Here is a 55,209-nt window from a genome sequence, read left to right as displayed (position 1 = left end):
AAGCTGTAAAGAAGTGTCTGGAAGATAAGCAGTTTGCCCTCTCCGCTTGCAGAGAGGGCAAGCCATTACAGCGTTTCGCCGTTGCTGGCAATGACGGTTTTATACCACTCAAAGCTCTTCTTACGGGAGCGGGACATGTCACCGGTGCCGTCGTCGTGCTTGTTGACGTAGATAAAGCCGTAGCGCTTGCTGTACTGGCCGGTGGTGAAGGAGACGCAGTCGATGCAGCCCCACGGAGTGTAGCCCATCAGATCCACGCCGTCCCAGGTCACCGCCTTCATCATCTCTTCCACATGGGCGCGCAGGTAGTCGATGCGGTAGTCATCGTTGATGCTGCCGTCCTCTTCCACCTTGTCGTAGGCGCCGAAACCATTTTCCACGATAAACAGTGGCTTCTGGTAGCGCTCGTACAGTTCACACAGCGAATAACGCAGGCCCACAGGGTCAATCTGCCAGCCCCAGTCGGACGCCTTGACGTGTGGGTTCGGCACGCTGCCCTCGAAGCCGGAAATGGCGTCACCGGTGCCGCCTTCCGCTTTGACCGCGTTGGTCATGTAGTAGCTGAAACCTAAGTAATTGCAGGTGCCTTCACGCAGGATCTGCTCGTCGCCTGCTTCCATTTTGATGGAGAAGCCACGGCGTTCCCACTCGTTCAGCACGTAAGACGGGTAGTAGCCGCGCAGCTGTACGTCGGTAAAGACGTAGCGCTCGCGCATGGATTCCTGAGCGAACATCACATCTTCTGGCTTGCAGGAGTACGGATAGAGCGCCACCATCGCCAGCATGCAGCCGACTTTCATCTCCGGGTTAATGCGGCGGGCGGCTTTCACCGCCAGCGCGCTGGCCACGAACTGGTGGTGCAGCACCTGGTACATGGTCTCTTCCGGGTTGTCGTGCTCGGTATAGACCACGCCAGAGCAGCAGTAGCCGAACAGCGGCGCACGCCAGTTGCGCTGGTTGTTGATTTCGTTGAAGGTCATCCAGTATTTGACCTTATTTTTGTAGCGCTCAAATACCACTTCCGAGAAGCGTACAAAGAAATCGACTACTTTACGGTTGGTCCATCCGCCGTATTCCTGAACGAGGTGCAGCGGCATTTCAAAGTGGGAGAGGGTGATCACCGGCTCGATGTTGTACTTCAGCAGTTCATCGAACATGTCGTCGTAAAACTTCAGCCCCTCTTCGTTTGGCTGAGTTTCGTCGCCTTTCGGGAAGATGCGCGTCCAGGCGATAGAGGTACGGAAACATTTGAAGCCCATCTCGGCAAACAGCTTGATGTCTTCTTTGTAATGGCCGTAAAAGTCGACGGCTTCGTGGTTCGGGTAATATTTGCCTTCAATCACTTCCTGCGTGATTTCACGCGGAACGCCGTGTGCGCCGCCGGTGAGCACGTCGCAAATGCTTGGCCCTTTGCCGCCTTTGTTCCAGCCGCCTTCAACCTGGTGCGCCGCCACCGCGCCGCCCCATAAAAAATCTTTCGGTAAAGTGAGTTTTTTCATCTTTGCTATTCTCAATTCAGGACTTATTGATTTCGAGTCTAGCAAAGCGGAAATAAATGTCACGATATAACATTTTGCGGAAATTGTAATTTGTCACATCAAAAAAACAGGATGTTTTATTCTGTTAATTTCTTCGCCAGTTTCCGGCCTAATGATTCCAGAATATAGATGACCGGGATTTGGGTGGTTATATCGTAAACGCCGCCTATGCGCGTTTGGGGGACATGCCAGGAGAGATTAAAGTCCGCCAGTTTCGCGAGACGAGAATGTTCGTGGCTGGTGACAGAGAGCACCTTGCAGCGATGCAGGCTGAACTGGCTGGCGAAGCGCAGGATTTCCTCGGTTTCTCCGGAGACGGAAAGTACAATGGCCAGTGCATTTTTAGCCATATCGTTAGTGACCGGGAAATAAGGATCGTCGATATGGTTGCTGAATTTCCCGATATTTGAAAAGAAACGTGCGCCATATTTTGCCAGCGATCCGGACGTGCCTGCGCCAACAAAAATAATTCGTTCAGATGATAAAATAATATCGACGGCTTTATCTAATAACGCATCGAACTCTTCGTTATTTACGCTTTTAAAGAAGCTGATAATTTCACTGGCACCAAAATTCGCCTGCTGCGGCTCGTTCTGCTCCAGATAGAGTTTAAAGCGCACCCGAAATTCCGAGTAGCCTTCGCAGTTGAGCTTTCGGCAGAAGCGCAGGATAGTAGTGGTAGAGACTCCCGCCGCATCCGCCAGCTCGCGGATGGTCATGTACATCACTTTGTCACGGTTCTTAATGACATAGTTGTAGACCATCATTTCCAGATTGTTGAGGCTGGCAATGGCGGAATGGCTGAACATACTCACAATGGCTAAACTCGCTGTCGGACACTATCCCTGAAGCATACCATGATGACGAAGGGTGAGAGACGGATTTATCTCCTTGATTACTCAGGTGTTAATGAAATTATTTACATCTGTGCGGTGGGTTTGGTTTGTATTTGTTTGATTTATAAAGATAAATTCTTATTGGGGATTTATTTTAGCTAACAGGTGTTCACTGGAATCATTCTCAGTTAGCATAGACTGGCGATGAATAATCATCTTTTGTTTTCCCGGAGTTAAGTATGGTGAGCAGACCATTAATCGCACAGGGATATTCGCTGGCTGAGGAAGTAGCCAACAGTATAAGCCATGGCATCGGCCTGGTGTTTGGGATTGTCGGCTTAGTATTGCTGTTGGTGCAGGCGGTAGATACCAACGCCAGCGCGATGGCCATTACCAGCTACAGCCTGTATGGCGGGAGTATGATCCTGCTTTTCCTTGCCTCAACGCTGTATCACGCTATTCCGCATCAACGGGCGAAGATATGGCTCAAGAAATTTGACCACTGCGCAATCTATCTTCTCATTGCAGGCACTTACACGCCATTTTTGCTGGTGGGGCTCAACTCACCGCTGTCGCGTGGCCTGATGATTGTGATCTGGAGCCTGGCGCTGCTGGGGATCCTGTTCAAGCTGACCATCGCGCACCGGTTCAAAGTATTGTCGCTGGTCACCTATCTGACAATGGGCTGGCTGTCGCTGATTGTGGTGTATCAGTTAGCCATTAAGCTGGCGGTGGGGGGCGTGACGCTTCTGGCGGTGGGCGGAGTGATCTACTCGCTGGGCGTGATTTTCTACGTCTGCAAGCGTATCCCGTACAACCATGCCATCTGGCACGGCTTTGTGCTGGGCGGCAGCGTGTGCCACTTTCTGGCAATTTATCTGTATGTTGGTCAGGTGTAGTTTTTTTGTAAGGTTCGGTCTGATGCCCTCACCCCGACCCTCTCCCACAGGGAGAGGGAGAATATCAACACCGGGCGATACAGCATCAATCTTCCAGTGAATACGGCAGCGGCTCAATGCTGAGCGTGTTTGCATCGTCCCGCACGCGGAACACGCTGTCGGGCTCCATATCATTATTCATGACAACCTGCACCAGCACGCGGCCATCATCGAGCTGGACGGCGGCTAACACGGTGCCGGTACGGCGCCAGTTTTCGCCCATCTTCATCTCGAGATCTTCACCCGCTTCCGGCACACGGCTGGCGTGACCAGCCAGCGTCCACAGGGCGCGTTTGTTCGCGCCGCGGAATTTCGCACGCGCCACCATTTCCTGTCCGGTGTAGCAGCCCTTCTTAAAGCTGATACCACCCAGCGCCTGGATGTTTGTCGCCTGCGGGATAAACTGCGCGCTGTTTGCCGCGTCAATAACTGGCAGGCCCGCTTCGATGTTCAGCGCCAGCCACTGCTGGCTGTTGTTGAGCTGTGCTTCACCGCGCAGGGCGTCAGTGACGCGTTCCGCCGTTGCTTCGTCGGTTACCAGCAGGAAGCGCTCCGCAGGGTGTTCGAACCACAGAATGGAGGTTTCTCCCTCGCTGATCAGCTGTTTTCCGGCATCCGGTAGCTCGGCAAACAGGTTTTTCAGCGCTGCACGCGCCTGGAAACCCGCTACCCCCAGCAGAATGTGTTCATCGTCCGGGGCGATGGTGACTTTAGAAAAGACCGCGTATTTTTTCAGCTCTTTAAGCTGGGCGTCACGCAGGCTGCGACGCTCAATGAAGGCGAATCCGTCCTGACGGCGGAACAGACGCAGGTTGCTCCACATTTTGCCTTTTGGATCGCAATGCGCGGCCAGCAGATGCTGGTGCTCAGTCAACTGCGCCACGTCCGCCGTGACCTGGCCTTGCAGGTATTTTTCGCTGTCCGCACCGGTCAGTGTCGCCAGTGCCCAGTCATCAAGAGTAATCAGCGTCAGCGGCAGACGCGCAGAGGCGGCGGGCTGGCGAGGAGAAAATGGTGTAAATGCCATAGTGATGTCCTGAATTGCTTAACGCTTTGATAATACCTAATGGTAAAAGAGACTGTATTCAATGCAAGCGCTTTCAGCAGGCCATTCGTGCCATTACGCGGTTATGCGTGGCGCTACGCAAAATAGTGTAATCCGCTGTCTTTATAAGGATTATTCAGGAAGCCTGCTCGAGGTTCGCAATATTCCAGTAAAGAAACGGTCAAAAACACGTTACACTAGCAGGTGTTCCCGAAGAGCAATAATGAATACCGAACGGGATACCGACTGTGCCAAACGTAATGCAGGAAACAGAAAATGGATATTAACAACAAGGCCCGTATTCACTGGGCGTGCCGTCGCGGCATGCGTGAACTTGATATCTCCATCATGCCTTTCTTCGAGTATGAGTACGACAGCTTAAGCGATGACGATAAGCGCCTGTTTGTCCGTCTGCTTGAGTCCGACGATCCGGATTTATTCAACTGGCTGATGAATCACGGCAAGCCCGCCGACACCGAGTTGCAACGGATGGTGCAATTAATTCAAACACGGAATCAGGAACGTGGTCCTGTGGCAATCTGATCTTCGCGTCTCGTGGCGCTCACAGTGGATGTCCTTACTGCTCCACGGTCTGGTCGCGGCAATGGTGTTATTGGTGCCGTGGCCGCTAAGCTATACCCCTCTGTGGCTGCTTTTGCTGTCGTTTGTAGTGTTTGACAGCGTGCGCAGCCAGCGTCGAATCAACTCCCGTCAGGGTGAAATTAAGCTGCTGATGGATTCTCGCCTGCGCTGGCAGGGAAAAGAGTGGGAAATGATAGGGACGCCGTGGATGCTCAACACCGGGATGATGCTACGGCTGCGTCGGGTCGAGGACAATCGTCGCCAGCACCTGTGGCTGGCAGCAGACAGTATGGATCCTGCGGAGTGGCGAGATCTGCGCCGGTTGATCGTGCAACAGCCGACGCAGGAGTAAATCAGCTGAACTGCTCGGCCATCTCACCCAGAATCTGCTCGCACCAGTTCTGGAGGCGCTCGTCGCTAAGATCGTACTGGTTGGTTTCATCCAGCGCGAGCCCGACAAACAGCTGACCGTCGGCAATAATCGGTTTTTGACTGGTGAACTCATAGCCTTCCGTAGGCCAGTAGCCGATAAATGTCGCGCCCTTTGGCGCCAGTTTGTCGTGCAGCATGCCGAGTGCGTCAAGGAACCACTCCCCGTAGCCCAACTGGTCGCCCATGCCGTACATCGCAATGATTTTGCCTTCAAAATTGACTGAATCGAGCTGATCCCAGATGGCTTCCCAGTCTTCCTGAATCTCACCAAAGTCCCAGGTAGGGATACCCAGAATCAGCACATCGTACTGCTCCATCAAGGCAACCGCGTCATCTTTCAGGTTATGCAACGTCACCAGTTCCGGGCCAATAATGTCGCGAATTTTCTCCGCCGCCATTTCGGTGTAGCAGGTGCTGGAACCATAGAACAGACCAATATTCATCGCGTAACTATCTCAATTCTTGCTATGACTTTGCGCGTAGTGTACCAGAAACCGATGGCAATCAGGCATAATGGCCAGATTGCAGAACCATAGGGGTTGATGTGGAAAAGGATCTCGCACTCATCGAACAGTTTCTCGACGCGCTGTGGCTGGAGAAAAACCTCGCTGAAAATACGCTTAGCGCCTATCGTCGGGATCTCACTCTGCTGGTCGAGTGGCTGGCGCACCGGGGGCTGACGCTTGAAAGCGCACAAAGCGATGACCTGCAAGGGTTACTGGCTGAGCGGATGGAAGGGGGGTACAAAGCCACCAGCTCCGCACGTCTGCTGAGCGCCATGCGCCGCCTGTTCCAGCACCTTTACCGCGAGAAGATCCGCGCGGATGATCCCAGCGCACTGCTGGCATCGCCTAAACTGCCTCAGCGGCTGCCAAAAGATCTCAGCGAAGCGCAAGTTGAGAGATTATTACAGTCGCCCGCAGTTGACCTTCCGCTGGAGTTACGCGATAAAGCCATGCTTGAACTATTGTATGCCACGGGCTTGCGCGTTTCCGAGCTGGTGGGCCTGACGATGAGCGATATCAGCCTGCGTCAGGGCGTGGTGCGCGTTATCGGTAAAGGGAACAAAGAACGGCTGGTGCCGCTGGGTGAAGAGGCGGTCTACTGGCTGGAGACGTACCTGGAACACGGGCGTCCGTGGCTGCTGAACGGCGTCTCCATAGATGTATTATTCCCGAGCCAGCGCGCGCAGCAGATGACGCGACAAACGTTCTGGCATCGCATTAAACATTACGCCACACTGGCGGGTATTGACAGTGAGAAGCTGTCGCCGCACGTTTTGCGTCACGCCTTCGCGACGCATCTGTTAAACCACGGCGCGGATTTACGCGTGGTGCAGATGTTGCTTGGACACAGCGATCTTTCAACGACGCAAATATACACCCATGTCGCGACGGAACGCCTGCGGCAGCTACACCAACAGCACCACCCTCGCGCGTGAGTGCCGACGAATTGTTACAGGATCATATATGAAAAAGTCTTTAGCGCTGTTCACCCTGCTGGCAGCTTCGGTTTCCGGTTTTGCCCATGCGGATGATGCCGCCATTAAACAGTCTCTGACGAAACTCGGCGTCGCCAGCAGCGAGATCCAACCAGCGCCGGTGGCTGGCATGAAAACGGTGCTGACCAACAGCGGCGTGCTGTACGTGACCGAAGACGGAAAGCACATCATTCAGGGGCCAATGTACGACGTGAGCGGTGCGCAGCCGGTGAACGTCACCAACCAGCTACTGATGAAAAACCTGAATGCGCTCGAAAAAGAGATGATTGTCTACAAAGCGGCGCAGGAAAAGCACGTCATTACCGTCTTCACCGACATCACCTGCGGCTACTGCCACAAGCTGCATGAAGAGATGAAAGACTACAACGCGCTGGGCATTACCGTGCGTTACCTGGCCTTCCCACGCGCTGGCGTGCAGAGTCAGCCTGAGCAGGATATGAAAGCGATCTGGTGTGCGAAAGACCGCAACAAGGCCTTTGATGATGCGATGAACGGTAAAGGCGTGAAGCCCGCCTCCTGCGATATCGACATCGCTAACCACTACGCGCTGGGCGTACAGTTTGGCGTGAGCGGTACGCCAGCCATTGTGCTGAGCAACGGCTATGTGGTGCCGGGCTACCAGGGGCCAAAAGAGATGAAAGCGTTCCTCGACGAACACCAGAAACAGACGGGTGGTAAATAATTCGCGTGAAAGCCCCGATAAAACTGCGCCGCCGCGATGCGATTGAAACCGCGGATTTACCAGATACGCTTCCGCTGCTGTTAAAGCGGTTGTACGCCAGCCGTGGCGTGCGTACGGCAAGCGATCTTGAGCGCAGCGTTAAAGGCATGCTGCCCTGGCAAGCGCTGAGTGGCATCGAAAAAGCGACTGAAATGCTCTACGACGCGTTCCGTGACGGGACGCGGATTGTCGTGGTGGGCGATTTCGATGCCGACGGCGCAACCAGTACCGCGCTGAGCGTACTCAGCCTGCGTGCGCTGGGCTGCGATAACGTGGCTTACCTGGTGCCGAACCGGTTTGAAGACGGCTACGGCCTCAGCCCGGAAGTGGTCGATCAGGCCCATGCCCGTGGTGCACAGATGATCATGACCGTGGATAACGGGATCTCTTCTCATGCGGGGGTCGATCATGCCCATGCGCTGGGGATCCCGGTACTGGTCACCGATCACCACCTGCCAGGAGAAACCCTGCCAGACGCCGAAGCCATCATTAACCCGAACCTGCGCGACTGCGATTTCCCGTCGAAATCGCTGGCCGGAGTAGGGGTGGCGTTTTATCTGATGCTGGCGTTACGCACGTTGCTGCGTGATAAGGGCTGGTTCGAATCGCGCGGGATTGCCGTGCCGAATCTTGCGGAGTATCTCGATCTGGTGGCGCTGGGAACCGTGGCGGACGTGGTGCCGCTCGATACCAATAACCGTATTCTCACCTGGCAGGGCTTGAGCCGCATTCGGGCGGGCAAATGCCGTCCGGGGATCAAGGCGCTGCTGGAAATCGCCAACCGCGATCCGCTGAAGCTTGCGGCAAGCGATTTGGGCTTTGCCCTCGGCCCGCGCCTGAATGCGGCGGGGCGGCTGGACGATATGTCGGTTGGCGTCGCGCTGCTCCTGTGCGACAACATCGGCGAAGCGCGCGTGCTGGCCAGTGAGCTGGACGCACTCAACCAGACCCGTAAAGAGATTGAGCAGGGGATGCAGGCCGAAGCGCTGACCCTGTGCGAAAAGCTGGAGCGCAGCGGCGATAACCTGCCGGGTGGGCTGGCGATGTATCACCCCGAATGGCACCAGGGCGTGGTGGGCATTCTGGCGTCGCGCATTAAAGAGCGTTTCCACCGCCCGGTGATCGCGTTCGCCCCCGCCGGGGACGGCACGCTGAAAGGCTCCGGTCGTTCCATTCAGGGGCTGCATATGCGCGATGCGCTGGAGCGTCTGGATACGCTGCATCCGGGGTTGATGATTAAGTTCGGCGGCCACGCGATGGCGGCAGGCCTGTCGCTGGAAGAGGCGAAGTTCGACGAGTTCCAGCGTCTGTTTGGCGAACTGGTCACCGAGTGGATCGATCCGTCTCTGTTGCAGGGTGAAGTGGTTTCTGACGGCGAGCTTTCTCCGGCTGAAATGACCATGGAGGTGGCGCAGATGCTGCGCGATGCCGGCCCGTGGGGGCAGATGTTCCCGGAGCCGCTTTTCGACGGACGTTTTCGTTTGCTGCAACAGCGCATCGTGGGCGAACGCCATCTCAAAGTGATGGTGGAACCGGTCGGCGGCGGGCCGCTGCTCGACGGCATCGCCTTTAACGTTGATACCTCCATCTGGCCGGACAACGGCGTGCGCGAGGTTGAGCTGGCCTATAAGCTGGATATTAACGAGTTCCGCGGTAACCGCACCCTTCAGATCATCATCGACAATATCTGGCCAATTTAGCGTCAGTAATCTCTATAAAAAAGGGCGTGGATTCGGTACAATCCCGCTCTTATCACCGCATTTTGACAAGCTCATAAAAGAAAACAGACCATGTTTGAAATTAATCCGGTAAAAAACCGCATTCAGGACCTCACGGAGCGCTCTGACGTTCTTAGGGGGTATCTTTGACTACGATGCCAAGAAAGAGCGTCTCGAAGAAGTAAACGCCGAGCTGGAACAGCCGGACGTCTGGAACGAACCTGAACGCGCGCAGGCGCTGGGTAAAGAACGTTCCTCCCTCGAAGCCATCGTAGATACGCTGGATCAAATGGCGCAGGGTCTGGAAGATGTTTCTGGGCTGCTGGAGCTGGCTGTCGAAGCCGACGACGAAGAAACCTTTAACGAAGCCGTGGCAGAGCTCGACGTGCTGGAAGAGAAGCTGGCGCAGCTGGAATTCCGTCGCATGTTCTCCGGCGAATACGATAGCGCTGACTGCTATCTCGATATTCAGGCAGGCTCTGGCGGTACCGAAGCGCAGGACTGGGCCAGCATGCTGATGCGTATGTATCTGCGCTGGGCAGAAGCGCGCGGTTTCAAAACCGAGATTATCGAAGAGTCCGAAGGTGAAGTGGCGGGTATCAAGTCCGTCACCATTAAGATTATTGGCGATTACGCCTACGGCTGGCTGCGTACTGAAACCGGCGTTCACCGCCTGGTGCGTAAGAGCCCGTTCGATTCCGGTGGCCGTCGCCACACCTCCTTCAGCTCCGCGTTTGTCTACCCGGAAGTGGATGAAGATATCGATATCGACATCAACCCGGCGGACCTGCGCATCGACGTGTACCGCGCATCCGGCGCGGGCGGTCAGCACGTTAACCGTACGGAATCTGCGGTGCGTATTACCCACATTCCAACCGGGCTGGTAACACAGTGCCAGAACGACCGTTCCCAGCATAAGAACAAAGACCAGGCCATGAAGCAGATGAAAGCGAAGCTTTATGAGCTGGAGATGCAGAAGAAAAATGCTGAGAAGCAGGCGATGGAAGACAACAAGTCCGACATCGGCTGGGGCAGCCAGATCCGTTCTTACGTCCTTGATGACTCCCGCATCAAAGACCTGCGTACCGGGGTTGAAACCCGTAACACGCAGGCGGTGCTGGACGGCAGCCTGGATCAATTTATCGAAGCAAGTTTGAAAGCAGGGTTATGAGGAACCAACATGTCTGAACAACAATCACAGGGCGCTGACGCGGTAGTCGATCTTAACAACGAACTGAAAACCCGCCGCGAGAAGCTGGCAGCGCTGCGCGAGCAGGGCGTGCCGTTCCCGAACGATTTTCGTCGTGACCACACCTCAGACCAACTGCACGCAGACTTCGACGGTAAAGAGAACGAAGAGCTTGAAGCGCTGAACGTTGAAGTGTCCGTGGCGGGCCGCATGATGACCCGACGTATCATGGGTAAAGCCTCCTTCGTGACCTTACAGGACGTTGGCGGCCGCATTCAGCTGTATGTCTCTCGTGACGACCTGCCGGAAGGCATCTACAACGAGCAGTTCAAGAAGTGGGACCTCGGCGACATCCTGGGCGCAAAAGGTAAACTGTTCAAAACCAAGACCGGTGAACTGTCTATCCACTGTACCGAACTGCGTCTGCTGACCAAAGCCCTGCGCCCGCTGCCGGACAAGTTCCACGGTTTGCAGGATCAGGAAGCGCGCTATCGTCAGCGCTACCTGGATCTCATCTCTAATGATGAATCCCGTAAGACCTTCAAAATTCGCTCCCAGATCATGGCCGGTATTCGCCAGTTCATGGTTAACCGCGACTTTATGGAAGTAGAAACCCCGATGATGCAGGTGATCCCAGGCGGTGCCTCTGCCCGTCCGTTCATCACCCATCACAACGCCCTGGACCTGGACATGTACCTGCGTATCGCGCCGGAACTGTACCTGAAGCGTCTGGTGGTCGGTGGTTTCGACCGCGTGTTCGAGATCAACCGTAACTTCCGTAACGAAGGCATCTCCGTACGTCATAACCCAGAGTTCACCATGATGGAACTTTATATGGCGTATGCGGATTACAAAGATCTGATCGAGCTGACCGAATCCCTGTTCCGTACCCTGGCGCAGGATATTCTGGGCACCACGCAGGTCCCTTACGGTGAAGAAGTGTTCGACTTCGGCAAGCCGTTCGAAAAACTGACCATGCGCGAAGCGATCAAGAAATACCGTCCGGAAACCAATATGGCGGATCTGGATAACTTCGACTCTGCGAAAGCGATCGCTGAAAGCATCGGTATTAAGGTTGAGAAGAGCTGGGGTCTGGGCCGTATCGTGACCGAGATCTTCGAAGAAGTGGCCGAAGCGCACCTGATTCAGCCGACCTTCATCACCGAATACCCGGCGGAAGTGTCTCCGCTGGCGCGTCGTAATGACGAGAACCCGGAAATCACTGACCGCTTCGAATTCTTCATCGGTGGCCGCGAAATCGGTAACGGTTTTAGCGAGCTGAACGATGCAGAAGATCAGGCGCAGCGTTTCCAGGATCAGGTTAACGCGAAAGCGGCAGGCGACGACGAAGCGATGTTCTTCGACGAAGACTACGTAACCGCGCTGGAACACGGCCTGCCGCCGACGGCTGGCCTGGGTATTGGTATCGACCGTATGGTGATGCTGTTTACCAACAGCCACACCATCCGCGACGTGATCCTGTTCCCGGCGATGCGTCCGGTGAAATAAGCCGTTAAGTCGTAAAAAAAGCCCCGTGCGTTCATCGCCGGGGCTTTTTTATTGCGCCGCAAAAGCGCTGAGTTTTTCGCGCGCAGTGTTCGCTTCCTGCACCATCCACGGACTAAATGCCCACGGTGTGGCGTCCAGCGCGCGGAAGAGCGCGTCCAGCTCCACCCACTGATACTCCATCACTTCGTCGCTATTGATTGCGAGGGTATTCGTTACGCGGGCGGCATAGACCGGGCAGATTTCGTTTTCAACGATCCCTGAAGGGTCGGCTTCACGGTAGCGGAACTCCGGGGCAACGGGAGTGATGTCTATGATTTCGGCGCCGACTTCAAAGCGGCAGCGGCGGATAATCGCCTGCTCTGTCGCTTCGTCGGCCTGTGGATGTCCGCAAACGGAGTTGGTCCACACGCCGGGCCAGGCTTTTTTACTTAAGGCGCGCCGGGTAATCAGACATTCTCCGTTAGCGTTAAACAGCCATGAAGAGAAGGCCAGGTGAAGCGGGGTGTGTGACGTGTGCGCGGCGTACTTCTCCTGAGTGCCAATCACCTTTCCCTGGTCATTTACCAAAATAACGTGTTCTTGAATACTCATTGATGCTCCAGTGCCATAATGCTTAATGGTTCAGCACCATCAGCGGAATTATTATACTGCATTCTTATGCAAACGGTTTGGCCCACAGAGCGGAAAAGGGCATGACCCGCATCAGTTTGGGCTGCTATCATAGTGCGCCATTCACGCTGACCGAGGAGCTGTTTTGTTTGCAGGAAGCCTGACGAGAAACCCGATCATTGCCGTTTTCTGCCTGACGCTGACGCTACTTGTAGCAGGATGCTCGGGGAGTAAATCTTCGGATATGGGCAGTTATTCCGGTGCCGTCTATACCGTTAAGCGCGGGGACACGCTCTACCGCATCTCACGTGCCACGGGGACCAGCGTGAAGGAGCTGGCGCGCCTGAATAATATCTCTCCACCGTATACCATTGAGATAGGGCAAAAGCTCAAGGTTAACGGCGGTTCCTCCTCAGGGAAAAAGTCCTCAACGCGTAAAACAGCCAAAGTGACGCCATCCTATCAGGTGCCTAAATCATCCTGGCCGCCGGTCGGTCAGCGCTGCTGGATCTGGCCTGCAAGCGGAAAAGTGGTTGCGCCGTACTCGCTCTCGGAAGGGGGCAATAAAGGAATTGATATCGCTGCCGCACGCGGCACGCCGGTTTACGCTTCAGGGGCCGGGAAGGTGGTCTATGTCGGTAACCAGCTTCGTGGATACGGTAACCTGATCATGATTAAGCATGGTGAGGACTACATTACGGCATATGCGCATAACGACACGATGTTGGTGAATAATGGCCAGAACGTGAAGGCGGGGCAGAAGATTGCGACCATGGGCAGTACCGGGACGGATACGGTGAAGCTGCATTTCCAGATCCGCTATAAGGCCACGGCCATCGATCCGCAGCGTTATCTTCCGGCGCAGGGCAGTAAACCGAAGTGCTAAGTGATTATTTAATCGCCACTTAGTGGGGTAAAGGCTTGTATGAAGAGGCGTAAGGTCTATAATGCCTTACGCACCTCAAAGCGGGCGTAGTTCAATGGTAGAACGAGAGCTTCCCAAGCTCTATACGAGGGTTCGATTCCCTTCGCCCGCTCCAGTCTCCTCATAAATCAAGAAGTTATATTTCATCAGTTAGTTACGTTGCTCTGCTTTAGCAGGTACAACTAAAACTACCCAATGTTCTATATCCGTACCTGTCGCGTGATAGGTCTGTGGTACAAGGGAACATATCCTCACGCTGGCGGTGGTTCCAGGTTCTTACCGCGACAGTACAACAACGAACAAAAAGCCGCATACCTGGCATAACTCCCGAACAGATTGAACACACGCATTTAAGCCCGATGTGTGGCCCTATGAGCCACCTAAACAGGTGAATAGTGGTAATGCCCCGGTAGCTACAGATCCGGCTCTGCCAGCGCTTTGCTCACGCTCCGAAAGGTACACGAGCACCCTGATAAGGTGTGATCCCCCTGACAATCTGATTTGGTCACTGGTGACTTTCGCAAAGCGAAACCAACTAGGTTGGCCTGTTGCAGTCGCTATGCTCCGCTTGTTGCTTCTACCACTAACGGGGCTTTATGGCTTCTATTGTCTGAAAGCTGATACATTGCACAAACATCATGTGGATTACTGTAAAGTTCATCACTATGATTATGTGTGCCATTGCCAGTTAAGAAATGCGGAGAGGACAATATGGATGTTACTGATGAGGCTTTGTTGAGTTCTGGCTTTACACCATCGGATTTGAAGAAGATAAAGAACAACGTTGAAAGCTATGGTGGAACGTTGGGGAATGCAATCAGGGACCTGGCTAGGCGATTTATTCTTGCCGTGTGGGTTGTATCCGGTTGCCTTGCTGTATTCATTTTTCTTGTGATGTTCGCATCTGAGCAGAGTGTTTTCTCTGGTGCTATTGGCCTTTCTTGTGGCGCAGCGGTTGCAATTTTTATACAACCGCCTGTACTTGCTTATAAATCTTGGCGATTCTGTAGAGCGAACAAATCTTAATTAGTACTGTTATCAGTAGCCAGAAGATCAAAAATGACTTTCGCTTTGACACCATATCCAGCGATTTTCATCGTTAGCTTAGGCTTGCTCATTGTGTCAACTTTTCGGTAGTAATCACGCGGCAGCCAACGGAATAATCGCCAAGCTCCGGGTTTCCTTGCTAAGCCGAAGATACTATAGACACTCGCCCCTAGAGTCACCGTATTATAAAGAGCTAATCCACTTTTTGGGCTAAACCCCATAAATTGCGCGGTCTCCATTGCGCCATCAGCAAAAATTCCTTCCGATTTGGATTGTTCACCATAGCGAAGATGGCTTGCTTCTTTTGTTATACCGTTAATACCATCAACAAATAAAACTGCTCCTGCAAGAACTCCAACAGGGGTCATAGTGGACATCATAACCATCCCACCAAATAATGCTGCTCCAGATACCACTATATGGATTGCCGAAATCACGTATCCGACGATTTTATTGTTTTCCCTGACAAACTCGACCTTTGCATAAAGTTGGGCGGCTCTGGTTCTTAACAGGCGTTCTTGTTCTTGCAGATTATCTGTTTCGGCACGCAGATTTTTGATGCATGCAATGCATTCTTCATCGGTTTTGGCCCGTCGTGCAGTTTCAAATTCTTTCTCTACGACCTGCCTTATCTCTTCGACAAACTTGATACGTGTTATCCCATCTTGCAAATAGAATGCTGATAGCCGATTTGCAGTTTCGACGAGTTTCCGGGCTTCCAGATTTACCATGGTATCTGACCATGTTCTGTTCCAGCCCCTGTTAAGCAACGCAATATCCATTAAAGACTCCTTTCCAAAATGTGTCTGGTCATTTTACGTGCAATAAGGTCGAAGACAACAGGAAATACTTACACAACCCGCCCCCGTAGGTGTCCCGTCTCTTTATCCTCCCAGTTTACATCCTCCTGCTTAAAATATCCCCGGCTCTAATATAGATCCGCTGAGTGGATCGATTAGCGCCTAATAATTTCACTGAATCTGCATGAAATATCCTGGTGTTATCACTGCGTTACACTACTTTGCTTGCGTTGCAATTTGCCTCGCTTTATTACAACAGGCGAAACGCTGTCTTCCTGTGCCTTTGCCGTAACACTGCTGACTTGCTGGCAATGGTTGAGCGGTTAACAGAACGGGGTGTAGTTGTTCAGTTCCACAAAGAGGATTTTAAGACCGGGAAGAACTCTCCAGCAGGTAATATGATGCTGACCGTACTGGCAGCAGTCGCACAGATGGAACGTGAAACGATGCTGGAGCGCCAGCGTGAAGGTTACGAAGCAGCAAAAGCCGCAGGCAGGATCACCGGACGGGGCAAAGGTCGCTCTATTGATCGTGAAGCCATTAAAGCAGAACTCGCAGCAGGTAAAACCATTCCTGCAATCGCAGAAAGCCACAACGTCAGCACCAGAACAGTCATGAACATTAAGGCCGAAGCCTGAACAATTCTAAAACATCCCCACTTTGACCTCGCTCCGGCGGGGTTTTTTATTGCCCGAAATCCACACCAGCGCGAGCACCACCACCAATAGCTCCGTATGCTCCACCAGAAGCTCTACAGCTCGTCATCCCCCTCACAATTGTAAACTGACAGACCCATATCACAGCGTCCCGCTGAGAGGCTCTCACAGGCCCAGAAATGGAGGGTTTTTCGTTGTTTTTGTACGAAAATTATTTATCTGTATAGAAGGGCGGATCGGTGATTGTGTTTAGCTGCGCCACAGATGGTAGTTCTGCCTAGGCCGCGCCATTACTGGCTTTGCTGCATGCACCACACCATAACGCTCATAGGTACAGACTTGTGATTTGTACGTTCAGTGACCACTTCAGCATGATTAACTACGGATTATAGGCTATTTGAGGTGCATTTAATCTATTTTGTTCGCAGGATAGCCAGTGGCAAAGATCATCCACCTAATTTTCACAGAAAACCAGTATAGGATTGCCAATCTTCAGCCAGCGCGGAGAATGGTCGATACTTTCAGATGAAAACGGGGGGGATAATCAATACTCGGAGCGGATCAGGTGTCTGGACCGCCTCAGGTGTTGCCGTTGATTGTGCCATTGAAGCATGACGCGGACATATCAAACCATGTCAAAAATTCCGACATAAACCACTGAAGGAAGGTAAGTGGCTTTCCTCTGTCAGAGGGTAGGGAGGTTTTAGCAAAGTTTGTACATGAATCAATACTAAGTGTTAATCCATACAAAGTACTTCTGACTTTCGCAAAGCGAAACCAACCATTGTCGTAATGTCCTTGAATCACCCAAATAATAAGAAAGTGGAGATGGAATCTGCCGAAAAGTTTCGGCTGGATTGCTGTAAAGTTCATCATTATGATTGCTTGCATAATCAGCGATTGGAAAAACACTTTTGGGAGATAAGAGACGAGACGATATGAAAGTGACTGATGAGGCTTTGTTACGTTCAGGGTTTACGCAACCCGAATTGCAGAAGATAAAAAGCAATATTGAAAAATATGGAGGAACGCCTGGAGAGGCCATAAATGACCTCGCTAGACGATTTGTTACCCTGGCGGGAGTGGTGGCTGTGTGTACCTTTACCCTACTGCTACTTTTCGTCTTCAGCTCACCTGATAGAGCAGCTGCATGGGGGCTGGCGATGATCTTTGGGGTTGCCATTATGTCCTTCGCACAGCCGCCGGTAATTTCCTATAAATCCTGGCGTTATCGAAAAAATACAAAGGATTAACGGGTTCCATTTTCTGCTGTTAACAGGTCGAAAATCACTTTTGCTTTAACGCCATAACCGACAATCTTCATTGTTAACTTAGGAGTGCTGATTGTGCTGACATTGCGATAGTAATCGTGTGAAAGCCAGCGGAATAATCTCCAGGCTCCAGCTTTCGAGCAAGTCCTACTGGGCTGCTGAATATACCTACAGGCTGGATAAAGAAAAGCTCACTGATTACTCTCTTGAACAGCAAGCCTCTATTTTAGCTGATCACTGGTTACTGCTGGTTTATGGGATTAGTAAGTGGTCTTATTATCAAAGGCCTGGGCGCATGGGGATGTACAGGGGCGTTAAACATGAAGTACAAAATGTTGCTGGGTGTTGTGTTCATCTTAACGGGATGCCCTGGGCCTGGTGATCGAATGGTAGATCGTGAATCTTCAACGGCATTAATCAAAGATAATCAAGTTTGTGTCGTGTCACCACTGGAGCCACAGGAACGGATCACTGCTATCCAAATCAACAGTGATAATAGCGACTCTCTTCACAAGATTTTTGATGACAAGCCCGTGTATGTTCAAAAGGGCGGGTGTCTTCCTGTGTTCGGATTTAAGTTTACACCTGGAGAGCGGTATAACTTCGCCTATGACGTCCAATCTGATAAATCAGGGTCACATTTAGTCACTGCTGTATTTTCTTATCCCAAAGAATAAGGGGCTGAACGCCCCATATTCTTAACGGCGTGTAAACGCCAATCTGAGCCCTAATCCAATGAATGTTACACCAACAATTCTATCCAGTATTTTCTGCAACCTTCTGTTTTGCGAAACGGTTCCGGCTGCACTACCTGCAAGTACGGCGAACGTTAAATCAGTCATAAAAGCGATCAATGCGTAGGTCATTCCCAGGAGTAGAAAAGAAGCTGTCTGGTGCTCGCTTCCAGGCGCAACGAATTGAGGGAAAAAGGAGATGAAGAATAACAGTACCTTCGGGTTGGTTAAGGTAGTTATGAAACCTTTAGTAAGTAGACTCGTCAGAGTCGCTTTTGCCTTAACACGTTCAGCTTCGTTGTGATTCGTGGTTTGCTTTGTCAGCGTTCCCCAAATCATCTTACTACCGAGATACATCAGATAAGCCGCACCGAGAGACTTAATGATGGTGAACATCATCGGAGATGCTGTTATCAACGCGGTTAATCCCACAGCGCTTGCAATTGCATGTGTGCAACTACCTAATGCTACACCAGCGGCAGAGATAATTCCCGCGCGTCTTCCATTAACCACGCTTTGACCTACCACGTAGGCTATATCAGGCCCAGGTGTAACGGAAAGGAGAAATACAGATAGGACGAAAAGCCCAAAATGAGTTATGTCCAGCATAGCCATCTCCAGAAAAAAATTATGTACCTCCATGCTAACACTGAATTTTTATGCGTAAAGGGTGGTTTTATATGCTTTTAGTCTTCTTTTGCTAAACAACGAATCACTCATGGCGTAACACGCTAAGTTGCACATTTCCTGTACCCTGGATACCCTGAGATTAATCCTAATAACTCAAGGGTGAGTATGGCTAGCGGGAAGAGAAAGAATCAAAAGGAATCGCCTGAAGAAGAGTTAGATCGCCTGCTGGATGAGCTTGAACTCACACCGGAGCAACGGGAGTTTATTGAATCCATGCGAGAGGATAAGAGCGATCCCAGTAGTGAGTAACGCTTGTCTTAAGCCGAACGAGTACAAACGGCATTGTAAGAAATTCCTCACCCGGTGCATGCAGAATCACGGTGCCTTTGTTCCGGCTGTCGCTGGAGTGTCATAAATATAATTACGCGCGCGCATAATTTAAAATTAAACCCTCTTTCTTTTTACGTAATCAATCGCCCCTGTTATATCTGTCGGCAAATTTTTTATTTCCCGGATCGCAGATGAAAACACGACTCCTCCTGTGCGCTGGCTTATTAGCTGCCTCCAGTGCCCATGCCAGCGCCCTCTATTTTTATGAAGCTGGCACCGAAGATACCGCGCTTGCCGGAGCAGGGCAGGCGGCTCGTGCGCAGGATGCCTCTACAATTATGACCAACCCGGCTGGCATGACGCGCTTACCGGATCATATGGTCACCGGTGGGTTACAGGTTATGGATGGCTCCATCGACAACCAGCTGGATAACGATGCCCATCAAAGCCCCGGTGATGTGATGAAAACCATCCCGAATGCCAGCGCCTTTTATAGCCAGAAGGTGACCGATAATCTTTATGCCGGGGTCGGGCTTTACGGTAATTACGGCCTGGGGATCGATTACGGCAGCTGGATGGGCGACAGGCTGATTAAGAAGAGTACCATGGTAGCCATGACGCTCAGCCCCTCGCTGGCCTATAAGCTTAACGACCGTCTTTCGATTGGCGCGTCCGCCAACGTTAACTACGGTTACTTCTCGCTGACTCGCAGCGTTAACGATGATGACTACCGGCGACGCGATGAAGACCTGGCCATGAGCTATCGGCTTGGGCTGCTGATGCAGCTAACTGACCAGACCCGAGCTGGTATTACCTGGAACAGCGAAACGGACTACAGCTTCAATATTGACGGCAACGCGCGTCTACAGAACGGCACCTACGACCTGCCGGTGTCAGCACAAATCAGCGCGCCGCAGCAAATTATGCTCAGCCTTGTGCATGACATTAACCCGCAGTGGTCGGTTATGGGCGATCTCGGCTGGCAGGACTGGAGCCAGTTCGGCGCGCCGCAAATCGTCGTCGGGGACCAGCAGCTTAACAACGTCAGCCGCCTGAAGGACACGTGGCACGGTGCGGTGGGCGTGCAGTATCGTCCAACGCCTCAGTGGCGACTGAATGCCGGTGTGGCGTTCGACAGCTCGCCGTATGAAAGCCAGAGCGATGTGGCCTTAACCTTACCTACCGGCGATGAGTGGCGATTTGGTACGGGAGCCCAGTATCAGATCACCCCGGCCAGCAATATTGGTATTGCCGTGTCGTATCTTCATATGCAGTCGTCGCATGTGAAATCGCCGGTGGCGTTTGCCGGAAGTTACGACCATCCTTATCTTTGGTTTGCCAGCGTCAACTACAGCTATCAGTTTTGATCGGCTAACCGCTTAAAATATATGGTCTATAATGGCAGATACTGAATGTCAGAAGGTTGTACCATGCATATTTTACCGCCTGTTCGACCCGAAAAATCCATAGAACGACTGACCGCTATCCTTGAGCCGATAGCGGAGAAAGTGCACGTTGTTCCACGTAAGCGACTCACCTGGTTACGGAAGGGGAAACAGCAGATGTACCTCTTTCTGGAAGGGGAGCTGTCCCTGCTGCGGACATCGGATGGACTGGTGGTCGTGACCGTTTACGAGCCGCATTTGTTTGGTATTGCTGAGATGATCCAGCCTACGCAAGGCCATTTTCTCCGTGCGGAAAGGGAGTCGACCATTTTACGTCTCGATGCGGACAAGGCGGCCGAGTTATTCCGTGCCGAGGGCGTCTGGGAGGATGTCGCAGCGCTGCTCTCATACCATACGGCCTATTTGATATTCCGTGATGCGCAGGTACTCCAGCAGCGTACCTATTCCGTTATTCGTAACCACCTTCAGGAAATGATTTTGCTCCCGGAGGAGACGCGTTTGCGTACCACGATACTGGAATATATTCAGGATCGTACGCTGCTTTCTCGCAGTAGTATACTCAATGTATTATCCGCCCTTAAACAGGGAGAATATATCTCCTTTAAGCGCGGTGGGTATTTGCTTGAAGTCAGACACTTACCTGAATCATTCTAGGGGAAGTTTAAAATTAAACAGAAATGGAATTAACGAGGCTGTTAATTTTCTATATCGTTTGCTTTCTAAGTTTTATCTTTATTAAGTAAACGGTATATTTATGAAAAAGACAGTTCTCGCTTTGATTATGGTTAATGCGTTTACCGCCACTTCCGCGTTCGCCGCCGCTGATGCGGGCACCTGGTATGGCGGAGCGAAATTCGGCTGGTCACACTATTTTGATACCAATATGGGTTCAAAAGCGTTTGATAACAATAATTCCGACCACTTCGATTTTGACCATGATAATGTCGGTGGGGGTGTTTATACGGGTTACCAGATTACCCCATGGCTTGCGGTAGAAGGCGGTTATGATTATTTAGGCAACATGCAGATCAAGGGTCAGCATGGTGCAGGGGCGCAAATGAAGACGCAGGGTCTGCAAATGTCCCTGAAGGCCAGCTATGCCTTGACCAATGACTGGGATATCTACGGCCGTGCCGGTGCGATGGGCTATCGCGCTGAATCCGATGTAAGTGGTCACAATCGTTTTGAAACCGGTGTGCGCCCGCTTGCAGCTGTGGGTACTGAATACGCCTTCAATAAAAACTGGGCTGGCCGCCTGGAATATCAGTGGGTAAGCAATGTGGGTAATGCAAACCAGATCGGTGTGAGCAGCGACCTGAGTTCCGTCACCGCAGGGCTTAGCTATCGCTTTGGTCAGTACGACTGATGCATGTGATATGGCGATTAAGAAAAACCCGGCTGCTATGTTGCCGGGTTTTTTGTTGTCAGCTGGCGAATAACGGTTCAAGCATAATATGAATATTTTGCAGGCCCGTGACATTATTGTCTTTCAGGTATTGCTGATTAACCATATCTAACTGTTCCAGTTTGGTCAGCGAGGCGTAAACGCGTTGAACAGCGCTGTCCGCAACAAAAATTTCTTTTGCGGTAGTGTCCTGAAGATACTGTGATTTTACGCTGCGCGTTAAGTTATCGATCTGCTGTTTATTTTCCTGATAAAGAGACGCGATATGAGATATCTGTGCCTGCGGCGGTTTTTCCCCCGGTAATACCAGCGGAATTTGCAGATGATTAATCTTTTCAACGTTGTCTGGTGGTGGAGAGCTACATGCTGTTAATGTGCTCAGACTTAATATAGCGAAAAAGAACGGCAGGCTCTTCATCGAATCACTCCGGGGAAATAATTGGACTCAGCATTATCCCCGAAGGCCGCAGCGACGAAAGAATAAACTTATTTATTTATAAACGTTATTTCCATAGGTAAAAGAAAAGCCCGGTGATAGCCTCCTTTCCCCCCATGTACCGCCAGCGTGAATATGACGCCTCGAGGATGTATGAAATTTAAAACTCTCGTTAGTGCGATGGCCGTTGCTGGTCTGCTATTGGCCTCGTTGATCTCATTGCCTGTCCTGGCACAAAAGGAGGTGAAGGAAGCCACTGCCCATACGAAACAAATGAATGATGCACTTTATGGTCAACTGCCCTTCTTTGATAAAACCGATTTCCGAAATGCGCATAAAGGCTTTATTGCCCCGCTGCCACCTGCGGTGATTAAAGGTGAAAAAGGCGCCGTTATCTGGAATCCCCAGAAATACGCTTTTATCAAAGAAGGGCAAAAAGCGCCGGATACCGTCAACCCGAGCCTGTGGCGTCAGGCGCAGCTGAATAATATCGGCGGTCTGTTTGAAGTCACGGAAGGCGTCTACCAGATCCGCAACCTCGATCTGTCGAATATGACAATCATAGAGGGCAAAGAGGGGATCACGGTTATCGATCCGCTGGTGTCTGCGGAAACGGCTAAAGCGGGCATGGATCTTTACGTTAAGCATCGCGGCAAACGTCCGGTTGTTGCCGTTATTTATACCCATAGCCACGTCGATCATTATGGCGGCGTGCGTGGCGTAATTGATGAAGCCGGGGTAATGTCCGGCAAAGTGAAAGTCTATGCGCCAGCCGGTTTTATGGAAGAGGCGGTATCGGAAAATATCATGGCCGGAAACGCCATGAGCCGCCGTGCCAGCTATATCCACGGAAACCTGCTGAAACCCGGTGTGAAGGGGCAGGTGGGGGCAGGTCTGGGAACTACCACCTCAGCCGGAACGGTCACGCTCATCGCGCCCACTCACTCTATTACCGAAGAGGAGCAGAAAGAGGTCATTGACGGTCTCACCTATGACTTTATGCTGACGCCGGAATCGGAAGCACCGTCTGAAATGCTCTGGTATGTGGAAGAGAAAAAGCTGATCGAAGCAGCAGAGAACGTCACTCACACCCTGCACAATACCTACTCGCTGCGCGGGGCGAAAATACACGATCCGCTGGCATGGTCAAAGTACATCAATAACGCCATCGATCGTTGGGGGGATAAAGCGGAAATCATTATCGCGCAGCACCACTGGCCCACGTGGGGTAACAAAAAAGTGGTGAAGCTGATGAAAAGCCAGCGTGATATCTACCGCTATATCAACGACCAGACGCTCAGACTGGCGAATAAGGGGCTGACGAGGGATGAAATAGCCGCTAATTTCGCCCTGCCCTACGGGCTGGCTAAATCCTGGGCAGGCCGTGGCTATTACGGCTCGGTAAGCAACAACGTCAAAGCCACCTATGTCTACTATCTTGGCTGGTTCGACGGCAATCCGGCGACGCTCGATGAACTGCCTCCGGTCGAGGCGGCGAAAAAGTATGTCGATTACATGGGCGGAGCCCGCGCAATCCTTGAAAAAGCCCGTGTCGATTATGCCCGGGGGGATTATCGCTGGGTGGCTCAGGTGGTCAGTAAAGTCGTTTTTGCCGATCCGAATAATAAGGCGGCGCGCGAACTGGAAGCCGATGCGTTTGAACAGCTGGGATACCATGCGGAGTCAGGGCCGTGGCGTAACGCCTACCTCACCGGTGCGCAAGAGTTGCGTAACGGCGTGAAGATAAAGCCGACGCCCAAAACCGCCAGCCCGGATGCGGTCCGTGCCATGTCGACTGAGATGATTTTTGACTACTTCGGCGTTCACCTTAACGGCGTCAGAGCGGCGAATGCCAGAAGCGTTTTTAACGTTGATTTAGGCCGCGAGGGCGGCAGGTATAAGCTGGAGCTGGAGAATGGCGTGCTAAACCATAGTGCCAATATCCAGGCAGAAGATCCGGATGCAACCATTACGCTCAGCCGCGAAACGCTGAACAAAATCATCCTTAAGGAAACCACGCTGAAAAAGGCGCAACAGGCAGGAGAGGTGACGATCGTCGGCAACGCCGCGAAGGTAGACGAAATGCTGCGCTGCATGGAGAGCTTCAGTTTCTGGTTTCCTGTCGTCACCCCTTAAAAGTAAAAAAGGCTGCTTTCGCAGCCTTTTAGCATTCGCCAGCAACAATTTGCCGGGTGGCGGCTTCGCCTTACCCGGCCTACACTCTGCGCTGCTTGAGCGCTAGATGACGCCGTCGCCGCCGTCTGAACACCAGACCTGCCCGGAGGTGTATGAACACTCATCCGAGGCCAGAGTGACATACAGCGGTGCGATCTCCACAGGCTGTCCCGGGCGTCCCAGAGGGGTACTCTCGCCAAAATGTTTCACTTTTTCCTGTGGCTGCCCACCGCTGGGCTGGAGCACGGTCCAGTAAGGTCCGGGCGCTACCGCGTTCACGCGGATCCCTTTCGGACCCAGCTGTTTCGCCAGCGCTTTGGTAAACACCGCGAGACAGGCTTTGGTCTGCGCATAGTCAAGCAGTACGGCGCTCGGTTTTACCGCCTGTACAGATGAGGTGTTAATGATGGAAGCGGGAGCTTTCATGTGGCGCAACGCCGCCTTTGTGATCCAGAAAGGCGCATAGACGTTGGTTTTAAAGGTCGCGTCAAAATCTTCCGTGGTCAGTTCTTCCAGCGTCTCACGATACTGCTGTCGGCCTGCGTTATTCACTAGGATGTCCAGCCCGCCCAGTTTTCCGACGGCCTGTTCCACCAGGTTCTGACAAAAAGTTTCGTCCCGCACATCGCCCGGTAGCGCGACGGCATTCCGTCCTTCCGCTTTAATCAGGGCGATCACTTCCGCAGCGTCTTCTTCCTCTTCCGGCAAATAGTTAATGGCGACATCTGCCCCTTCGCGGGCATAGGCAATTGCTACCGCGCGTCCGATGCCGGAATCGCCCCCGGTAATTAGCGCCTTCTTACCGGTAAGCCGGCCATGCCCTTTGTAGCTTGTCTCGCCGTGATCGGGAACAGGGTCCATTTCAGAGGCCAGGCCCGGTGGCGTCTGGGGCTGCTCCGGGAAAGGTGGCGTTGGGTAAGCGTTCGTACGTTGTTCATTATCACTCATAGCTAACTCCTTGTTAGGGGTGAGATTTGATGGATAGTTACAGCGTTAACGCTTCGCTGAATTATTTTTGCAAGTGGCTGACCCGCACTACGGGTGGGGATGATTTTTTATCGAGCGAGCCGCTAATACTGATCATGTTGTCAGGTTCCACGGTTCTGTCGTCAAATACGGCTTTCGGGATAATAACGTCGATTTTCCCGGTTTTATCCTGGAATACGTATTTATCGCCATTGCCATCAATAAGATTGCCGCGCAATGAAATAGAGGCGCCATCATGCATCTCTTTTGCCTGAGTAATGGTCATAATGCGCGCATCATCGGTACCACGATAACCACTGTCCAGGGCATGCGGCGGTGGCGGCGCTTCACCCTTTTGTAACCCGCCGTTATTATCTGCCCATGCGGAAGGGATAATTAATATTAACAAGGCTGAAATCACTGATAATTTCATCTGATATCCTTCATTTTGGATGTCTTGACTTATTAAGTATTGTTGCTATTCCTTTATGTGGCAAATGTGATAAGTCTTAAAAGCATTTGCGTAGAAAAATCAAAAATTTCGGCAATTAAGCGAAACGGTGACAAAAGCCATGGAACCAAAAAATGAAAAAGTGCCTGGGATAAAAGAGAGTTATCGTTTACTGACGTTTGAGTATGCATTTCGTCAGGTGGGTTTTATTGTTCTGTTAGGTATTATCGTGGCCGCGTTAGCCGGCCTGTTTTCCAGCGGTGCGGTTAGCGACGTGGAGAAAACAAACGAAGCAAAATCCCTGAACCTGAGCTATGAGCGCTTCGGCCGCCGCCAGACCGAATCGCGGATGACGCTGACGTTTCCGGTGACGTCTGAGGGTAAATATATTCTCAGCCTGACCAGCGAAAGCAGCGACGTATATGAGCCGGGCAGCGTCTGGCCGCAGCCGGACAGCATGTATAGCCGGGGGAACACCCTGTTTCTCGTTTACGACAATCTGAAACAGAGCGATAAGTTCACCGTCCTGCTGTTCATCACGCCGACAAAAGCAGGGAAATGGACCAACAGCATCCGCGTAAACAACGGGCCAGATATCCGCTTCTGGCAGTTTATTTACCCCTAGGAGTCGAATATGGACATGGTTTTTCGTGCCCTGGCAATATACCTGTTTCTGGTGATCGTGTTTAAAGTCGCCGGACGGCGCGCCCTGCTGCAAATGACCAGCTTTGACCTTATTTTGCTCTTAATTATCAGTGAGGCGACACAGCAGGCGCTACTGGGCGAAGATTTTTCCGTCACCGGTGCGATGATTACAATAACAACGCTGGTGGTGGTGGATATTATTTTTGGCCTGATTAAAAAATATTCTTCTTCTGTTGAGAATGTTCTTGATGGCACCCCGGTGATATTGGTAGAGAATGGTATTCCCATTGCGGATAAACTGAAAAAAGTCGATGTATCCTGCGATGATATATTGGTTTCAGCACGGCAGAACCACGGCATAACGGAATTAAAGGATATTAAGTACGCGATCCTTGAGCGTAACGGCCATATTTCAATTATTCCTGAAGAAAATTAACTAAGGGGCACATCCATGAGCAACCTTATTCACGATAATAATACGACCATCAGCGAGCTGACGAAAAAGCTTGCCACGACGCTCACAGAAAGAGGACTGCGTCTAACCACGGCGGAGTCCTGCACCGGCGGTAATCTCGCGGTTGCGCTTTGTGCCGAAGAGAACACGGCGGAATTTTATGATGTTGGCATGGTGGTGTTCAGCGATGCGGCGAAGGAGAGGATCCTCGGCGTGCGGCACGAAACGATTGAGCGCTTCACCGCCGTCAGTGAACAAACGGTTACTGAGATGGCCGCTAAAATTCGCGATATTGCCGAGGCGGATATTGGTGTTGCCATCAGCGGCTATGCGGGACCGGAAGGCGGAGACGATGGCACGGCAGCCGGTACGGTCTGCTTCGGCTGGAATATTCGCGGACAGACGGAAACCCGCACCGTGCTGTTTTCCGGTGAATGTCAGGATGTGGTGGAAAAAGCGGTGCGTTATTCGCTGTCTGAACTGATCGAAATACTCTCCGGGTGGGATAACGTCTGAGACAAGGGGAAAGGCTATGGCTGTTATCGTTATTACCGGCGGTACGGCGGGCGTGGGGAAAGCCACGGCGCTGCACTTTGCTAAAGCGGGCTACGATGTAGGCATTATTGCCCGCGATGAGCAGAGCCTGCGCTCCACAGAAGAGGAGTTGCGCCGTTTCGGGATCAACGCGTGTGCCGTTCAGGCCGACGTGGCGGACAGCAAGGCGGTGACCGATGCTGCTAACGAAATTGAATACCGGCTTGGAGCCATCGATGTGTGGGTGAATAACGCCATGGGCGGGATGCTGGCGCCGTTTCGCACCATGTCCCCGGAGGAGTTTCGCCGCGTCACCGAGGTGACCTATCTGGGCTATGTTAACGGCACCCGCGCCGCGCTGGAGTTAATGACCCCTCGCGATCGTGGAACGATTATTCAGGTTGGCTCCGCGCTGGCCTACCGTTCCATTCCCTTGCAGTCAGCCTACTGTGGGGCGAAGGCCGCGATCCGCGGATTTACCGATGCCGTACGCACCGAGCTGATGCATGAAAACAGCCGGGTACAGATCGCAATGGTACAGATGCCGGGCCTCAATACGCCGCAGTTCGAGTGGGCGAGGAATAAATTTGCCTGGGCGATGCGCCCGGTCCCCCCCGTTTTTCAGCCGGAAGTGGCCGCCAGCGCTATTTTTAAGGTGGCGCAGAAACCGGTGCGGGAGCTATGGGTGGGCAGCAGCACCGTCCAGTCGATTGTCGGGCAGTTTCTTTTCCCCGGTTTTCTGGACCGGCTGATGGTTAAAAAGGCCTGGGAAGGGCAGATGACCGATACGCTAAATGCGGATGACCGTCAGGACTATCTGGATCAGCCGGTTAACGATCTGCATAAAATCCACGGGCACTTCACCGACGAAGCAAAAGAGCGCGCCACCAGCGTGACCTCCGGCATGCCGGGGAAAGTGCTGCTCGGCTCCCTCGCCGTCACGGGCGCGATCGTGGCGCGTCTGCTGCTCTCGCGGAGACGATAATCAGCGCAGTGCGGTACGATCGGTCCAGAACCAGCGGTAGCCATAGCCGCTGAGGTTAAGCGCGACGGTTTTGCCGCATTCCAGCGCGTCGTCGTAGCGTTTGTCCGCCAGGCATGCGGTCCAGGTCGCATGCCGGATCCCTCTGGCGGTAAAATTAACGGGCTTATCGCTGAAATTAACGAAGGTCAGAATGCTGCGCGTGTCGGTTTCGTAATAGATCCCTAGTACCGCATCGTTGTCGATAGTAATAAGACGAAACGGCGCGACGCCGATCTCAGGAAACTCCGAGCGCGTATTGGCGATATCGATAATGCAGTGCAGGAGGGAGTTGCGGTGCAACAGCGAATCCGCCACGTTGATTTTTTGATAGCGGTACGGACCATGGTCTATCATTGGGGCGATAAAGGTTTCCGGGTCGGCATCTGAGAAACCGCCGCCCTGCGATCCGGCCCACTGCATCGGGGTGCGTACGGCGTAACGCTCCTCCAGATCTAAATCATCGCCCATTCCAATTTCATCCCCGTAGCGCATGACCGGTACGCCCGGCAGCGAAAACAAGACCGCATGGCAAAAGGCCAGCCGCTTTCGATCGCCCTTAAGCATCGGCGCCAGGCGGCGGCGGATCCCTCGCTGATACACGCTCATCTCTTCATCAGGGGCGAAGGCATCAATGACGGTCTGCTTTGCTTTTTTGCCTATCCCTTCCAGATCCAGCTCATCATGATTGCGCAGCCAGTTGGCGAAGCAGCAGGAGTCCGGCGGCACAATCATCTTTTTCACCGCGTTGCGCAGCGGTCGTGCGCTCTTCTCTGCAAGGCTGACGTAAAAGTACTTATTGAGCCAGAAATTCAGCACCAGGTTGAGCCGGTCATTCTGACCAAAATAATCTTTGTAGGCGTCGACCTCCACGTCGACTTCGCCGAGCAGGATCGCGTCCGGATTACGCTGCTCGATAAGACGGCGCAGATGCTCCAGGATCCACAGGCCACGTTTTTCATCTCCACGCCCGGCCTGTTTTGTCAGGTGCGACGCTGCATCCAGGCGAAAGCCCGACACCCCGAGCTTTAGCCAGAAGATGATGATATTCTCAACCTCCTTCAGCACCGCCGGGGAGGCCAGATTGAGATCCGGCTCGTGGTGATAAAACATATGCCGGTAGTATTGCCCCGCTTCGTCGTCCCATGTCCAGACGCTCTTTTCCACGCCGGGGAACATCGGTGGCGTATCGTCCTCGTCCGTGTCAGACCAGAGATAATAGTCACGGTAGGGTGACTGCGGGTTGCGGCGGGCCTGCTGAAACCAGGGATGCGCATCCGAGGTGTGCTGGATCAGCAGCTCAATAATGACCTTCATCCCCAGCTCCCGCGCCTGTTCAATAAAGGCGATGATATCGTTGAGCTTGCCGAAGCGGGGATCGACCTGCAAATGATCGCTTACGTCATAGCCTTCATCGAGAAAAGGGGTGAGGTAAAACGGGGTGATCCAGATAACCGTCGCGCCCATCCGGCGGATGTAGCGCAACTTCGCGGCGATCCCGGCGATGTCGCCACAGCCATCGCCGTTAAGATCGTAAAACAGGGCGGTATCAATCTGGTAAATAATGGCGCGTGTATGCCAGCCTGCCATAGCAATCCTTAGTGATAACCTTCGGTATCAGACACTTTGCCCCGGAAGACGTAGTAGCTCCAGGCGGTGTAAACCAGGATCACCGGGATGATTAACAGCGTGCCGATCAGCATAAACAGCTGGCTGGCAGGCGGTGCGGCGGCTTCCCACAGGGTGATGTGCGGCGGGATAATGTGTGGCCACAGGCTGATGCCCAGTCCGCTAAAGCCGAGGAAAATCAGGCCCAGCGTTAACAGGAACGGACGGGCATGGCTGTCGGGATTGCGCGTCAGCCGCCAGATCCATAGGCTGAATACCGCCACCAGAACCGGAACCGGCAGGAACCAGAAGAAGTTAGGCAGTGTAAACCAGCGCTCGGCGACAAACTGCCAGCCGAGCGGGGTCCAGATACTCACCACCGCAATAACGGCGATCAGTGCCAGCAGCACGTGCCGGGTCAGCTCACGCATCCGGTTTTGCAGCGCGCCTTCGCTTTTCATGATCAGCCATGTGGTAGCCAGCAGGGTATAGGCGACAATCAAACCCAGCCCGCAGAACAGGTTAAACGGGGTTAACCAGTCCAGCGAGGAGCCCACAAAGCGTCGCCCTTCCACGTCAAAGCCGTTGATCATCGCGCCGACCACGATCCCCTGGCTGAAGGTTGCCAGCAGGGAACCGCCAGCAAAAGAATAGTCCCAGAATTTGCGGTGGGAAGGGGTCGCCTTAAAGCGAAACTCAAATGCCACGCCGCGGAAAATAAGCCCGATCAGCATGGCCGTGAGCGGGATGGTCAGGGCATCGATAATCACCGCGTAGGCCAGCGGAAACGCGCCGAACAACCCTGCGCCGCCGAGAACCAGCCAGGTTTCATTTCCGTCCCAGACCGGTGCGACGCTGTTCACCATCACGTCGCGCTCTTTGGCATCGCCCACAAAGCTGAACAGCATGCCGATACCGAGATCGAAACCGTCCATGATGATGTACATCAGCGTGGCGAAGACAATAATGGCAAACCAGATGACCGGGATATCGACGCCCATCAGATCTTCTCCTCTTCCGGAACAGACTCGGCGGCGGACAGCGGACGGGCAGGGGTGCCCGACGTATTAGACGTTAGCGTGCCGACAGGCTGCGGCCCTTTCTTTATCAACCGGGCGAGATAAACATAACCCACGCCAAATACCGAACAGTAGACCACGATAAAAGCCAGCAGGCTGATGCTCATCTGCAACGTGCTGTGCAGAGACACCGCATCTATCGTGCGCAGATAGCCGTAGACGACCCACGGCTGGCGGCCCACTTCGGTAGTGACCCACCCTGCGAGCAGCGCAAGCAGTCCGGCTGGCCCCATGCACAGGGCAAACCAGTGGAATGGTCGCGAGTGATAGAGTCGGCGGCGATAGCGCAGCCAGACGCTCAGCACACCAAGCGTAATCATCAGCAGCCCCATGCCGACCATAATGCGGAAAGACCAGAAGACGATGAGCGAGTTCGGGCGGTCCTCTTTCGGGAAATCTTTCAGCGCCGGGACCTGTTTATCCAGGCTGTGCGTCAGGATCAGGCTGCCGAGCGCCGGAATTTCAAGCCCGTATTTGGTGCGCTCCTCCTCCATATCCGGTACGCCGAACAGCAGCAGCGGGGTAGCCTCGCCGGGCGGATTTTCCCAGTGGCCTTCAATCGCGGCGATTTTGGCAGGCTGATGCTCAAGCGTATTCAGGCCGTGCATATCCCCAACGACTGCCTGGATGGGCGCGACCAGCAGCGCCATCCACATGGCCATGGAGAACATTTTGCGAATAGCGGGCGTGTCGTTGCCGCGCAGCAGATGCCATGCCCCGGACGCGCCCACAAACAAGGCGCTGCACAGGAAGGCGGCGATGGACATATGGATCAGACGGTAAGGGAATGAGGGGTTAAAAATAATGGCCAGCCAGTCTTCGGGAATGACCTGACCGTTCTGAATACTGAAGCCCTGCGGGGTATGCATCCAACTGTTGGAGGCGAGGATCCAGAAGGTGGACATCAGCGTGCCCAGCGCCACCATGCCGGTGGCAAAGAAGTGCAGGCCGGGGCCGACCTTATTCCAGCCGAACAACATCACGCCCAGGAAACCGGCTTCGAGGAAGAAGGCGGTTAAGACTTCATAAGTGAGCAGAGGGCCGGTTATGCTGCCTGCGAACTGGGAAAATCCGCTCCAGTTAGTCCCAAACTGATAAGCCATTACCAGCCCGGAAACCACGCCCATACCAAAGTTAACGGCGAAAATTTTCAGCCAGAAATGGTAAAGCGAGCGCCAGACATCATTTTTTGTGCGAAGCCACATGCCCTCGAGAACCACCAGATAGCTCGCAAGCCCGATGGTGATTGCCGGAAAGAGAATATGGAAAGAGACGGTAAAGGCGAACTGTATCCTGGCCAGATGAAACGCATCAAGCTCGAACATGCTCCGTACCTCTGGAACTGATAGCCCACAAGGCATTGCCAGACAGCCTCAGGCTGCCTGGCAAAACCGGTTACGGTTTTTTCTTACCCGCGCCAAGCTCGGCACCGGTAAGCGGATCGGCTTTAGGATCGGATTTCGTACGTGCGCACATTGCTTTGACCAGCGTAGCCTGCTCTGTTGTGAGCGTTACGCTTGCGCCGCCGTCACCGCCATCGACCGCTGGCTGAGGAGATTCCACGTAGTCGAAGTGCTTGTCGCTGTTCCAGCTTCCGCGAACTTCTCCCCCCTCAGACATATTGTAGTACTTGTTGGTGTACTCTTCGATTGGCGGCAATTTACCCGGTGGGAAGTTGTTACGGATCGACTGGAGCGCCTTCTCAAACGAAAGCTGGTGTGCTGCCTCACGCGTCATTAAAAACGCCAGCGCATCTTTAACACCTGGATCGTCCGTTACGTTAATAAGCCGTTCGTAGATAATTTTGGCGCGCGCCTCGGCCGCAATGTTAGAGCGCAGATCCGCGGTGGGTTCGCCAATGGTATCCACGTACGCCGCCGTCCACGGTACGCCTGCGGAGTTAGTGAGCGGAGTACCGCCCCCGTAGAGCAGGGAAGTGATATGACTGTCGTTGCCGTTTTCGGTCATGGACCGGTACAGCTCCGCTTCATTTTCAACGCCTTCCGCCAGTTCACCTTTCGCACCCTTATTAAGCATACCCACCAGGGTGCCGATAATTTCCAGGTGACTTAACTCCTCGGTCGCGATATCCATCAGCATATCTTTACGACCGGGATCGTCGTCGCTCAATCCTTGCGTAAAGTAACGACATGCCGCGGCAAGTTCGCCCTGTGGCCCGCCAAACTGCTCAAGCAGAAGATTAGCCAGACCCGGATTCGGTTCGGCTACGCGTACCGTGTATTGCAGCTGTTTTACGTGTCGAAACATAGTTTCTCCCTCTTCCGTTATTTTTTCGCTTCAACGCCGTCCGCGTCGGAGCGCAGCAGGAACTGTTCCGTCGTCTGTGGAATATGTTGAATCAGCCAGTCCGCCATCTGGCGCTCTTCTTCCAGAATGGATTCAATGGCTGGAATGGAGGCGGTATCGCCCGCTTGTTTGGCCGCGGCCAGCAGAGAGGTGTAGCAGGCAATTTCAAACTGCTCAAAAACGTAGCCGCTGATGGAGCCTTTAACAATTTCGTCGGAAGGGAACATGCCGCCAATGGACTGGCCGAGCGCCGCCATTTTGCTCATGGAATCTTTTATGACCGAACGGGAAATATCATTGCGGTCGAGAATTTCTTCCAGCACGGTAATTTGATGTTTAGTTTCATTAACGTGTTGTTCAATTCGTGCACGTAAGTCGGGATAATTATCAATACGGCTGGCCATTGATTCCAGCATGGATTCGGCTTGCTTTTCCATCGCATGGGCATCGCGTAGCCAATCATGGTAGTGTTCTACATGATTCATAATTAACTCCTGTGATTTATTTTCTGGTTAATTGTTGGTGCTGATGCTCATCAAATTATTATTTATCCTTTCTGGGCTTTTTGATTAATATTGCCGACAGCCAGATCGGTTAATTTGAGATCGGTTTCTTTTTCTTCTTCCAGTGTTTCTGCAAGAAGTTTAACGGCTTTTTTATAGCCTAATTGTTCAGCCAGGGTGGCCAGGGTGCCGTAGCTGGCAATTTCGTAGTGCTCGACTTTCTGTGCGGCGGCAATTAATGCAGCATCACGCACTTCGTTTTTCTCAGTGCTCTCAATAACTTCGTTGGCTTCTTCAATTAAGCCTTCCATTGCAACGCATTTCATGCGCTTCAGCTTGAGGCCGGATTCCTGCTCAATAATCTGATCGATACGTTCGATCTGTCCCTGCGTCTCCTCAAGGTGAGCCGTGAACGCAGCGCTCAGCTTCTCGCTTGATGCGGCGCGGGCTAACTTGCTTAGCGCGCGGGTCAGCTGCTTCTCGGCGCTATAGGTATCGGATAACAGGTGAATAAATACATCTTCAACAGTTTTCATATTCATATATTCGCTCCAGTGAAATAAAGGGAAGGTACTGCGAGCCGACAGGCCCGCAGCATGCTCTCGGTATATTTATAAGAGCTTTAAATAAGATCAGGAGTTATCAGATTTGCGGCCCCCGCCGTGACTGTTCTGTCCCCCTTTCTTACCCGCTTCAGATGCGCGTTGCGGATCGTTTTTGAAATTACCGCCGCTGTGCTGGCCGCCTTTACGTCCAGCTTCTGATGCTTTTTCACGGTCTTGCGCGAAATTACCGGAACCACCACGATGTTGCTCTGCCATATATCAACCCTCATGTTGCGTTTATGTCAGGTGATACGATAAGTAATTCGTATCAGTTGTCGTTCAGAAATTAACATTAGTCGTTATGTGAGAAGAGTCAAATTTCCTGCCTGGGTTGTTTTGCGTCATTTCCAGAGATGCGGGGAAAATACCGCTTCGTTACGTTTTTTGAAAATTGGAAGTAAATCCATTGCTTAGGGGTAAATAACTTGTGTCGTTAGGATTCCGCTTAGCTAATAATCTTAATATGAACGCGGCGGAAATGATTACAAGAATTGACGTAGCGCAAAAATATATCTTGCCGACCTGAGTCTTTATAATCGGAATAGTCTTAAGAGAAAAGTAAAATAACGAGCCGAAACAGTGTATCCGATCGTCGTTTTGACGTGGTCAGGCGGATCGGGTGAGGGTATGCTGCATTTGTCACCACAATAATTACAGAGGCAATGTCATGGATCAGGAGCTACTGGATGCAGGGTACCGGGCCTATACCGGTGAGAAAATCGATGTCTACTTCAACACAGGGATCTGCAAACACTCGGGCAACTGCGTACGCGGCAGCGCGGCGCTGTTCGACCTGAAGCGTAAACCCTGGATCGCACCGGATGAAGTGGATGCAGAAACTGTTGCGCGCGTAATTGATACCTGCCCGAGCGGTGCGCTGAAGTACCGCCTAAAATAAGTGAGGAACCATGGATATTCTTGAAGGCCATAACAAGTTTTATGTCAACGACGCCGAAGGCAATCAGGTTGCGGAGATCGTCTTTGTCCCGACCGGCGAGCATCTGAGCATCATCGAGCACACCGATGTGGATCCGAGCCTGAAAGGGCAGGGTGTGGGTAAGCTGCTGGTGGCGAAGGTGGTAGAGAAAATGCGCGGGGAGAACCGTAAAATTATCCCGCTGTGTCCGTTTGCGAAGCATGAGTTTGATAATACGCGGGAGTATGACGATATTCGGGCGTAATACAGATGCCCGGCATTGCGCCGGGCAGCACACTCAACCGACAAACATCACCGACACACACAGCACACCCACAATCAGCGTCAGCAGGTTGCCAATGGAGCGGTACGGTTTTAACGACGGGATCAGGTACGTCGACAGCGTCGGCATGATGAACAGGATCATGGCGATAAGCGGACCGCTGATGGCGTAAATCATGGAGATCGCATTCGGGTTGATGCAGCAGACCGCAAAGGTAATCAGCGACACGCCGAGAATCGAAACCGCGCGGTTAAAGGCGCGACTTTTCTTCACCCCCACCTGATTCAGCGACGATTTCACAATTTCCGTTGCCCCTTCAATCACGCCAAAATAGGTGCCGAGGAACGATTTCGACATCGCTATAATTGCCACGATAATGCCGGAAATGCCCAGCCATGCCGGGGACGAAGGCATCATCGACAGCGCGGACAGGATCGTCACCCCTTCCTCTTTTGCCGCCACGATATAGGACGGTGGAATCGAAAGCAGGCAGCTGAACACAAAGAACAGCACGCTGAGGCAGATGATCAGGTACGCCACTTTCATGATTTTTTTGCATTTACCCATAGCCTCTTCACCGTATTTCTCGCGACGATCTACGGCGAAGGTCGAGATGATCGGGGTATGGCTAAAAGCGAAAACCATCACCGGGATCGATATCCACACCTGGTGCAGCGTATGCTGGTCGAAGGCCATCTGGCTGGTCAGCAGCGACGGCTGCCAGCTGCCCGTCAGATACAGCGAGACAAACAGGAAATAGGCGATCAGCGGAAAGACAAGGAAACCCATCACCTTAATGGTGATGTGCCGCCCCATCAGGAAGATCAGATTCAAAATCAGCACCACGCCAAAACTCACCAGCATCCGCACGCTGGTATCCACCGTCATCCGTTTCGCCAGCTGTTCAGTAAGTGAGTTGGTTATCGCCACCGCGTAAATCAGAACCACCACAAAGAAGGCCACGAAATAGAGCGTGGTGATGAGGTTGCCGATCTTTTTGCCGTAGTAATGGGAAACGGCACCGGTGATCCCTTCGTTGCCTTTCGTCTTCGACGACAGAATAAATTGCGCCAGCGCTTTATGCGGCCAGTAGGTTAAGGGATACGCCACAAGGGCGGTGATCAGCAGGACAATTGCGCCAGCAGAGCCGAGCTGAATGGGCAAGAACAGGGTTCCTGCGCCCACGGCAGTGCCGTAGAGGGCGAAACTCCAGAGAGTCTCTTCTTTTGACCAAATTTTCGACATTAGAGCAACGTATCAACTATAAAACGAACAAAAAGGAGTGCAATTTACCATAATTATGCGTTGAGGTCGCCGTTGCTTCGCTGGGGTTGGGCCGGAGAAGGTCTCCGGCCGGAAGGTCATTCGCTTGCCAGGGCGCGACGTTGCTGGCGGCGCTTGATAATTTTCTCCCGCAGGGTGTCATACACCCAGTTGTAGAGCATGGTGTACGGCAGGAAGAACAGGAAGAAACCAATCTCCAGCGTGAAAGCCTGGAGCAGCGTCACGCCCAGCACGGCGGCAACGATGGTTACGCCAATCACAATAAAGCCGCATTCAAAACCCAGCGCATGCAGGGCGCGCACTTTTGCCGTGCGCTTCACCCGCTGAACGGGCCAGAAACGGTCGAAGCCAAAGTTATAGATAATGTTCCAGAGCATTGCCGTGGTCGCCAGAATAATAGTGAGACCCCCCATTTCAACCACCGAGCGCTGCATTAGCCACGCGGCCGTAGGGGCGAGGATCGCCGTAGCAATACCTTCAAAACAGACGGCATGGAAGATCCGCTCCGGCAATTTACGTTGGAGTGCATCCTGATGTTGCATATTTACCTCATATAGACGCCAGTATGGGCGTTGATGCGGCCTATTCTTATCGCTTAAGGTGATATATAAAAGATGGTATCCATCGATAAAGTAGATACATCATGCGTTATTCTCCCGAAGCACTGACCGCGTTTGTTGAAACTGTCGCCGCAGGTTCGTTTTCAGCTGCGGCACGACGGCTGCGTAAAAGCCAGTCCACCATCAGCACCTCCATCGCCAACCTTGAAGCTGACCTTGGCTTTGAGCTGTTTGATCGCTCGGCGCGTCACCCGGTGTTAACCGCCCAGGGTGAACAGGTGCTGGGCTATGTCCAGTCAATCCTCGCCGCCAGCGCGCGCCTTGATGAGCTGGCCGTATCCTTAACGGCGCAAACGGAGGCGCGTTTTACCTTTGTTCTCTCCGATACGCTTAACCCGGCCGTGCTGGAAGAGATGATGAGCCAGTTCGACCAGCGTTTTCCGCACACCGAATTTGAGTGCCTGATTGGGGAAGAGGAGGACGTGATCGATCTGCTGCAAAAGGAGCGGGCGCAAATTGGCCTGACGGAAGCACGCGACAGCTACCCGACCGATATTGGCGCGACCCGTCTGCCTATGCAGACGCGGATGGCTATTTACGTTTCTGCCGGACATCCTCTGGCAGGGCAACATGAGACGCAGGCGGACGAGCTGCATGGCTGGCGCGAGCTGCGGCTGAGTACCTATCTTGAACGGGAAGCGCCCCTTGCGCGCGGGCCAGTCTGGTCTGCGCCGAACTACCTGCTGCTGCTAAGCATGGCGGTACAGGGCTTTGGCTGGTGCGCGTTACCCTGCGCGCTGGTCGACGAATTTGCCGCATCGAAATCGCTGGTGCAGCTGAACGTGCCGGGTTGGCCGAGGTCGATTGCCATCGATCTGGTATGGAACAAAAGAACCCCGCCCGGCGTCGCCGGAAGCTGGCTGCGCCAGTACTTGCAGGACGCACGATAATCCTGTGACTAAACTCACTAATTTTAAACATTTGCGTCAATTGTTGATAACAATCCTCTACTATCGTCATGTCATTTTGCACAGAGGTCGTGATGAAAGATGTCGTTATAGTGGGTGCGTTACGTACGGCTATCGGCTGTTTTCAGGGAGCGCTTGCGCGTCACTCTGCGGTTGATCTCGGCAGCGTGGTGGTAAGAGCGCTGGTGGAACGCAGCGGGGTTGCCGCACATGAAATTGATGAGGTGATCCTCGGCCAGGTGCTGACCGCGGGCGCGGGACAAAACCCTGCGCGCCAGGCGGCGCTGAAGGGCGGCCTGCCTAATACCGTTTCGGCGATTACCATCAACGACGTCTGTGGTTCAGGTTTGAAAGCGCTCCACCTTGCGACGCAGGCCATCCAGTGCGGTGAAGCGGACGTGGTCATTGCCGGAGGGCAGGAAAACATGAGCCGCGCCCCGCATGTCCTGACCGACAGCCGGACCGGCGCGCAGCTCGGGAACAGTCAACTGCTTGACAGCCTGGTTCATGACGGGCTGTGGGACGCCTTCAACGACTACCATATGGGCGTAACGGCGGAAAACCTGGCGCGGGAATACGGCATCAGCCGCGAGCTTCAGGATGCGTATGCGCTTAGCTCGCAGCAAAAAGCGCGTGCAGCGATCGACTCCGGCCGTTTTCGCGATGAAATTGTCCCGGTCAGTACCCAACGCCAGAACGGCGAAGCGCTCATCGTTGATACCGACGAGCAGCCTCGCACCGATGCCAGCGCAGAAGGGCTGGCAAAACTCGATCCGGCCTTCGAAACGCTCGGTTCTGTAACGGCAGGTAACGCATCATCCATTAACGACGGTGCGGCGGCGGTGATGATGATGAGTGAAAGCAAAGCCCAGGAGCTGGCGCTGCCGGTGCTGGCGCGCATCAAAGCGTTTGCCAGCGTGGGTGTTGATCCTGCGTTAATGGGGATCGCCCCGGTCTATGCCACGCGCCGCTGTCTTGAGCGGGCGGGTTGGCAACTGAACGATGTAGATCTGATTGAAGTCAATGAAGCCTTTGCTGCACAGGCGATCTCGGTCGGGAAAATGCTGGAATGGGATCCGCTGCGGGTCAACGTCAACGGCGGTGCGATCGCGCTCGGTCATCCCATTGGCGCTTCCGGCTGCCGCATTCTGGTGTCGCTAGTCCACGAAATGAAAAAGCGTAACGCCCGAAAAGGGATCGCAACGCTCTGCATAGGCGGAGGGCAGGGGGTAGCCCTGGCTATCGAACGGTAATTTCCCCCTCTGCGCACAGAAAGCCTCCCTCGGGAGGTTTTTTTATGTCCGCAGAATCCTTTTTTAACACTTCTGCGTTCTTTCTTAAGCCCACAATAATTATTGCGCGGTGAATTATTCGCTTTGTGAAGTTCTTAGTGTGATCTCACGCCTGGAATTTATGCGTTATACGCCTTTTTTGTTGATGAGGTTCACGTCGATCTTTGCCAAAAAAATGAAACAAATAATTTCGATCCTTGTCACTAAAATAACGGTACATAAAAAATAAACTCAAGTTTCATAAAAACGAAACGTTATTTTAATTGAGGGTTTTTTCATGTTTAAGAAATCTCTGCTCCTTGCTTCCCTTATTAGTGCCTCTTTTGCGGTTAGCGCCGTTACCGTCGATCTGCGTCACGAATATATTGACAGCGGCTCGAATGCCGACCGTGTTGCCGTCTCGCACCGCTTTGATAATGGCTTCGGTTTTTCAGTCGAGGCGAAGTGGAAATCAGGCGGGGACAAGGCAGATCAGCCATTCGCGGATGTGGTGGGGAACGGTCACGAAGATCAGATTAGCTGGCGCTGGAAAGCGACAGACAATATCGCCCTGACGCCTGCGTTTACGATTGAAAGCACAGACAGTCGTACCATTTATAAACCGAATCTGCATGTGCAATATAGTTTCGATAATGGCTTCTACGTGGCCGCGCGTTACCGTTATGAATATACCCGCTACCCGTCAAGCTCAAATAAGGACGATGATAAAGTTAACCGTGGTGATGCGTGGGTCGGTTGGGTATTAGGTGACTGGCGTACCGAGCTGAACTATGTTTACGCGAAAAGCTCTGAAGGCGTGGCCCGAAATAACAATAAAGATTATTCCAATGAATATAACGCCAAGCTGGCCTACAAATGGGATAAAAACTGGGCACCGTATGTTGAGGTGGGCAACGTGGGGGTTAAAGACACTGACGAACGCCAGACCCGTTTCCGTTTAGGCGTGGCGTACTCCTTCTGATAATCCAGCTTCTTCGCTAAAAACCGCCGGGTGGCGCTTCGCTTACCCGGCCTACACTTTCCTTCCACTCCGTCGTTTCGTATGCCGGGTGGCCCTGCGCTTACCCGGCCTACACTTTTCTTCCACTCCGTCGTTTCGTATGCCGGGTGGCCCTGCGCTTACCCGGCCTACACTTTCCTTCCACTTCGTCGTTTCGTATGCCGGGTGGCCCTGCGCTTACCCGGCCTACACTTTCCTTCCACTCCGTCGTTTCGTATGCCGGGTGGCCCTGGGTATGAACCGGAAACATGGGTAACACTTTAGACCGGATACATGGGTAACAGTTATAACTGGCATAGAAGAGGAGACTCGCTATGCCCTGGACTGAGACGCGACCTATGCAACGCCTTGATTTCATCCGTGCCTGCCATGCAGGTACGGATTCTTTTTCTGCCCTCTGCCGTCTCTTCGGCATCAGTCGAAAAACCGGTTACAAATGGCTTCAGCGTTTTGACCCCTCTGACCTGTCATCTCTCTCTGACCGGTCGCGTGCTCCGCACTCCCACTCCCGGACAGTTCCTGATGATATCGCCGGGCAGCTTACGGCCCTGAGGCAAAAACACCCTGACTGGGGCCCCAAAAAACTGCGGATGTGGCTGCTCAATCATCACGTCGATTTTACCGTCCCCGCTGCCAGTACTATCGGCGATATCCTCAAGCGTGAAGGCCTGGTTCCGGATAAAAAGCGAAAACGCAGAACCCCGGGCAATCGCCAGCCCCTGACCATCATCAGTGAGAACAATCAGGTCTGGAGCGCTGATTTTAAAGGCAAGTTCAGGCTGCTGAGCCGGAAATACTGTCATCCCTTCACCCTCACCGACAATCACAGCCGGTATCTTCTGAGCTGCCGGGGAGCAGACCGGGAGAGCGAGCCCTTCGTCAGGCAGTGCCTGACGGATGCGTTCCTGGAGTACGGTCTGCCGGAAGTCCTGAGAACGGATAATGGTCAGCCTTTCGCAGGAACAGGTATCGCCGGGTTAAGTCGCCTTGCAGTCTGGCTGATAAAGCTGGGCATCAGACCGGAACGCATCAGAAAGGGGCATCCGGAAGAAAACGGCCGTCATGAGCGAATGCATCGTTCGCTGAAAAGTGCAGTAAAACAGGGCAACATATTTATGACGATGGAAGAACAACAGCGGTGGTTCAGTGGCTACCGGGAAGAGTTTAACTATGAAAGGCCACATGAAGCCCTGGCGGGTGCAACGCCCGGAACGGTATGGCAACCCTCAGGCCGGCACTGGGATGGCAGGGTTCCTGAATATGCTTATCCGGAAGGAGGTACGGTCTACAGGGTGAAATCAAGGGGGACACTCTATATGGGGAAAAAGGGGACGGTGTTCCTGAGTGAAGCGCTGACTGATGAGTACATCATGCTGGAAGAACAAGATGATGGCCTGGAGGCCATCATCTTTAATGGAATAACGCTTGCGTACTACGACCGAAAAACCCAGAGTGTGCTCCGGATAGACTGAAAAGTGTTACCTATGTTCCCGGTCTGATCTGTTACCTATGTATCCGGTCATACACTGCGCTTACCCGGCCTACACTTTCCTTCCACTCCGTCGTTTCGTATGCCGGGTGGCCCTGCGCTTACCCGGCCTACACTTTCCTTCCACTCCGTCGTTTCGTATGCCGGGTGGCCCTGCGCTTACCCGGCCTACACTTTCCTTCCACTCCGTCGTTTCGTATGCCGGGTGGTGCTGCGCTTACCCGGCATACACTTTCTCTCCAATCAGTCGTTTCGTAGGCCGGGTAAGCGTTAGCGCCACCCGGCAAAAAGCGCCGCAATCACCCAAAAAAAAGCCCTCCGAATCGGAGGGCAAGGCCAGTTACAGAAACACTAACTCATTCAGGCATGCAACATTTCAGGTTGCTCGGGGAGTTTCGCGATATAGAGGGCTGGTTTGCCGTCTTTATCGGAACTGTACAGCACCGCTTTTTCGTCCGGCGTGAAGGACGGATGCGGGTGGGTTACCTGGCGGCTGTTCGCCACCGTAGCCCAGGAAGTGTCATGACGGGCAATGCGGTAATAGGCTTTCTTCGCCACGTCAAAGGCATACAGATAAGGATCGTTATCAATGGTGTAGCCGCCGGTGTCTTTCACATCGACAGGCGTGCCGGAACCGTCGCCAACCAGCATGGTGCCGTCAACATTGCTCATCAGGTGCGAACAGGCGGGCATGTTCATTACCGCTTCATTCACGCCGGTGTCCGGATTGAAGCGGGAGATGGTGCGCCCTTGCTGACCTTTCAGGTAAGAGACGTAGATCAGCGCGGACCCGTCCGGCACCCAAAATTCATGCGTGCAGCTTTCCCCTTCCGCGTGCGTTTTCACTTTCCGCACGTTGCTGCCATCTTCGTTGACCAGCCACATGCGGGCGTCAACCAGGTCGTGTGGCCCTTCATGACAGAAGGCCACGGTATTGTCATCGAACGGGCGATAAATCGGATGTCCCAGCCAGATCTTCTCGTCATGGATGGTAGTGCTTTCACCCGTTTTTAGATCAACGCGCAGCAGGCGGCAGTGCGGCCCTTTGTGGAAGAAGTCGTGGAAAATTTTCCAGTCGTTGAGTGGCGTCCAGTCACGTCTGGCAATCTCAATACCTACCAGTTTGGTGCAGTCGCTGTTCGCGACCCAGGTGCCGTAGCCAACCCACTCTTCCGGGACGCGGTACACTTCGCGCTCTGCCAGCGTCTTTAAATCCACCTCAAGCAGGGTGCGATCGTTCTTCACATAGTAGAGGGATTGATCGTCCGGAGAGAGGAACCCGCCAAAGGTGTTATCGCCCGCGCCTTCGGTCAGCTGCACCGCTTCGGCGTTTTTCAGATCCAGCAGGTAATAGTTCCAGTGACCGTCGAACTCCCCGGCGAACAGCAGGTGGCTGCCATCGTTAAAGAAGCACTTCTGGTAAAAGTAGTTGCGATGACAGGTTACTTCCGGTGGGGTCAGGCGGGTAACTTCCACGCCTGTATCCGGATCGCGGCTGACCTCGTAGTTCAGCTTGACCCGCATACCTTTAGCCATAATGCACTCCTTTGAACGCGTAATGTAAGTTGAAAACTAGGTGTTAAATTATCAAAACATCGTTTCATTGTGTGTGACTGACAGCGCAAATTCTCAGTTTCTTTAGCCAGATTGAGGGGCTTAAAGATTTATCGTGATCGAAACACCATTTCTGGCATAAACATACAGAAAAAATGAAACGTTGTTTTAAATGTAATTGAAAACCCCATGTACAGGGGATAATATGTGTTCATCACGAAAACGGAACATTGTTTCGTTATTCATCTTTGCCTTCGGGCACGATCAATTCTGGAGGTTTACGTGGACGTCAGACAAAGCATCCACAGTGCGCACGCAAAAACGCTGGATACTCAGGGGCTGCGCAGTGAGTTTTTAGTTGAGCAAGTGTTCGAAGCCGACAAGTACACCATGGTCTACAGCCATATTGACCGCATTATTGTGGGCGGGATTATGCCGGTGGCGAAAACCGTCTCCGTGGGCGGTGAAGTGGGCAAACAGCTGGGCGTGAGCTACTTCCTCGAACGCCGTGAACTGGGCGTGATTAACATTGGCGGGCCGGGCACCATAACCGTCGATGGCCAGTGCTACGAAATTGGTCACCGTGACGCGCTGTACGTCGGAAAAGGCGCGAAAGAAGTGGTGTTCGCCAGCATCGATGGCAGCAAACCGGCGAAGTTCTACTACAACTGCGCCCCGGCTCATACGACTTACCCAACCAAAAAAGTCACGCCAGCGGACGTTGCCCCGGTGACCCTTGGTGACAACCTCACCAGCAACCGCCGCACCATCAATAAATACTTCGTACCGGATGTGCTGGAAACTTGCCAGCTCAGCATGGGGCTGACCGAGCTTGCGCCGGGCAACCTGTGGAACACCATGCCGTGCCATACCCACGAGCGCCGCATGGAAGTCTATTTCTACTTCAACATGGATGAAGATGCCTGCGTGTTCCACATGATGGGACAGCCGCAGGAAACTCGCCATATCGTGATGCACAACGAGCAGGCGGTCATTTCGCCAAGCTGGTCCATCCACTCTGGCGTGGGAACGAAAGCTTATACCTTTATCTGGGGTATGGTCGGTGAAAACCAGGTCTTCGATGACATGGACCACGTCGCTGTTAAGGATCTGCGCTAGTCGCAGGCAGTTAAGCATACATCTGCCTGTTGGTGACAGGCGCTGAACGATTAAGGAACAAACATGATTCTGGATGCATTTTCTCTGCAGGGTAAAGTGGCTGTGGTTTCCGGGTGTGACACCGGGCTGGGGCAGGGTATGGCGTTAGGTCTGGCGGAAGCGGGCTGTGATATCGTCGGGATTAACATCGTAGAGCCAACGGAAACCATCGAGCGCGTCACCGCGCTGGGCCGTCGTTTCCTGAGCCTGACCGCGGACCTGCGCAAAATCGATGCGATCCCTGAACTGCTGGATCGCGCGGTGGCGGAGTTCGGGCATATCGATATTCTGGTCAACAATGCGGGCCTGATTCGCCGTGAAGATGCGATTAACTTCAGCGAAACGGACTGGGACGACGTGATGAACCTGAACATCAAGAGCGTGTTCTTTATGTCCCAGGCGGCTGCGAAGCACTTCATCGCGCAGGGGAAAGGCGGCAAGATCATCAATATTGCCTCCATGCTCTCTTTCCAGGGCGGCATCCGCGTACCGTCTTACACCGCATCGAAGAGCGCCGTGATGGGCGTGACCCGTCTGCTGGCGAACGAGTGGGCGCAGCACAATATCAACGTCAACGCGATTGCGCCGGGCTACATGGCCACCAACAATACCCAGCAGCTGCGTGCTGATGAAGAGCGCAGCGCGGCAATTCTGGAACGTATTCCAGCGGGTCGCTGGGGTCTGCCGAGCGATCTGATGGGCCCGGTTGTGTTCCTGGCTTCTCCGGCTTCGGATTACATTAACGGCTATACCGTCGCCGTTGACGGCGGCTGGCTGGCACGTTAATTCAGCCTTAATAAAGAACCTCTGCCCTCGGGTGGAGGTTTTTTTTGCGCCAAAATTGGCTTTATCCATATCCTTAAAGATGAAAAATCCATACTAAAAAGGAATAAATGACGGGTATCACACATTTATTGCTTAAATATTAACTAATTAATAAAAAATAAGGTTAAACCACCCTGATTTGAAATTGTAATGTCCATCACAGAACGGTATGTCGTAGCGAAATAATCCATATCTTCACCAGTTCCGACCTGACACTTTCTTCCGGTATCTCGTAATTTCACTTAACGAATTTCGCTGTTGAGGCAGGAAACTATGACATCTATAAATGACTCTACCCTTATGCCCGCTGCGCTGCGCGATACCCGACGCATGAACCAGTTTGTTTCTGTTGCGGCCGCCGTAGCCGGTCTACTGTTTGGTCTGGATATCGGCGTTATCGCTGGCGCACTGCCCTTTATTACCGACCACTTTACGTTAAGCAACCGCCTGCAAGAGTGGGTGGTGAGCAGCATGATGCTGGGCGCGGCCATCGGCGCGTTGTTTAACGGCTGGCTGTCGTTCCGTCTCGGGCGCAAATACAGCCTGATGGTTGGGGCGATCCTGTTCGTCGCAGGCTCCATCGGCTCCGCGTTTGCGACAAACATAGAAGTGCTGCTGCTTTCACGCGTGTTGCTTGGCGTAGCGGTGGGTATCGCGTCCTACACCGCGCCGCTTTATCTCTCTGAAATGGCAAGTGAGAACGTGCGAGGGAAGATGATCAGTATGTATCAGCTGATGGTGACGCTCGGTATCGTGCTGGCGTTTCTGTCGGATACGTACTTCAGCTACAGCGGCAACTGGCGGGCAATGCTTGGCGTGCTGGCGCTGCCTGCGCTGGTGCTGATTGTGTTAGTCATTTTTCTGCCGAACAGCCCGCGCTGGCTGGCGCAAAAAGGGCGTCACGTGGAGGCGGAAGAGGTGCTGCGCATGTTGCGCGACACGTCTGAAAAAGCGCGTGAAGAGCTGAACGAAATCCGCGAAAGCCTGAAGCTGAAGCAGGGCGGCTGGTCCCTGTTTAAGGCGAACCGCAACGTGCGCCGCGCGGTGTTCCTCGGCATGCTGTTACAGGCGATGCAGCAGTTTACGGGGATGAACATCATTATGTATTACGCCCCGCGCATTTTTAAAATGGCCGGTTTTACCACCACCGAACAGCAGATGATCGCCACGCTGGTGGTGGGGCTGACCTTTATGTTCGCCACCTTTATCGCGGTGTTCACCGTTGATAAGGCCGGACGTAAACCCGCCCTGAAAATTGGCTTTAGCGTGATGGCGCTCGGCACCTTAATCCTTGGCTACTGCCTGATGCAGTTCGATAACGGCACGGCGTCAAGCGGCCTCTCCTGGCTCTCCGTGGGCATGACCATGATGTGTATCGCCGGTTACGCGATGAGCGCCGCGCCGGTGGTGTGGATCCTGTGCTCTGAAATACAGCCGCTGAAATGCCGCGACTTTGGTATCACCTGTTCCACCACCACCAACTGGGTGTCGAACATGATCATTGGCGCGACCTTCCTGACGCTGCTGGATGCGATTGGCGCGGCAGGCACCTTCTGGCTCTATACGGTGCTGAACGTGGCGTTTATCGGTGTGACCTTCTGGCTGATCCCCGAAACCAAGGGCGTGACCCTGGAGCATATTGAACGCAAGCTGATGAGAGGGGAGAAACTACGTAATATCGGCGTGTAATGTAATTGCCCGGTGGCGCTTCGCTTACCGGGCCTACGATACCGTGTAGGCCGGGTAAGCGGCTTAGTGTTTACCGCATCGCACGTCTCAAAATACGCTCCGCCTGACGCTGGAAGTCAGCGGCCGTCTCTTCCACGGTTTTCTGGCCGTAGTCGATATACTGCAAAGAAGTACCGAACTGCGCCACAATCTGTGGGTCGTCAAAGTATGGCGAGACGGTGAGTTTCGCCGGCAACGACTGCGCCAGACGCAGGCCCGCCACGGAAGGATCGTCCTCTTTAATGGTGCCGTCTTCAGTCAGATACTGCACCGCTACTTTGCTCAGCGGTACGCCACGCTCAAGACCCAGCGTATCGACCCCTTCTTTGCTGTTGAGCAGGAAATTAATCAGCTTCGCCGCCGCTTCCGGGTTTTTGGTCGACTTACCAATCGACAGCATTTGCGCCGGTTTGAAGAACAGGCCCGCGTCGGTGGCGCCCGGCAGCATTGGGTAGCTGCCCAGCTCCAGTTTCGCCGGTGGCTTCAGGTTGTCGGAATATTTGTTGATGGTGGAGTTCCACATATAGGTGCCGCCCCATTCTCCCTGGATCCACGGCTTCATCTCATACATGTTGCTCTTACCAAATGAGGCATAATATTTGGTGTCCGGCATGACGTGGCTGTCGATCAGCTTTTTGTAGGTCTGGAAGAACTCCACCCACTGTTCCTTTGTGTAGCTGAACTTTTTGGTTTTCTCATCCACCGCAGGAATGTTGTACTTCTGGATCATGTACGAATTCAGCAGCGCCAGCGTATCCTGGTGCTCGAGGATCACCGGGTAGTATTGCTTACCGAGCTTGCTCTCGAAGGTTTTACCGGCTGCCATCAGCTCGTCCCAGGTTTTCGGGTACGCAATACCCGCTTTTTTCCAGGTTTCGTCATTGAAGTAGAACACCCGCGCCGTCACCGAGATCGGAATGCCGTTCAGCTTGCCATCCACGGTGGTGGTTTGCAGCTCTTTGGGATCGAACTGCGACAGGTCGATCACCTCCTTCATCTTGTTCAGATCGTAGAAGCCGTCACCGGTTTTGGAGAAGATCGGCAGCCAGTTCCAGTTCGTCTGCATTACGTCTGGCTCGGTTCCACCCGCAATCTGGGTGGTCAGACGGGAGAGGTGACCGTCCCAGCCGGTGTATTCCGCTTTCACGTTGATGTCCGGGTTCTGCTTATGGAACTCCTCCAGCGCTTTCAGGGTGACCTGGTGACGGCCGTTGCCGCCCCACCAGGACATCCGTAAATCCACATTCTGAGCCATCGATGGCAAAGCGGTAAGGCCCAGGGTCGCGGAGATAGCTGCGCTTAAAAGCACTTTTTTCATTTTTATCACTCCATCAGAGAGAGAGGTTCTGTTCAGTTTTTGCGTCAAAAATATGACACTTATTCATATCAAACGTGAAATACACCTTACGATGAAGTCCCTTATCAATCATTGGTTTAGCTTCATCGGACGGGATTCTGGCGGTCAGTTCGTAGTCCGCGACCTTCAGGTACACAAAGAATTCGTGGCCCATGTTCTCAACGCGCACCATCTCCCCGCTACAACCGCCGTTCGGGAAGGGCTCATCAGAGAGCGACACAAATTCCGGACGCACGCCGAAGAAGATCTCCTTACCCGCGTAAGCGGCGACTTTCTCCTGCTTCTCCGCGTTCAGCGGCATGGTTTCATCACCAATGGCGATGTGCAGCTGTCCCGCTTTTTCGACCAGCACGCTTTTGCGTATATTCATCTCCGGCGCGCCGATAAAGCCCGCCACGAACATGTTCTTCGGCTTGTGGTAGAGATTGTCCGGCGTATCCACCTGCATGATATGGCCGAGCTTCATCACGCAGATGCGGTCGCCCATGGTCATCTCTTCGGTCTGGTCGTGGGTCACGTAAACGGTGGTGGCCGGTTTTCCGGATTTCTTCAGCTGCTTATGCAGGTCGGAAATACGGATACGCATCGAGGCGCGCAGTTTGGCGTCGAGGTTTGAAAGCGGCTCATCGAACAGGAACACATCCGGTTTTTTCACAATCGCACGGCCTACCGCCACGCGCTGCGCCTGGCCGCCGGAAAGCTGGCGCGGCAGGCGGTCGAGCAGCTCTTCCAGCTCGAGAATTTTGGCGGCTTCATTCACCTGGGACTCAATCTGATCTTTCGGCAGCTTGCTCAACTTGAGGCCAAAGGCCAGATTCTCGCGCACCGTCATGTGTGGATAGAGGGCGTAGTTCTGGAACACCATCGCAATCCCGCGCTCTTTCGGCGCGAGGTTGTTCACGATCTTGTCGCCGATACGCACCTCGCCGCCGCTGATGGTTTCCAGTCCCGCCAGCATGCGCAGAGTAGTGGATTTGGCGCAGCCGGATGGGCCGACGATTACCATGAATTCCCCTTCGGCGATTTTAAGATCGATAGCGTGTACCGCTTTAAAACCGTTGGAGTAGACCTTTTCCAGCTTGTTGAAAATAACTTCAGCCATGGTATTTCCCTCTTAACCTTTAATTCCGCTGCTGGTGACGCCCTGTACGAAGTAGCGCTGTGCCAGGAAGAAGACAATGATGGATGGCAGAATGGAGATGCTCGCCATTGCCAGAATTTCGTTCCACGGCGCCCCTTCGGTGACGTCGATGGACATTTTCAGCGCCAGTGCAATCGGATATTTATCCACGCTGTAGACATAAATCAGCGGCCCGATAAAGTCGTTCATGGACCACATGAACTGGAACAGGGCGACGGAGATAATGGCCGGTTTAAGGATCGGCACAACCACGTACCACAGCACCTGAAGGGAGTTACAGCCGTCAATCTGCGCCGCCTCTTCCATGTCACGCGGGACGCCGCGCAGGAACTGGATCAGCATGAAGACGAAGAACCCCTGGGTGGCGAAGGCCAGCGGCAGGTACAGCGGCATATAGCTGTTCAGCATGCCCATTTCACGGAACATCAGGTACTGCGGGATCAGCAGCACGGTGCTGGGTAGCAGCATGGTGGTAATGAGCGTGGCGAACCAGAACTTCTTCCACGGGATCTCGAAGCGGGCAAAGCCATACGCCACGATGGTGGAGGAGATAATGGTCAGGATCACTTTCGGGATCACATACTTAAAGGTGTTCAGCATGTAGTGGCCGAAGTTGTACTCGGTGCCGGTTTTCCAGCCGTTGATGAAGCCGTCCCAGGTGGCATGTGCAGGCCACAGGCTCAGGGTGGTGAAGATCTCGTGGTTCGGTTTGAACGACGCGGAGAACATCCACACCAGCGGGTAAAGCATCAGCAGGCCGACAAACAGCAGGATCGCATAGCGAACGGTGGCATTGATTTTCTCTCTGCGCAGCGTGCGGGCTACTTCGCGTTCGGCGATGCTTCTTGCCGTGGAGAGTTGTTGAATATCAGCCATTTTTGCCTCCTTTATCGGCGGAGTAGAACACCCAGTATTTCGACGACTTAAAGGCGATACCGGCGAAGACGGCCACCACCAGGAACAGGATCCACGCCAGCGCCGCGCCATAACCCATATCGAAATACTTAAACGCGGTGTCGTAGATGTAGAGCGAGAACAGGTAGGTCGAATAGGTCGGCCCGCCGCCGGTGATCACGTACGGCCCGGTAAATTCCTGGAACGCCTGCGTGGTCTGCATGATGAAGTTGAAGAAGATCACCGGCGTAATCAGCGGCACGGTCACCTTCATGAACATCTGCCATTTCGATGCGCCATCGATCATCGCCGCTTCATACTGGGACTGCGGTACGTTTTGCAGCGCGGCCAGGAAGATGACCATCGCGGAACCGAACTGCCAGACGCGCAGCAGGGTAACGGACATTAGTGCCAGTGACGGTTCACCCAGCCAGTTCACCGGGTCAAAACCAAATACGCCGATAAAGCTGTTCAGCAGGCCATCGATGGCAAATAAGGCGCGCCACAATACGGCAATGGCGACGGAACTGCCGAGGATCGACGGAATATAGTAGGCAGTACGGAAAAATCCGATGCCGCGTAATTTAAAGTTCAGGACAAAGGCAATCCCTAATGCGAAGGCGAGCTTTAACGGAATGGTTAAAAATACGTATGCAAAGGTCACGCCCATTGATTTCCAGAAGAGCGTGTCTTCGGTAAACATGTAGCGATAGTTTTCGATGCCGTTAAACACCGGCGGACTCATCAAATCGTAATCCGTAAAGCTGAGGAAAAATGATGAGACGAAGGGGAATGCCGTAAAGAGTATCAACCCGATGATGTAGGGTGATATCCATGCGAGCCCCAGCAGCTTGTTTTCATTCATACATACCTACCTGGCGATCAATGGTTTAAAACGGAATCTGCTTTGTTACATCTTCCCAGGCCAGCATCGCGCGGCATGAGAGCTGAATTTTAGGGTGCAATATCTGGCGTCGGCTAAATATAAAATTGTTTATTAACGCTTTTTTGCCTTCCTCTTTGCGCTAAACGCGTTGGGTTTCAAAAGAGCTGAACCGCCGTTCTTGGATACTAAAACATCGTTTTATTTTATATTATTGCGATTTATTTCTGCGTCATTCGCTTAATGATGGAAATGTGATCAGCGTCGAAACGCTGTTTCAATATAGTGAGGGAGGTGGCATTTTTGACTTTTCACGGACGTTCGTCGGGGCTGCGAGGAGGCGAGACGAAGCACAAGTGGAAACGGGAAAAACAATAGTCACGCAGCGTGGCTAACTACCAGATCTGATAGCAGGTCTACAGATGTACCAATTCGGCATTCAGATAATTCTTACATTCTTGTATGATTTCTTAAACCGGAACCAGTCAGGCAGAATTTCACTGCATCCTTAAAAGAAGAACAGTTATGTCAGCAATGGATTTCAAACAACATACGGATCTCAACTTTCCTCACTATGCTCCCCCGGCGGTCAGCGCTAAAGAAATAGATCTCCTGGGTCTGCTGGACGTCCTGCTGGCAGCAAAAAAACGCATCATTACCATTGTGTTTGCATTTGCACTGGTCGGCCTGGCAATCGCCTTCCTGATACCGCAAAAATGGACCAGTAAAGCGGTCATTACGCCAGCGGAACAGACGCAGTGGAGTTCGCTGCGCCAGATGATGGTGACGCTGCAGGTGCTTGATGTGGACGTTAAAGTTACCCGTGCGGATGTATTTAATCTGTTTATCAAAAAGTTTCAGTCTCAGTCCCTGCTTGAAGAGTACATGAAGAGCTCTCCTTACGTGATGGCTCAGCTCGATGGCGCCGAGGTTGACCCGCTGGAGCTGCACCGCGCGGTGGTCAATATCGCCGAAAAGATGAAGGCTATTGATAACACCCAGGAAAAAAATGCTGATAAAGCACCGTATCTCTCCTGGACGTTAAGCTTCACTGCCCCAACGGCAGAGGACGCGCAGAAAGTGTTGAATGGTTACATTCAGTACATTTCCCGCATCGTCGAGCAGGAGACCATGCAAAACATCCGCGATCAGCTGATCCTGAGAACCAAAACGGTTCAGCAGCAGCTGGAGCTGGATCGGGTTCGACTGACCAATATCCACAATACCAACCTGCAACGCCTTAACTACTCGCTGGAAGTGGCGAACGCGGCAGGGATCAAAAAGCCGGTTTACAGTAACGGACAGGCGGTGAAAGACGATCCGGATTACTCCGTCGCGCTCGGCGCGGACGGGATTGCGCAGAAATTGCAGATTGAAAAAAATCTGAAGGATGTTTCTGAGCTGAACGCTGATTTCCAGAACCGCGAATACTATCTGGCGCAGCTGCAAAAACTTTCCTTCGAAGACGTGAGCCTGGAGCCGTTCAAATACCAGCTCTCTCCTTCTATGCCGGTGAAAAAAGATGGCCCGGGCAAAGCACTGATCGTGCTGCTGGCGGGTATTCTGGGTGGGCTGTTCGCCTGTGGCAGCGTGCTGCTGCGCGAAGCAATGCGCTCCCGCAACCCGCTGCCGGAACAACTTCCTGAGCCGGTTACGGAATAACATGAAAAAAGGCGCTCTGATGAGCGCCTTTTTTTATTTCAGGAAATCCTCGCGTACCGGCGTAAAGGTATCCAGCAAGGTGCCGGGTTTGAGGCAAACGCAGCCGTGCATCACGTGCGGCTTTTTATAGAGAGTGTCGCCCGCCGTTACCACATGCTTTTCCTCGCCAATGGTGAACTCAAATTCCCCCGAGAGAACGTAGGTGAGCTGCTCATGCGGGTGGTTATGCAGCGGGCCAATCGCACCTTGCTCGAAATTCACTTCCACCGCCATCATCCTGCCATCGTGCGCCAGAATACGACGCGTCACGCCGTTGCCCAAATCCTCAAGCGTGGTCTCTTTATGGAAAATAAACATATTTTCGCCCTGTTATGTAATGAAACATTGTTTCATTTAACTTATCTCAGCCGCAGCGAAAAGAAAACGTTTAGCCAAATAACTGGAAAGGCGATCACAAGTTTGCTTCACTGGGTGAAACGTACAGGAGGAAAGATGAAAACGATCGGTCTGTTAGGGGGCATGAGCTGGGAATCAACGATCCCGTACTACCGCCTGATTAATGAAGGCGTCAAACAGCGTCTGGGCGGTCTGCATTCGGCCAGCCTGCTGCTGCACAGCGTGGATTTCCATGAAATAGAAGCCTGCCAGTCGAGCGGGGAGTGGGACAAAGCCGGGCAAATGCTGGCAGACGCCGCACTTGGCCTGGAGCGTGCGGGCGCGCAGGGTATTCTGCTGTGTACCAACACCATGCATAAGGTGGCGTCGCATATTGAAGACCGCTGTTCGCTGCCGTTCTTACATATCGCGGATGCCACCGGGCGTGCCATACGAGCCGCCGGCATGACGCGCGTGGCGCTGCTGGGGACGCGCTACACCATGGAGCAGGATTTTTACCGCGGGCGGCTGAGTAGCCAGTTCGGGATTGAAAGCCTGATCCCGGAGGAGGCAGACCGGGCGCGCATTAACCAGATTATTTTTGATGAACTGTGCCTCGGCACCTTCAGCGAAGCTTCGCGCGCCTGGTACGTCAGCGTGATTGAGAAACTGGCGCAGCAGGGGGCGGAAGGAGTCATCTTCGGCTGTACCGAAATTGGCCTACTGGTGCCGGCAGACCAAAGCCCGATACCGGTCTTTGATACCGCCGCCATCCATGCCGCGGATGCGGTGGAGTTTATGCTGTCATAAAGGTTTTTGCAGGTCAGGTAAGCGAAGCGCCACCTGACGCGCGTGCGCAATCAGGTGTTCACTAAAGGCATCAACCAGCGCTGAGGCGGGCCGGTGCAGCGGGCGGATCAGGCTTACGGTAAAGGGAACGGAAACGCTAAAACGGCGCAGAACCACGCCGCTGCTGGCGTAGTCCATAGCCGTGAGCGGGTTCACCACCGAAATACCCACGCCCGCGCGCACCATCGCGCAAATTGATGCCGCACTGTGCGTTTCCATCACCATCCGCCGCTTCACCTGATGTTCGGCAAACAGGCCATCCAGAAGCTGCCGGTAGCTGTCGGTCTGCGACAGGCTGATATAGTTCTCACCGTGAAAATCTGCCGGGGTCAGAACTGCTTTGAAAGCAAGCGGGTGGCTGGCAGGCAGCACGCAGACCTCATCC

The 55,209-nt window shown here is 53.2% G+C and carries 59 protein-coding genes, 1 tRNA gene and 1 pseudogene (1 of these 61 only partly in view); 35 read left to right on the top strand and 26 right to left on the bottom strand.

Annotation, left to right across the window (positions count from 1 at the left end; translation table 11 throughout):
• Positions 1 to 65: 65 nt before the first annotated feature.
• Positions 66 to 1,499: a 6-phospho-beta-glucosidase BglA gene (gene bglA, locus L3069_RS18400; RefSeq protein ID WP_038416681.1), complete on the bottom strand. Its 1,434-nt coding sequence runs from the start codon at positions 1,497 to 1,499 to the stop codon at positions 66 to 68.
• A 116-nt stretch (positions 1,500 to 1,615) separates the two neighbouring features.
• Positions 1,616 to 2,347 carry a MurR/RpiR family transcriptional regulator gene (locus L3069_RS18395; RefSeq protein ID WP_022649308.1) on the bottom strand — a complete coding sequence of 244 codons (732 nt, stop codon included), beginning with the start codon at positions 2,345 to 2,347 and terminating at the stop codon, positions 1,616 to 1,618.
• A gap of 266 nt (positions 2,348 to 2,613) precedes the next feature.
• On the opposite strand from L3069_RS18395, the gene L3069_RS18390 reads away from it, so the two are divergent.
• Positions 2,614 to 3,273: a hemolysin III family protein gene (locus L3069_RS18390; RefSeq protein WP_022649307.1), complete on the top strand. Its 660-nt coding sequence runs from the start codon at positions 2,614 to 2,616 to the stop codon at positions 3,271 to 3,273.
• 85 nt (positions 3,274 to 3,358) lie between these two features.
• Here the strand turns inward: L3069_RS18390 and ygfZ are convergent, their stop codons facing one another.
• Complete coding sequence (gene ygfZ / locus L3069_RS18385) at positions 3,359 to 4,339, bottom strand: tRNA-modifying protein YgfZ (protein ID WP_038416679.1); 981 nt, start codon at positions 4,337 to 4,339, stop codon at positions 3,359 to 3,361.
• A gap of 294 nt (positions 4,340 to 4,633) precedes the next feature.
• Here ygfZ and sdhE point away from each other — a divergent pair, with 294 nt between their 5' ends.
• Both sdhE and L3069_RS18375 read left to right on the top strand, forming a co-directional pair.
• Positions 4,634 to 4,900 (top strand): FAD assembly factor SdhE, encoded by a 267-nt coding sequence (gene sdhE, locus L3069_RS18380; RefSeq protein WP_003863437.1) that lies wholly within the window; start codon positions 4,634 to 4,636, stop codon positions 4,898 to 4,900.
• Positions 4,881 to 5,291: a protein YgfX gene (locus L3069_RS18375; RefSeq protein WP_038416677.1), complete on the top strand. Its 411-nt coding sequence runs from the start codon at positions 4,881 to 4,883 to the stop codon at positions 5,289 to 5,291. Before sdhE ends, L3069_RS18375 begins: the two co-directional genes overlap by 20 nt.
• Before the next feature lies 1 nt (position 5,292).
• Here the strand turns inward: L3069_RS18375 and fldB are convergent, their stop codons facing one another.
• Positions 5,293 to 5,814: a flavodoxin FldB gene (gene fldB / locus L3069_RS18370; protein WP_023306886.1), complete on the bottom strand. Its 522-nt coding sequence runs from the start codon at positions 5,812 to 5,814 to the stop codon at positions 5,293 to 5,295.
• Between the two features lie 101 nt (positions 5,815 to 5,915).
• Here fldB and xerD point away from each other — a divergent pair, with 101 nt between their 5' ends.
• The 5 genes from xerD (at position 5,916) to lysS (ending at position 12,009) form a co-directional block, all read left to right on the top strand.
• Positions 5,916 to 6,812 carry a site-specific tyrosine recombinase XerD gene (gene xerD / locus L3069_RS18365; protein ID WP_003863442.1) on the top strand — a complete coding sequence of 299 codons (897 nt, stop codon included), beginning with the start codon at positions 5,916 to 5,918 and terminating at the stop codon, positions 6,810 to 6,812.
• Positions 6,813 to 6,840: 28 nt separating this feature from the next.
• A complete protein-coding gene (dsbC, locus tag L3069_RS18360) occupies positions 6,841 to 7,554 on the top strand; it encodes a bifunctional protein-disulfide isomerase/oxidoreductase DsbC (protein WP_022649304.1) in 714 nt (237 codons plus the stop codon).
• A 5-nt stretch (positions 7,555 to 7,559) separates the two neighbouring features.
• A complete protein-coding gene (gene recJ / locus L3069_RS18355) occupies positions 7,560 to 9,293 on the top strand; it encodes a single-stranded-DNA-specific exonuclease RecJ (protein WP_038416675.1) in 1,734 nt (577 codons plus the stop codon).
• Positions 9,294 to 9,383: 90 nt separating this feature from the next.
• A protein-coding gene (prfB, locus tag L3069_RS18350) for a peptide chain release factor 2 (RefSeq protein WP_096147815.1) occupies positions 9,384 to 10,482 on the top strand; the annotation gives its coding sequence in 2 pieces (ribosomal slippage) (positions 9,384 to 9,458 and positions 9,460 to 10,482; 1,098 coding nt in all).
• A gap of 9 nt (positions 10,483 to 10,491) precedes the next feature.
• Positions 10,492 to 12,009, top strand: a complete 1,518-nt coding sequence (lysS, locus tag L3069_RS18345) for a lysine--tRNA ligase (protein ID WP_022649302.1) — start codon at positions 10,492 to 10,494, stop codon at positions 12,007 to 12,009.
• A gap of 48 nt (positions 12,010 to 12,057) precedes the next feature.
• Here the strand turns inward: lysS and idi are convergent, their stop codons facing one another.
• On the bottom strand, positions 12,058 to 12,600 hold the full coding sequence (gene idi / locus L3069_RS18340) for an isopentenyl-diphosphate Delta-isomerase (RefSeq protein ID WP_032676492.1): 543 nt from the start codon (positions 12,598 to 12,600) through the stop codon (positions 12,058 to 12,060).
• Positions 12,601 to 12,763: 163 nt separating this feature from the next.
• On the opposite strand from idi, the gene actS reads away from it, so the two are divergent.
• From actS to L3069_RS18325, 3 genes are all read left to right on the top strand, one after another.
• Positions 12,764 to 13,504 carry an amidase activator ActS gene (gene actS, locus L3069_RS18335; protein ID WP_038416673.1) on the top strand — a complete coding sequence of 247 codons (741 nt, stop codon included), beginning with the start codon at positions 12,764 to 12,766 and terminating at the stop codon, positions 13,502 to 13,504.
• A gap of 80 nt (positions 13,505 to 13,584) precedes the next feature.
• Positions 13,585 to 13,658 (top strand) — tRNA-Gly (locus tag L3069_RS18330).
• A gap of 596 nt (positions 13,659 to 14,254) precedes the next feature.
• Positions 14,255 to 14,569 carry a hypothetical protein gene (locus L3069_RS18325; RefSeq protein ID WP_015673660.1) on the top strand — a complete coding sequence of 105 codons (315 nt, stop codon included), beginning with the start codon at positions 14,255 to 14,257 and terminating at the stop codon, positions 14,567 to 14,569.
• Here the strand turns inward: L3069_RS18325 and L3069_RS18320 are convergent.
• Complete coding sequence (locus tag L3069_RS18320; RefSeq protein WP_023306876.1) at positions 14,566 to 15,372, bottom strand: DUF4225 domain-containing protein; 807 nt, start codon at positions 15,370 to 15,372, stop codon at positions 14,566 to 14,568. The two genes, L3069_RS18325 and L3069_RS18320, sit on opposite strands and share 4 nt — an antisense overlap.
• 239 nt (positions 15,373 to 15,611) lie before the next feature.
• Here L3069_RS18320 and L3069_RS18315 point away from each other — a divergent pair, with 239 nt between their 5' ends.
• The 4 genes and pseudogenes from L3069_RS18315 (at position 15,612) to L3069_RS18295 (ending at position 17,994) form a co-directional block, all read left to right on the top strand.
• Entirely contained in the window at positions 15,612 to 16,028 is a 417-nt protein-coding gene (locus tag L3069_RS18315; RefSeq protein ID WP_223861954.1) for a recombinase family protein, read from the top strand.
• 956 nt (positions 16,029 to 16,984) lie between these two features.
• Positions 16,985 to 17,299: a hypothetical protein gene (locus tag L3069_RS18310; protein WP_022649281.1), complete on the top strand. Its 315-nt coding sequence runs from the start codon at positions 16,985 to 16,987 to the stop codon at positions 17,297 to 17,299.
• 169 nt (positions 17,300 to 17,468) lie between these two features.
• A pseudogene (locus L3069_RS18300) lies at positions 17,469 to 17,699 on the top strand (hypothetical protein); the annotation flags it as partial.
• On the top strand, positions 17,638 to 17,994 hold the full coding sequence (locus L3069_RS18295; RefSeq protein ID WP_038416652.1) for a putative T6SS immunity periplasmic lipoprotein: 357 nt from the start codon (positions 17,638 to 17,640) through the stop codon (positions 17,992 to 17,994). The pseudogene L3069_RS18300 and the gene L3069_RS18295, both read left to right, overlap by 62 nt.
• Before the next feature lie 21 nt (positions 17,995 to 18,015).
• On the opposite strand, the gene L3069_RS18290 is transcribed toward L3069_RS18295, so the two are convergent.
• Positions 18,016 to 18,660, bottom strand: coding sequence for a LysE family translocator (locus L3069_RS18290; RefSeq protein ID WP_038416650.1), 645 nt, complete (start codon positions 18,658 to 18,660; stop codon positions 18,016 to 18,018).
• A gap of 186 nt (positions 18,661 to 18,846) precedes the next feature.
• Here L3069_RS18290 and L3069_RS18285 point away from each other — a divergent pair, with 186 nt between their 5' ends.
• The 4 genes from L3069_RS18285 (at position 18,847) to L3069_RS18270 (ending at position 21,783) form a co-directional block, all read left to right on the top strand.
• A complete protein-coding gene (locus L3069_RS18285; protein ID WP_023298535.1) occupies positions 18,847 to 18,990 on the top strand; it encodes a hypothetical protein in 144 nt (47 codons plus the stop codon).
• A 212-nt stretch (positions 18,991 to 19,202) separates the two neighbouring features.
• Complete coding sequence (locus L3069_RS18280; protein WP_038421499.1) at positions 19,203 to 20,378, top strand: OmpP1/FadL family transporter; 1,176 nt, start codon at positions 19,203 to 19,205, stop codon at positions 20,376 to 20,378.
• Between the two features lie 63 nt (positions 20,379 to 20,441).
• Entirely contained in the window at positions 20,442 to 21,071 is a 630-nt protein-coding gene (locus L3069_RS18275; RefSeq protein ID WP_022649277.1) for a winged helix-turn-helix transcriptional regulator, read from the top strand.
• Between the two features lie 100 nt (positions 21,072 to 21,171).
• Positions 21,172 to 21,783: an outer membrane beta-barrel protein gene (locus L3069_RS18270; protein WP_022649276.1), complete on the top strand. Its 612-nt coding sequence runs from the start codon at positions 21,172 to 21,174 to the stop codon at positions 21,781 to 21,783.
• Positions 21,784 to 21,841: 58 nt separating this feature from the next.
• On the opposite strand, the gene L3069_RS18265 is transcribed toward L3069_RS18270, so the two are convergent.
• Positions 21,842 to 22,240 (bottom strand): hypothetical protein, encoded by a 399-nt coding sequence (locus tag L3069_RS18265; RefSeq protein WP_022649275.1) that lies wholly within the window; start codon positions 22,238 to 22,240, stop codon positions 21,842 to 21,844.
• Between the two features lie 171 nt (positions 22,241 to 22,411).
• Between L3069_RS18265 and L3069_RS18260 the strand changes: the two genes are divergently transcribed.
• Entirely contained in the window at positions 22,412 to 24,394 is a 1,983-nt protein-coding gene (locus tag L3069_RS18260) for an alkyl/aryl-sulfatase (protein ID WP_038416646.1), read from the top strand.
• Positions 24,395 to 24,496: 102 nt separating this feature from the next.
• On the opposite strand, the gene L3069_RS18255 is transcribed toward L3069_RS18260, so the two are convergent.
• Entirely contained in the window at positions 24,497 to 25,381 is an 885-nt protein-coding gene (locus L3069_RS18255) for an SDR family oxidoreductase (RefSeq protein ID WP_022649272.1), read from the bottom strand.
• 61 nt (positions 25,382 to 25,442) lie between these two features.
• A complete protein-coding gene (locus L3069_RS18250; RefSeq protein WP_022649271.1) occupies positions 25,443 to 25,832 on the bottom strand; it encodes a YdeI family stress tolerance OB fold protein in 390 nt (129 codons plus the stop codon).
• Positions 25,833 to 25,971: 139 nt separating this feature from the next.
• On the opposite strand from L3069_RS18250, the gene L3069_RS18245 reads away from it, so the two are divergent.
• Genes L3069_RS18245 through L3069_RS18230 form a run of 4 tightly spaced genes read left to right on the top strand, consistent with a single transcriptional unit; the run spans position 25,972 to position 28,468 of the window.
• Positions 25,972 to 26,475 carry a hypothetical protein gene (locus L3069_RS18245; RefSeq protein ID WP_023298530.1) on the top strand — a complete coding sequence of 168 codons (504 nt, stop codon included), beginning with the start codon at positions 25,972 to 25,974 and terminating at the stop codon, positions 26,473 to 26,475.
• A 9-nt stretch (positions 26,476 to 26,484) separates the two neighbouring features.
• Positions 26,485 to 26,931, top strand: coding sequence for a DUF421 domain-containing protein (locus tag L3069_RS18240; RefSeq protein WP_022649269.1), 447 nt, complete (start codon positions 26,485 to 26,487; stop codon positions 26,929 to 26,931).
• Between the two features lie 15 nt (positions 26,932 to 26,946).
• On the top strand, positions 26,947 to 27,465 hold the full coding sequence (locus L3069_RS18235) for a 2-oxo-tetronate isomerase (protein WP_022649268.1): 519 nt from the start codon (positions 26,947 to 26,949) through the stop codon (positions 27,463 to 27,465).
• Positions 27,466 to 27,481: 16 nt separating this feature from the next.
• Positions 27,482 to 28,468, top strand: coding sequence for an SDR family oxidoreductase (locus L3069_RS18230; protein WP_023298529.1), 987 nt, complete (start codon positions 27,482 to 27,484; stop codon positions 28,466 to 28,468).
• Here the strand turns inward: L3069_RS18230 and L3069_RS18225 are convergent, their stop codons facing one another.
• The 7 genes from L3069_RS18225 to L3069_RS18195 all read right to left on the bottom strand — a co-directional run bounded on the left by L3069_RS18225 (position 28,469) and on the right by L3069_RS18195 (position 34,822).
• Positions 28,469 to 30,094, bottom strand: a complete 1,626-nt coding sequence (locus L3069_RS18225) for an alpha-amylase family protein (protein WP_038416643.1) — start codon at positions 30,092 to 30,094, stop codon at positions 28,469 to 28,471.
• Positions 30,095 to 30,102: 8 nt separating this feature from the next.
• Positions 30,103 to 31,113: a cytochrome d ubiquinol oxidase subunit II gene (gene cydB / locus L3069_RS18220; protein ID WP_022649265.1), complete on the bottom strand. Its 1,011-nt coding sequence runs from the start codon at positions 31,111 to 31,113 to the stop codon at positions 30,103 to 30,105.
• On the bottom strand, positions 31,113 to 32,516 hold the full coding sequence (locus L3069_RS18215; protein WP_038416642.1) for a cytochrome ubiquinol oxidase subunit I: 1,404 nt from the start codon (positions 32,514 to 32,516) through the stop codon (positions 31,113 to 31,115). Before L3069_RS18215 ends, cydB begins: the two co-directional genes overlap by 1 nt.
• A gap of 70 nt (positions 32,517 to 32,586) precedes the next feature.
• Positions 32,587 to 33,459: a manganese catalase family protein gene (locus tag L3069_RS18210; RefSeq protein WP_022649263.1), complete on the bottom strand. Its 873-nt coding sequence runs from the start codon at positions 33,457 to 33,459 to the stop codon at positions 32,587 to 32,589.
• 17 nt (positions 33,460 to 33,476) lie between these two features.
• The gene (locus L3069_RS18205; RefSeq protein ID WP_038416640.1) at positions 33,477 to 33,983 is read right to left on the bottom strand and encodes a ferritin-like domain-containing protein; all 507 of its coding nucleotides are present in this window, start codon (positions 33,981 to 33,983) and stop codon (positions 33,477 to 33,479) included.
• Positions 33,984 to 34,045: 62 nt separating this feature from the next.
• The gene (locus L3069_RS18200) at positions 34,046 to 34,543 is read right to left on the bottom strand and encodes a ferritin-like domain-containing protein (RefSeq protein ID WP_003862851.1); all 498 of its coding nucleotides are present in this window, start codon (positions 34,541 to 34,543) and stop codon (positions 34,046 to 34,048) included.
• 90 nt (positions 34,544 to 34,633) lie between these two features.
• The gene (locus L3069_RS18195) at positions 34,634 to 34,822 is read right to left on the bottom strand and encodes a general stress protein (protein WP_022649261.1); all 189 of its coding nucleotides are present in this window, start codon (positions 34,820 to 34,822) and stop codon (positions 34,634 to 34,636) included.
• A gap of 451 nt (positions 34,823 to 35,273) precedes the next feature.
• Here L3069_RS18195 and yjdI point away from each other — a divergent pair, with 451 nt between their 5' ends.
• Positions 35,274 to 35,504 carry a 4Fe-4S mono-cluster protein YjdI gene (gene yjdI / locus L3069_RS18190; protein ID WP_022649260.1) on the top strand — a complete coding sequence of 77 codons (231 nt, stop codon included), beginning with the start codon at positions 35,274 to 35,276 and terminating at the stop codon, positions 35,502 to 35,504.
• Between the two features lie 10 nt (positions 35,505 to 35,514).
• Positions 35,515 to 35,787, top strand: coding sequence for a GNAT family N-acetyltransferase (locus L3069_RS18185; protein ID WP_038416638.1), 273 nt, complete (start codon positions 35,515 to 35,517; stop codon positions 35,785 to 35,787).
• Positions 35,788 to 35,820: 33 nt separating this feature from the next.
• On the opposite strand, the gene L3069_RS18180 is transcribed toward L3069_RS18185, so the two are convergent.
• On the bottom strand, positions 35,821 to 37,050 hold the full coding sequence (locus L3069_RS18180) for an amino acid permease (protein WP_022649259.1): 1,230 nt from the start codon (positions 37,048 to 37,050) through the stop codon (positions 35,821 to 35,823).
• A gap of 116 nt (positions 37,051 to 37,166) precedes the next feature.
• On the bottom strand, positions 37,167 to 37,631 hold the full coding sequence (locus L3069_RS18175) for a multidrug/biocide efflux PACE transporter (RefSeq protein WP_032626069.1): 465 nt from the start codon (positions 37,629 to 37,631) through the stop codon (positions 37,167 to 37,169).
• A 101-nt stretch (positions 37,632 to 37,732) separates the two neighbouring features.
• Between L3069_RS18175 and L3069_RS18170 the strand changes: the two genes are divergently transcribed.
• The 4 genes from L3069_RS18170 to L3069_RS18155 all read left to right on the top strand — a co-directional run bounded on the left by L3069_RS18170 (position 37,733) and on the right by L3069_RS18155 (position 42,381).
• Entirely contained in the window at positions 37,733 to 38,599 is an 867-nt protein-coding gene (locus tag L3069_RS18170; RefSeq protein WP_038416634.1) for a LysR family transcriptional regulator, read from the top strand.
• 92 nt (positions 38,600 to 38,691) lie between these two features.
• Complete coding sequence (locus L3069_RS18165; protein WP_022649256.1) at positions 38,692 to 39,870, top strand: acetyl-CoA C-acetyltransferase; 1,179 nt, start codon at positions 38,692 to 38,694, stop codon at positions 39,868 to 39,870.
• Between the two features lie 316 nt (positions 39,871 to 40,186).
• Entirely contained in the window at positions 40,187 to 40,870 is a 684-nt protein-coding gene (locus L3069_RS18160) for an oligogalacturonate-specific porin KdgM family protein (protein ID WP_022649255.1), read from the top strand.
• Between the two features lie 353 nt (positions 40,871 to 41,223).
• Positions 41,224 to 42,381 (top strand): DDE-type integrase/transposase/recombinase, encoded by a 1,158-nt coding sequence (locus tag L3069_RS18155; protein WP_023305267.1) that lies wholly within the window; start codon positions 41,224 to 41,226, stop codon positions 42,379 to 42,381.
• Positions 42,382 to 42,758: 377 nt separating this feature from the next.
• On the opposite strand, the gene L3069_RS18150 is transcribed toward L3069_RS18155, so the two are convergent.
• Positions 42,759 to 43,934 carry an oligogalacturonate lyase family protein gene (locus tag L3069_RS18150; RefSeq protein WP_022649254.1) on the bottom strand — a complete coding sequence of 392 codons (1,176 nt, stop codon included), beginning with the start codon at positions 43,932 to 43,934 and terminating at the stop codon, positions 42,759 to 42,761.
• Between the two features lie 300 nt (positions 43,935 to 44,234).
• Here L3069_RS18150 and kduI point away from each other — a divergent pair, with 300 nt between their 5' ends.
• From kduI to L3069_RS18135, 3 genes are all read left to right on the top strand, one after another.
• Positions 44,235 to 45,071, top strand: coding sequence for a 5-dehydro-4-deoxy-D-glucuronate isomerase (gene kduI / locus L3069_RS18145; protein WP_017382863.1), 837 nt, complete (start codon positions 44,235 to 44,237; stop codon positions 45,069 to 45,071).
• A gap of 63 nt (positions 45,072 to 45,134) precedes the next feature.
• Positions 45,135 to 45,896: a 2-dehydro-3-deoxy-D-gluconate 5-dehydrogenase KduD gene (kduD, locus tag L3069_RS18140; protein ID WP_003862835.1), complete on the top strand. Its 762-nt coding sequence runs from the start codon at positions 45,135 to 45,137 to the stop codon at positions 45,894 to 45,896.
• A 312-nt stretch (positions 45,897 to 46,208) separates the two neighbouring features.
• Positions 46,209 to 47,624: a sugar porter family MFS transporter gene (locus L3069_RS18135; RefSeq protein ID WP_022649253.1), complete on the top strand. Its 1,416-nt coding sequence runs from the start codon at positions 46,209 to 46,211 to the stop codon at positions 47,622 to 47,624.
• Positions 47,625 to 47,694: 70 nt separating this feature from the next.
• Here the strand turns inward: L3069_RS18135 and L3069_RS18130 are convergent, their stop codons facing one another.
• The 4 genes from L3069_RS18130 to L3069_RS18115 are packed head-to-tail and all read right to left on the bottom strand — an operon-like array spanning position 47,695 to position 51,920.
• On the bottom strand, positions 47,695 to 48,981 hold the full coding sequence (locus tag L3069_RS18130) for an ABC transporter substrate-binding protein (RefSeq protein ID WP_032626062.1): 1,287 nt from the start codon (positions 48,979 to 48,981) through the stop codon (positions 47,695 to 47,697).
• 13 nt (positions 48,982 to 48,994) lie between these two features.
• A complete protein-coding gene (locus L3069_RS18125; RefSeq protein ID WP_100167691.1) occupies positions 48,995 to 50,122 on the bottom strand; it encodes an ABC transporter ATP-binding protein in 1,128 nt (375 codons plus the stop codon).
• Positions 50,123 to 50,134: 12 nt separating this feature from the next.
• Positions 50,135 to 51,037, bottom strand: coding sequence for a carbohydrate ABC transporter permease (locus L3069_RS18120; RefSeq protein WP_022649251.1), 903 nt, complete (start codon positions 51,035 to 51,037; stop codon positions 50,135 to 50,137).
• On the bottom strand, positions 51,030 to 51,920 hold the full coding sequence (locus tag L3069_RS18115; protein WP_003862825.1) for a carbohydrate ABC transporter permease: 891 nt from the start codon (positions 51,918 to 51,920) through the stop codon (positions 51,030 to 51,032). Before L3069_RS18115 ends, L3069_RS18120 begins: the two co-directional genes overlap by 8 nt.
• Positions 51,921 to 52,463: 543 nt before the next feature.
• On the opposite strand from L3069_RS18115, the gene wzz(fepE) reads away from it, so the two are divergent.
• Positions 52,464 to 53,600, top strand: a complete 1,137-nt coding sequence (gene wzz(fepE) / locus L3069_RS18110; RefSeq protein ID WP_023298520.1) for an LPS O-antigen length regulator Wzz(fepE) — start codon at positions 52,464 to 52,466, stop codon at positions 53,598 to 53,600.
• 33 nt (positions 53,601 to 53,633) lie between these two features.
• Here wzz(fepE) and L3069_RS18105 read toward each other — a convergent pair whose 3' ends face one another.
• Entirely contained in the window at positions 53,634 to 53,957 is a 324-nt protein-coding gene (locus L3069_RS18105) for a cupin domain-containing protein (RefSeq protein ID WP_022649249.1), read from the bottom strand.
• A gap of 135 nt (positions 53,958 to 54,092) precedes the next feature.
• On the opposite strand from L3069_RS18105, the gene L3069_RS18100 reads away from it, so the two are divergent.
• Positions 54,093 to 54,785 (top strand): aspartate/glutamate racemase, encoded by a 693-nt coding sequence (locus L3069_RS18100; protein WP_023306862.1) that lies wholly within the window; start codon positions 54,093 to 54,095, stop codon positions 54,783 to 54,785.
• Here the strand turns inward: L3069_RS18100 and L3069_RS18095 are convergent.
• A protein-coding gene (locus L3069_RS18095; RefSeq protein WP_022649247.1) for a LysR family transcriptional regulator crosses the window boundary here: on the bottom strand, positions 54,780 to 55,209 show its end. The gene runs 497 nt beyond the window's last position; the window shows 430 of its 927 coding nt (coding positions 498-927); the start codon falls outside the window, past its right edge; its stop codon occupies positions 54,780 to 54,782. The genes L3069_RS18100 and L3069_RS18095 overlap by 6 nt on opposite strands.

Origin of the sequence: Enterobacter cloacae complex sp. ECL411 (assembly GCF_021869665.1) — a bacterium.
Lineage (GTDB): Bacteria > Pseudomonadota > Gammaproteobacteria > Enterobacterales > Enterobacteriaceae > Enterobacter > Enterobacter intestinihominis.
Note: the sequence above shows the minus strand (reverse complement) of the source record. Positions and strands in the feature narration are given on the sequence as shown.

Excerpts from the sequence above, each read along its gene's own strand:
- bglA (WP_038416681.1), bottom strand. The coding sequence starts at position 1,499 with ATGAAAAAACTCACTTTACCGAAAGATTTTTTATGGGGCGGCGCGGTG.
- L3069_RS18395 (WP_022649308.1), bottom strand. The coding sequence starts at position 2,347 with ATGTTCAGCCATTCCGCCATTGCCAGCCTCAACAATCTGGAAATGATG.
- L3069_RS18390 (WP_022649307.1), top strand. The coding sequence starts at position 2,614 with ATGGTGAGCAGACCATTAATCGCACAGGGATATTCGCTGGCTGAGGAA.
- ygfZ (WP_038416679.1), bottom strand. The coding sequence starts at position 4,339 with ATGGCATTTACACCATTTTCTCCTCGCCAGCCCGCCGCCTCTGCGCGT.
- sdhE (WP_003863437.1), top strand. The coding sequence starts at position 4,634 with ATGGATATTAACAACAAGGCCCGTATTCACTGGGCGTGCCGTCGCGGC.
- fldB (WP_023306886.1), bottom strand. The coding sequence starts at position 5,814 with ATGAATATTGGTCTGTTCTATGGTTCCAGCACCTGCTACACCGAAATG.
- dsbC (WP_022649304.1), top strand. The coding sequence starts at position 6,841 with ATGAAAAAGTCTTTAGCGCTGTTCACCCTGCTGGCAGCTTCGGTTTCC.
- lysS (WP_022649302.1), top strand. The coding sequence starts at position 10,492 with ATGTCTGAACAACAATCACAGGGCGCTGACGCGGTAGTCGATCTTAAC.
- idi (WP_032676492.1), bottom strand. The coding sequence starts at position 12,600 with ATGAGTATTCAAGAACACGTTATTTTGGTAAATGACCAGGGAAAGGTG.
- L3069_RS18325 (WP_015673660.1), top strand. The coding sequence starts at position 14,255 with ATGGATGTTACTGATGAGGCTTTGTTGAGTTCTGGCTTTACACCATCG.
- L3069_RS18320 (WP_023306876.1), bottom strand. The coding sequence starts at position 15,372 with ATGGATATTGCGTTGCTTAACAGGGGCTGGAACAGAACATGGTCAGAT.
- L3069_RS18310 (WP_022649281.1), top strand. The coding sequence starts at position 16,985 with ATGAAAGTGACTGATGAGGCTTTGTTACGTTCAGGGTTTACGCAACCC.
- L3069_RS18295 (WP_038416652.1), top strand. The coding sequence starts at position 17,638 with ATGAAGTACAAAATGTTGCTGGGTGTTGTGTTCATCTTAACGGGATGC.
- L3069_RS18290 (WP_038416650.1), bottom strand. The coding sequence starts at position 18,660 with ATGCTGGACATAACTCATTTTGGGCTTTTCGTCCTATCTGTATTTCTC.
- L3069_RS18285 (WP_023298535.1), top strand. The coding sequence starts at position 18,847 with ATGGCTAGCGGGAAGAGAAAGAATCAAAAGGAATCGCCTGAAGAAGAG.
- L3069_RS18280 (WP_038421499.1), top strand. The coding sequence starts at position 19,203 with ATGAAAACACGACTCCTCCTGTGCGCTGGCTTATTAGCTGCCTCCAGT.
- L3069_RS18275 (WP_022649277.1), top strand. The coding sequence starts at position 20,442 with ATGCATATTTTACCGCCTGTTCGACCCGAAAAATCCATAGAACGACTG.
- L3069_RS18270 (WP_022649276.1), top strand. The coding sequence starts at position 21,172 with ATGAAAAAGACAGTTCTCGCTTTGATTATGGTTAATGCGTTTACCGCC.
- L3069_RS18265 (WP_022649275.1), bottom strand. The coding sequence starts at position 22,240 with ATGAAGAGCCTGCCGTTCTTTTTCGCTATATTAAGTCTGAGCACATTA.
- L3069_RS18260 (WP_038416646.1), top strand. The coding sequence starts at position 22,412 with ATGAAATTTAAAACTCTCGTTAGTGCGATGGCCGTTGCTGGTCTGCTA.
- L3069_RS18255 (WP_022649272.1), bottom strand. The coding sequence starts at position 25,381 with ATGAGTGATAATGAACAACGTACGAACGCTTACCCAACGCCACCTTTC.
- L3069_RS18250 (WP_022649271.1), bottom strand. The coding sequence starts at position 25,832 with ATGAAATTATCAGTGATTTCAGCCTTGTTAATATTAATTATCCCTTCC.
- L3069_RS18245 (WP_023298530.1), top strand. The coding sequence starts at position 25,972 with ATGGAACCAAAAAATGAAAAAGTGCCTGGGATAAAAGAGAGTTATCGT.
- L3069_RS18240 (WP_022649269.1), top strand. The coding sequence starts at position 26,485 with ATGGACATGGTTTTTCGTGCCCTGGCAATATACCTGTTTCTGGTGATC.
- L3069_RS18235 (WP_022649268.1), top strand. The coding sequence starts at position 26,947 with ATGAGCAACCTTATTCACGATAATAATACGACCATCAGCGAGCTGACG.
- L3069_RS18230 (WP_023298529.1), top strand. The coding sequence starts at position 27,482 with ATGGCTGTTATCGTTATTACCGGCGGTACGGCGGGCGTGGGGAAAGCC.
- L3069_RS18225 (WP_038416643.1), bottom strand. The coding sequence starts at position 30,094 with ATGGCAGGCTGGCATACACGCGCCATTATTTACCAGATTGATACCGCC.
- cydB (WP_022649265.1), bottom strand. The coding sequence starts at position 31,113 with ATGGGCGTCGATATCCCGGTCATCTGGTTTGCCATTATTGTCTTCGCC.
- L3069_RS18215 (WP_038416642.1), bottom strand. The coding sequence starts at position 32,516 with ATGTTCGAGCTTGATGCGTTTCATCTGGCCAGGATACAGTTCGCCTTT.
- L3069_RS18210 (WP_022649263.1), bottom strand. The coding sequence starts at position 33,459 with ATGTTTCGACACGTAAAACAGCTGCAATACACGGTACGCGTAGCCGAA.
- L3069_RS18205 (WP_038416640.1), bottom strand. The coding sequence starts at position 33,983 with ATGAATCATGTAGAACACTACCATGATTGGCTACGCGATGCCCATGCG.
- L3069_RS18200 (WP_003862851.1), bottom strand. The coding sequence starts at position 34,543 with ATGAATATGAAAACTGTTGAAGATGTATTTATTCACCTGTTATCCGAT.
- L3069_RS18195 (WP_022649261.1), bottom strand. The coding sequence starts at position 34,822 with ATGGCAGAGCAACATCGTGGTGGTTCCGGTAATTTCGCGCAAGACCGT.
- yjdI (WP_022649260.1), top strand. The coding sequence starts at position 35,274 with ATGGATCAGGAGCTACTGGATGCAGGGTACCGGGCCTATACCGGTGAG.
- L3069_RS18185 (WP_038416638.1), top strand. The coding sequence starts at position 35,515 with ATGGATATTCTTGAAGGCCATAACAAGTTTTATGTCAACGACGCCGAA.
- L3069_RS18180 (WP_022649259.1), bottom strand. The coding sequence starts at position 37,050 with ATGTCGAAAATTTGGTCAAAAGAAGAGACTCTCTGGAGTTTCGCCCTC.
- L3069_RS18175 (WP_032626069.1), bottom strand. The coding sequence starts at position 37,631 with ATGCAACATCAGGATGCACTCCAACGTAAATTGCCGGAGCGGATCTTC.
- L3069_RS18170 (WP_038416634.1), top strand. The coding sequence starts at position 37,733 with ATGCGTTATTCTCCCGAAGCACTGACCGCGTTTGTTGAAACTGTCGCC.
- L3069_RS18165 (WP_022649256.1), top strand. The coding sequence starts at position 38,692 with ATGAAAGATGTCGTTATAGTGGGTGCGTTACGTACGGCTATCGGCTGT.
- L3069_RS18160 (WP_022649255.1), top strand. The coding sequence starts at position 40,187 with ATGTTTAAGAAATCTCTGCTCCTTGCTTCCCTTATTAGTGCCTCTTTT.
- L3069_RS18155 (WP_023305267.1), top strand. The coding sequence starts at position 41,224 with ATGCCCTGGACTGAGACGCGACCTATGCAACGCCTTGATTTCATCCGT.
- L3069_RS18150 (WP_022649254.1), bottom strand. The coding sequence starts at position 43,934 with ATGGCTAAAGGTATGCGGGTCAAGCTGAACTACGAGGTCAGCCGCGAT.
- kduD (WP_003862835.1), top strand. The coding sequence starts at position 45,135 with ATGATTCTGGATGCATTTTCTCTGCAGGGTAAAGTGGCTGTGGTTTCC.
- L3069_RS18135 (WP_022649253.1), top strand. The coding sequence starts at position 46,209 with ATGACATCTATAAATGACTCTACCCTTATGCCCGCTGCGCTGCGCGAT.
- L3069_RS18130 (WP_032626062.1), bottom strand. The coding sequence starts at position 48,981 with ATGAAAAAAGTGCTTTTAAGCGCAGCTATCTCCGCGACCCTGGGCCTT.
- L3069_RS18125 (WP_100167691.1), bottom strand. The coding sequence starts at position 50,122 with ATGGCTGAAGTTATTTTCAACAAGCTGGAAAAGGTCTACTCCAACGGT.
- L3069_RS18120 (WP_022649251.1), bottom strand. The coding sequence starts at position 51,037 with ATGGCTGATATTCAACAACTCTCCACGGCAAGAAGCATCGCCGAACGC.
- L3069_RS18115 (WP_003862825.1), bottom strand. The coding sequence starts at position 51,920 with ATGAATGAAAACAAGCTGCTGGGGCTCGCATGGATATCACCCTACATC.
- L3069_RS18105 (WP_022649249.1), bottom strand. The coding sequence starts at position 53,957 with ATGTTTATTTTCCATAAAGAGACCACGCTTGAGGATTTGGGCAACGGC.
- L3069_RS18100 (WP_023306862.1), top strand. The coding sequence starts at position 54,093 with ATGAAAACGATCGGTCTGTTAGGGGGCATGAGCTGGGAATCAACGATC.